The following is a 55,758-nucleotide window of genomic DNA, read 5'->3' on the forward strand; positions in this document are numbered from 1 at the left end:
CTTCCTGTCCGCGGGCGTGGTTGCGAACCCGGGGTCGAATCGGGGTGTCTCCGGACAAAAACCTCAGTTCGACCGCTCCAGTACGGCGAACGAGGCCCCTTGATTGTCGGTGACGACCGCCACCGTTCCGTACGACGTCTCAAAGGGTGGAGCCTGCACCCGTCCCCCCAGCCGTCGCACCGCCTCCACGGCCTCCTGACAGTCCGCCACCCGGAAGTGGACCAGGAAGTGCGGGGGCATCTCGGGCGGGAAGACGTCGGAGACGGGCGCGCGGCCGAAGTCGGGCTCGGCGTCCGGTCCGAACAGGGCGTCGTGGAAGAGGCCGCCGTAGAAGGCGTTGGCGCTCTCGGTGTCCCGCGCGTACAGCTCGGCCCAGACGAAGGTGCCCTCCTCGTGGCGACGGCCGAAGCCGGTGTGCCCGCCCGCCTGCCAGAGCCCGAAGACCGCGCCCTCGGCGTCGGTGACCAGGGCGGTGCGCCCCTCACCCGCGCCGACCTCGACCGGTGCGGTGACGACCTGGCCGCCCGCCTCCCGGATCCGCCGGACCAGCGCCTGGGCGTCCGGGGTGGCGAAGTACACGGTCCAGACGGTCGGCATCCGCCCGTCCGTCTTGGGGACCAGCGCGGCGACGCGCTCGCCGTCCTTGAGGGCGTACGCGTCCTCGAAGCTCCATCCGAAGAGCTCACCGTAGAACCGCTTGCCCGCCTCGACGTCGGGAAGCTGGGCGTCCACCCAGCAGGGGACGCCCTCGACAAACCCGGATGCATCCCCGGATGCCCTGTTTTCGGCCATGTCGCCAAAGTAACGGGCGCTCACGCACGCCGCAGACCAGGCACACCAGCTTCGCGGCACCCGTGCACCCCATTTGCAGTCGGCCGAATCGCGCTCCGATCACCCCTCGGTAAGCTGACGGCATGACAGGACAAGTGCGTACCGTCGACGGCCGCGTGGCCGGCCGGCGTGGGCAGGCGACCCGGCAGAAGCTGCTCGACTGCCTCAGCGAGATGCTCAGCTCCTCTCCCTACCGGGACGTCAAAGTCATCGATGTCGCCCGGAAGGCGGGCACTTCGCCCGCCACCTTCTACCAGTACTTCCCGGACGTCGAGGGCGCCGTCCTGGAGATCGCCGAGCAAATGGCCACCGAGGGCGGACAGTTGACCGCGCTCCTGGAGGGCCGCTCCTGGGTCGGCAAGTCGGGCTGGCAGACCTCGCAGGAACTCGTCGACGGCTTCCTGGAGTTCTGGCGGAAGAACGACGCGATCCTGCGTGTGGTGGATCTCGGGGCCGCGGAGGGCGACAAGCGGTTCTACAAGATCCGGATGAAGATCCTCAACTCGGTGAACAACTCCCTGGCGGACGCGGTCGCGGAGTTGCAGTCCAAGGGCAAGGTCGACAAGGACGTCAACCCGGCCGCGGTGGCGGGTTCGCTCGTCGCGATGCTCGCGGCGGTGGCCTCGCACCAGAAGGGCTTCCAGTCCTGGGGCGTCAAACAGGCCGAACTCAAGCCGAACCTGGCGCTGTTGGTCCACCTGGGCGTGACGGGCAAGAAGCCGATCAAGTAGACGCCCGCACCCCTTTCCAGGCCCCCAAGTCCTGTCTGGCAGGCGGCTGTTCCTCCCGGTCGACCCCGGGGTGAACGGCCGCCTGCCGTGCTATGCGGGCAGGGGCCGGTCCCGCACGACGTGCTTCATGACCAGGGTCGAGGTCAACCGCTGCACTCCGGGCAGGGTGGCCAGGCGGTCGTCGTAGAGGCGCTGGAAGGCGGCGAGGTCGGCCGTCGCGACCCGGAGCAGGTAGTCCGGCTCCCCGAACAGCCGCTGGGCGTCCAGGACGTGCTCGATCTCGCCGATGGCCCGCTCGAACTCGGCGACGGTGTCCCGGTCCTCCTGCCGCATCGAGACGAAGACCAGCGCCTCGAAGGTCAGCCCGACGGCGGTCGGCTCCACCACGGCCCGGTATCCGCTGATCGCCCCCGACCGCTCCAGCTCCCGCAGCCGCCGGTGGCAGGGCGAGACGCTCAGCCGCACCCGCCCGGCCAGCTCGGTCACGGTCAGCCGCCCGTCCTGCTGAAGCTCGGCAAGAATTTTCCGGTCCACGTCGTCCATGAGGCAGATCTTCCCTCACCGTGCGAGAGCGCGCGCAAACTTCGACAACACTTTCGGGCCATTCCCGCCTAATGTCCCCACCATGGACTCCGCAACCCTCATCTCCTTCCTCGCCCTGGACCTGCTGCTGGTCTGTGTGCCGGGCGCCGACTGGGCGTACGCGATCTCGGCGGGACTGCGCGGCGGCTCGGTCGCGCGGGCGGTGGGCGGTCTGGTGAGCGGTTACGCCCTGCACACGGCCCTCGCGGCGGCGGGCCTCGCGGTGCTCGTCGCGAGCAAGCCCGCCCTGCTCACCGCGCTGACGGTCGCCGGCGCCGGGTACCTGGTGTGGCTGGGCTGGAGCGTGCTGCGCCGCCCCGGGACGCCCGGGGAGGCCTCCGGCGCGGGCGGTGACCGGGTCTTCCTGCGCGGGGCGATGATCAGCGGCCTGAACCCGAAGGGCCTGCTGCTCTACCTCTCGGTCCTGCCGCAGTTCCTCGCGACGGACGGAGCCCACCTGCCGGTGCCCGCGCAGACGGCCCTGCTCGGCGTGCTCCACATGGCGTGCTGCGCCGCCGTCTACCTGACGGTCGGCCTCGGCGCCCGCGCGATCCTCGCGGCCCGCCCGACGGCGGCCAGGGCGGTCACCCGGACCTCCGGCGCGGCGATGCTGGGCATCGGGGCGTTCCTGCTGGTCCAGCACACGCTGTGATCACTTCCCGGCGGCCCCCGGCTGCCGTCGTGCGAGCCTGAAGAGCCGGATCTCCCGCTCCACCCGCGCCTGGTAGGTCGCGTACGGCGGCCAGAAGGCCAGCGCCCGCTTCCACACGGCCGCCCGCTCCTCGCCCGTCAGCAGCCGCGCGGTCACGGCGATGTCGGCGCCCTTCCAGTTGATCTCGGCCTCGGGATGGGCGAGGAGGTTGGCGGTCCAGGCGGGATGGCCGGGGCGGCCGAAGTTGGAGCCGATGAGGATCCAGCCGTCCTGCTCCGGCTCCGGCATACAGGCGAGCGGGGTGCGGCGGGACAGTCCGCTGCGGGCGCCGGTGGAGGTCAGGACCACCCCGGGCAGCATCCGGGCGCTGAGCAGCACCCGGCCCCGGGTGATCCGGTGCACGGCGCGGTCGAGCGCGGGGATCACATGCGGGGCGACCTTGGCGAAGCCGCGCGTCGAGGACACCTTCTGGACCATCCGGACGCCGATCACACCGTCACCTCCGCCGCCTCGAAGAGCCGCGCCGCGTCCGCCGCGCGTGCCCGCAGCCGGTGCACGGGCCCGAACAGCAGCTCGTCGCCCGCGGCCCGCTTGAAGTACAGGTGAGCGTCGTGCTCCCAGGTGAAACCGATCCCGCCGTGCAGCTGGATCGCCTCCCCGGCAGCGGTACGCAGGGCTTGCAGCGCCTGGGCGAGGGCAAGCCCACCGACGCGCTCCGGGTGGGCGGTGGGCTCGGTGTGCGCGAGGCCTACGGCGGGCTCCTGCTGGGCCGTGGCCTGGGCGTGCGCGGGACCTACGGCGGGCTCCTGCTGGGCCGTGGCCTCGGTGGGCGCGGGACCTACGGCGGGCTCCGGGTGGGCCGTGGCCTCGGTGTGCGCGGGACCTACGGCGGGCTCCGGGTGGGCCGTGGCCTCGGTGTGCGCGAGGCCTACGGCGGGCTCCTGCTGGGCCGTGGCCCATGCCGCGTAGTAGGCCGCCGAGCGTGCCGCCTGCACTCCCACATACACATCCGCCAGCCGGTGCTTCACCGCCTGGAAGGACCCGATCGGACGCCCGAACTGTTCCCGCTGCTTCACGTACTCCACGGTCAGCTCCAGCACCCGTTCGGCGGCACCGACCGCCTCGCAGGCGAGTACGGCGGCCACCGTGTCCCCGAGGCGGGCCAGGGCCCCGGACACGTCCGCGCCCTCCTCCCCCAGCAACCGCGCCGCCACGTCCCGGAGCTGGAGCCGGGCGAGCGGGCGGGTGGAGTCGAGGGCGGTCTGCCGGACCCTGTGCAGCCCCTCCGCGTCCGCCCGGACCAGGAACAGGTCCGTCCGCGAGCGGGCGAAGCCGCCGCGGTGGGCGGCGACGAGCAGGAGCCGGGCGCTGTGACCGTCGAGGACGTGCCCGACCTCGCCGTACAGCCGCCAGCACTCCGCCGTCCGCCGCGCCTGGACACCCCCGGAGCGCCCCCCTCCGGCCCAGTCCCCTCGGTTGTCACCCGTGAGCCCGAGGGAGACCGTGGGAGCCGCCAGGGCAGCCGTCAGTGAACCGTCGGCCAGGCCCGGCAGCAGCTCGGCGCGCTGGGCGTCGGTGCCGAGGGCGAGGATCAGGGGGGCCGTGAGGACGGCGGTGGCGAGGAAGGGCGAAGGGGCGAGGACGCGGCCCAGCTCCTCCGCCGCCAGGGCCACCTCGGTCGCCGAGCAGCCGACACCGCCGTACCGCGAGGGGAGGGCGAGCCCCGGCAGGCCGAGGTGTTCGGCGAGGGCGGTCCACAGGGCGGGGTCGTGGCCGGCCGGGGCGTCGACGGCGTGGCGCAGTTCCTCCGGGCCGCACCGCTTGTGCAGCAGTTCGCGGAGAGTACGGCGGATCTCGACCTGCTCGGCGGTGAATCCGGCATCCATGGCTGCCCCTTCCCTCCGGATCTGACGGTCCGTCATATTAGGAGGGCCGGAACGAGATGCCCAGAGGGAGAGGCCGTTGATGGTGATGACTGCCGGAAACCGGAAAGTCGCCGTGGTCGGGGTGGCCCTCTCCGACTGCGGCCGGGTGGACGACGCGACCCCCTACACCCTGCACGCCCAGGCGGCCCGCCGGGCGCTGGCGGACGCGGGCCTGGACCGCGCGCTGGTCGACGGATTCGCCTCGGCCGGCACCGGCGTGCTCGCACCGGTCGAGGTGGCCGAGTATCTGGGCCTGCGCCCCACCTGGGTCGACTCCACCTCGGTGGGCGGCTCGACCTGGGAGGTCATGGCGGCCCACGCGGCGGACGCGATAGCCGTCGGACACGCGAACGCGGTCCTCCTCGTCTACGGCTCCACGGCCCGCGCCGACATCAGGGCGGGCCGCAGGACCGGGAACCTGTCCTTCGGCGCCCGCGGCCCCCTCCAGTTCGAGGTGCCGTACGGCCACACGCTCATCGCCAAGTACGCGATGGCGGCCCGGCGCCACATGATCGAATTCGGTACGACGATCGAGCAGTTGGCCGAGGTGGCGGTTCAGGCGCGGCGGAACGCGGCGCTGAACCCGGAGGCGATGTTCCGGGACCCGATCACGGTCGACGACGTCCTGTCGGGGCCGATGATCGCGGACCCGTTCACCAAGCTGCACTGCTGCATCCGGTCCGACGGCGGCGCGGCGGTGCTGCTGGCGGCCGAGGAGTACGTACGGGACTGCCGCAAGGCGCCGGTGTGGGTGCTGGGGAGCGGGGAGTACGTCTCCCATTCCACGATGTCCGAGTGGGCGGACTTCACGGTGTCGCCGGCTGCGGTGAGCGGGCGGCTGGCGTTCGAGCGGGCGGGGGTGCGCCCGGCGGAGATCGACCTCGCCGAGATCTACGACGCGTTCACCTACATGACCCTGGTGACGCTGGAGGACCTGGGGTTCTGCAAGAAGGGGGAGGGCGGGGCCTTCGTGCAGGCCCGGGAGCTGCCGGTCAACACGGACGGGGGCGGGCTGTCGGCCCAACACCCGGGCATGCGGGGCCTGTTCCTGCTGGTCGAGGCCGTGCGGCAGCTTAGGGGCGAGTGCGAGGCGCGGCAGGTGCGGTCCGGCGACGGCGGGTTGCCGCGCCTCGCGGTGGCGTCCGGGACGGGCGGGTGGTTCTGCTCGTCGGGGACGGTCGTACTGGGCCGCTAGCGCCTGTCCGGCGGATCAGCCCGGTCGCCTAGAAGAAGGCGCGCTTGTCGGCGTGCAGGTGCTGGTCGAGCCGGATGGTGATGAACTCGTTGTCGTCCGCCTTGCCCGCCGTACGGCCGGAGGAGAAGGGGAAGTTGTTGTCGTTCAGGACGGCGAGGGTGCGGTCGTCGAGCAGGACGACGTCCTCGATCGTCTGGAACGGGAAGGTGAAGGTCTCGCCGAAGCCGCCGAGCTTCTTCGGGTTGGCGATGTCCATCAGGTCGGCGACGAGGGTCTTGTCCATCACACCGTCGTGGTCGCGGTCGCGCAGGTCGGCGAGGTAGATCCGCTTGAACTTGGCCGTCTCGCCCTGACCGCCGTCCCGCTCGATGACCAGGAAGCGGTTCTTGTCGACCGCGATGGCGTCACCGATGGCGTTCGCCGGGGACTCCAGGCGGTACGTCCAGCGCTTGCCGGTGTACGCCTTGGCCTTCAGGTCGAACTGGTTGAAGCGCAGGTCACCGGCGGTGTCACCGGCGACCGTGCCCTCCAGCAGCGGATAGAGGTACCGCCCGTCCACGGACCGGGCCATGCCCTCGAAGCCCTTGCTGCCGCCGAGGTTCGGGGTACCGCCGTTCAGGTACGGGTTCTCGGGCGCCTTGACGCCCTCCAGGGAGACCGGCGCCTCCAGCAGCTTGCCGGTGCGCGAGAAGTGCAGCAGGAACGGGCCGAACTCGTCCCCGATCCAGTACGTGCCGTCGTAGGCCCGCACGATCGACTCGACGTCGAAGTCGGCGCCGGTCAGCGTGCGGTCGGCACGGGTGAGCGCGAACGGCACCTTGTGGTCCGGGTCGGTCAGGTTGAACCCGCCGAGCACCTTGACCGCGCCGGTGCGGGTGTCCGGCTTGACGCGATGGACCCGGAGCAGGAAGTCGGCGCTGTTGGCCTTGCCGCCGTAGCCGTTGTCCGACAGCACGTCGTAGGTGCCGTCGTGCCGGTTCACGATGCCGGAGAAGCCCTGCACGGGCTGGTCGGCGAAGGGCGCGGAGATGCCGTTGAACGGACCCGCGCCTATCGCGGCGCCGGACGGCTCGCTGCCCGGCACGAACGTCTGAGCCGGGAGCGAGGCCCATCCGGTGAGCGTGGCCTGCCCGAAGTCGTGCGACCGCTCACCGGCGAGAGCGGAGGGCGCCGCGAGGGCGGCCGTCAGGGCGACGGCACTGAGCATGATCGAGGTTCTTCTCATGGCCCGCACGGTAGGGACACCTGGTGACGAGCGGCGGAACTGCGGAGGAACGCCGACCGGGTGACGCGTCCGCCGGACGGGAACACGTGCTCCCTCGGTCCGCGTTGTGCGGACAGGAGGCACGTGAGTCCGTGGAGTAGGAGACCGCAATGGCCCTGAACCGCAAGGAGCGCGAGGACTTCCTCGCCGAGCCGCACATCGCCGCGCTGGCGGTGGACGCGGGCGCGGACCGCGCACCCCTGACCGTGCCGATCTGGTACCAGGTCGAGGACGACGGCAGCGTATGGATCATGACCGGCCGTGACTCGCGCAAGAACCAGCTGATCAGCGCGGCCGGACGGTTCTCGCTCATGATCGACCGGGTGGAGCCGACGATCCGGTACGTGTCCGTGGAGGGCCCGGTGATCGACACCGAGCCCGCGACGATCGAGCGGCTGCGGGAGCTCTCGGCACGGTATCTGCCGCCCGAGAAGGTGGACGGGTACGTGGACTTCGCGTGGAAGAACCACGGCGAGCAGGTGGTCGTACGGATGCGGCCCGAGCGTTGGGTCTCCTCCGACCTGGGATCTGTCTGACAATCACCGCATGGAACTTCATGATCTGCTGAGGTCGCTGCGGGTGTGGGACGCGAAGGCGACCGAGCTGCGCCCCTTCGCTCCGGAGTCGGCGCCGGCCGAGCCGCTGCCGCTGTTCACGACCTGGTTCGCGGACGCGGTGGCGGCCGGGCAGACCGAGCCGCACACGATGTCGCTGGCGACGGCGGACGAGGAGGGCAGGCCGGACGTACGGACCGTGATGCTGCACGGCGCCGACGCCGACGGCTGGTCCTTCGCGACGCACGTCGGCAGCCGGAAGGGACGCCAGCTCACCGCCCGTCCGTACGCGGCGCTGGGCTTCTACTGGCCGGTCCTCGGCCGGCAGGTGCGGGTGCGGGGACCCGTCACGGCGGCGCCCTCGACGGAGAGCCAGGCGGATCTGCACGCCCGCTCGACGGGCGCCCTCGCCGCGGCTCTGACCGGCCGTCAGAGCGAAGTGCTCGACTCCCTGGAGAAGTTGGCCCGGGTCTCGGCGGAATCGTGGGCGCGGGCGCAGCAGGACCCGTCGGCGCCCGTCCCGACCTGGACCCTGTACCGCCTGCTCGCCGAGGAGGTGGAGTTCTTCCAGGGCGACGAGCGACGTCAGCACGTACGGCTGAACTACCGGCGTACGCGCGACGGCTGGACCCGGGAACTCCTCTGGCCGTGAGCGGAGTGAGCCTTCTCCGTCAGACCGTGAACTTGACCGCCTCCAGCCAGCGCGTGTTCTCCAGGGTGCCGCCGAAGGCGAAGTCCGGGCGCTTGTCGGCGCAGTCCTGGCCGCCCCAGTCGTAGCCGCGGACCTTGGCGGCCGGGCAGATCCGGCCGCTGCCGATGTTGACGGCGAAGCCGGTCATGTAGGGGGCACCGCTGCTCGTGCTGCCGATGTAGTTGTTCCTGCCGTCGGCCACGACGGCGGTCCACTGCTTCACCCACTTGCCCTCGCCGTTGGTCGACGCGGGGTCGTGGCGGAAGGCGTTGGCGGCCGAGCCCCCGGCGCCGGTCACGGCGATGTTGACGGCCTTGATCGGCTTGTTCTGTCCGGTCGTCCCGGCCATCGTGCCGTCGCACACGGGCTTCTGCCAGCCTCCGGCGGAGAGGTACACGCGGTAGCAGATGTGCCGTCCGCCCGGGTCGCTCCTGGCCAGCCGGTTCACGGCCGTGGCGGCCGTCTCCTTGGGGGGCCGCGCGGTCACGGTGGCGCGCGGGGGACGGGCGGTCACCGTGACGACGACCTCGCCGCCGTCCTTCCCGCCGGGCGTCGGGCTCGCCTTGTCCTTCCCCTTCGCCTCGTCCTTCTCCTCGTCCTTCTCCTTGTCCTCCTTGGTCGCCGAGGGACTGGGGGACGGCGAGATGCTCGGGGACACCGAGACGGTCGGCGCCGGTTCCCCGGTGGCGGTCCCGGCCGAACGGCTCGGGCTCGTCGTGCCCTTGGCACCGGCGTTCCGGGTCTCGTCCCCGCCGCCCGAGCCGCCGCTGCCCAGCATCACCAGCGGCACGATGACGAGGGTGGCCACTCCGAGCGCCACGGGTCCGATGACCAGCGGCCGTTGGAGCAGCCCGGGTCCCTCGAACTCGTCGTCCGACTGGCGCGGCGCGTTCCTGCGGCCGGTCCGCGGCGCCGGGGCGGGGCGGGCGGTGAGCGGGGGCGGCTCCGGCGCGGGGTGGGGCGGGCCGTGCGGCTCGTCGTCGAGACCGTCGGTCGGTCCGTCGGCCGGTTCCGCGTGAAGCACCGCGTGAGGTTCCGCGTCAGGTTCCGCATCGGCCTCGGCGGCGCGTTCCCCGGCGTCCGGGGTCTCCTGGAACTCCTCCAGCAACCTGCTCGACCCGTCGGGCGACACCTCGACCGTGGCCACATAGCCCACCGACGGGTCGGAGATGTCCGCCGTCACGGCGGTGTCCCGCTCGCGGGCGTACCCGTGGAGCAGGTCGAGGATCGCGGCGTCGAGCGTCACTCCCTCCGCCAGCGGTACGGGTTCGCCGTCGACGGCGGCGGAGTCCTCGCCGGAAATGACCACCTCGTAATGCGGGGCGACCGGTTCCTCTTCCGGTACGGCGGAGTCGGCCCCCGTGTCCGGCCGGTCCGGCTCTTCACCTCGGCTCATGCCCGTTCCCTCCTGACGTCGGTCCTCGTACCGCAACGGGTGGTGTAGGGGAACGGTTCAATCCGGCATAGCTTCGATCAGTAGAGTCCGAACATGACAAGCGTTGAGGACTCCATACGCTTCGCCTTACTGGGGCCGGTGCGGGCGTGGCGCGGAGAGCGGGAACTGGACCTCGGATCGCCGCAGCAGCGGGCGGTGCTGGTGGCGCTGCTGCTGCGCCGGGGGCGTCCCGTCACACTCACCGAACTCCTGGACGCCGTATGGGGCGAGGAGCTGCCGTCCGCCGCCGTGTCCGTGCTGCGGACCTATGTGTCGCGCCTGCGCAAGGTGGTGGAGCCCGGCCCGGACGCGCCCGAGTCGGAGCGCGTGGTGGTCTCGGTCGGGGACGGATATCTGGCCCGGGTTCCCGAAGGCGCCCTGGATCTGGCGGTGTTCGAGCAGCGGGTGACCGCGGCGAAGGAGCAGCGGGCCGCCGGGCAGCTGGCCGGCGCCGCCGAGCTGCTGCGCTCCGCGCTCGACGGGTGGCAGGGCACGGCGCTGTCCGGCGTCCCGGGACCGGCCGCCGAGTCCGAGCGAGCCCGGCTGGACGAGGAGCGGCTGGCCGCGCTGGAGGCCCGGCTGGACGCCGACGTCGAACTCGGGCGGCACGGCGAGGTGATCGCCGAACTGATCTCGCTGACCGGCACCCACCCGCTGCGGGAACAGCTGTGCCGGCTGCTGATGCTGGCCCTGTACCGGTCCGGACGGCAGGCGGAGGCGCTGGAGGCGTACCGCAGGACGCGGAGCACCCTGGTGGAGGAGCTGGGCATCGAGCCCGGCGCCGCGCTCCAGGAGCTGCACGACCGTATCCTCGCCGCCGACGGATCCCTGGCCTCCGCCCCGCCCGCCCGGCCGGACCCGCCCGAGGAACCCGTGTCCCGGGCCCCGGCGCACTTCGCCCGTCCCGCACAACTGCCCGCCGATCTGCCCGCGTTCGTCGGCCGGCGCGCCGAACTGGAGCGGACCCGAGCCCTGTTGCCCGACGACGGCGGACCTCCCGCCACGGTCGTGATCAGCGCGATCGGCGGCATGGGCGGCATCGGCAAGACCACGCTGGCCGTCCACTGGGCGCACGAGATCGCCGACCGCTTTCCCGACGGACAGCTCTACATCAATCTGCGCGGCTTCGATCCGACCGGCAACACCGTGCCGCCGGAGGAGGCCATCCGGATCTTCCTCGACGCGCTCGGCGTGCCGGCGATGCGGATTCCCGCCGGGCTCGACGCGCAGGCGGCGCTGTACCGCAGCATGCTCGCCGAGCGCCGCGTGCTGGTGCTGCTCGACAACGCCCGCGATCCCGAGCAGGTACGTCCACTGCTGCCCGGCTCCCCGGGCTGTCTGGTCATCGTCACCAGCCGCAACCAGCTCACCGGCCTGGTCGTCGGCGAAGGGGCTCATCCGCTGACCCTGGACCAGCTGTCGCCGGCCGAGGCACACGACCTCCTCGCCCGCCGGCTCGGCCACAAGCGGCTCGCCGCGGAGCCGGAGGCGGCCGAGGAGATCATCAAGCAGTGCGCGCGGCTGCCGCTGGCGCTGGCCATCGTCGCCGCCCACGCCGCCGCCCACGCCGGCTTCCCGCTCAGCGCCGTCGCCGAGGAACTGGCCGACAGCCACGGCAGTCTCGACGCCTTCGCCGGGGGCGACGACATCACCACCGACGTACGGGCCGTCTTCTCCTGGTCGTACAAGGCGCTGTCCGCCCCGGCCGCGCGGTTGTTCCGGCTGCTGGGCCTGCACCTCGGACCCGACATCTCCGCGCCCGCCGCGGCCGGTCTCGCGGGGCTCGCCCCGCGGGAGGCGGCCGGTCTGCTCGTGGAGCTGACCCGCGCCCATCTGCTCACCGAGCACTTCCCCGGCCGCTACACCCTGCACGACCTGCTGCGCGTCTACGCCGCCGAACGCGTCGACGCCGAGGAGACCCCCGCGGAACGGGACCGGGCGGTCGAGCGGCTGCTCGCCTGGTACCTGCACACCGCCGCCGCCGCCTACCTGCACCTGACCCCGCGCCGTCGGCGGATCCCCCTCGAAGCGCCGCCCCCCGGGTGCGCGCCCCTGGAGTTCTCGACGTACGACGAGGCCCTGAACTGGTGCGAGACCGAGCGGGCCAACCTGGTCTGCGCGGTGCGCCGGGCCGCCGAGTCCGGCCACCCGGGCATCGCCTGGCGACTGCCTGCCGTCCTGTGGGGGTTCTTCTACCTGCGCAGTCATCGGCAGGACTGGCTCGACACCGCCCGGACGGGTCTGTCGGCAGCCCGCGCCGCGGGCGACCGGGCGGGGGAAGGCCAGGCGCTGGCGGACACGGCCGCCGCGCTGCGCAGCTCCGGCCGGTTCGAGGAGGCCATCGCTCATCTGCACCAGGCCATGGCCGTGTGCCGGGCGAACGGTGATGTCACGGCGAGGTCGACGACCGTGGGCAACCTGGGCGACGTCTACCTCCAGGCGGGACGCCTGGACAAGGCCGTCGAGTACAGCCGCCGGGCGCTCGTCCTCGACCGGGGCCTCGGCAGTGTGTGGGGAGAGGGCATCGCCCTGGTCAACCTGGGCGACGCCTACCAGCGGCTCGGCCGGTACGACGAGGCCCTGGACTGCCTGGGGCAGGCGCTGACCGTGCTGCGCGCGAGCGACAACCACTGGGTCATCGGCGTCGCGCTCGACATCCTCGGCACGGTCCACCACCGGCTGAACCGCCTCGACGACGCCGTCGACCGCTACCACCAGGCGCTGGAGACACACCGGAAGGTCGGCAACCGCTGGGGCGAGGGCCACACGCTGGGCAACCTCGGTGACGCGCAGCTGGCCGCGGACGAGGTGGCGGCCGCGCGCGCCAGCTGGCAGCGGGCCCTGGAGATCTTCGCGGAGTTCGACCATCCGGACGCCGAGAAGGTCCGCGAGAGACTCGACCGGCTGGGCGGCGGCTGACGCCGGGGACACCGGGCGCGGCCAGGTCTTCGAGCTCATCGGGCTCACTCGCCGGGCCGGGCCGCGGCGCGGTACGCGCGGCCGCTCGCGTTCGCGGTCGTGCCGTCGTACAGGCCGGTCGGGGCGGTCCGGGTCGACAGGGTGAACCAGGCGTAGCGCTCCACGAAGTCCAGGCCCTCCAGCATCCGCGTCGAGGAGGTGACGAAGGCGGTCTGCTCCTGCTCGCCGGGGTAGCGGGGAGGGTTCTGGGTGAAGTCGGTCAGGCCGTACTCGGTGAGCCAGACCGGCTTGCCGTAGCGGTCGTGGACGGCTTGCAGGTAACCGCGCAGCTGGTTCACGGCGTCGGGGCCGAAGTCGCCGCCGTACCAGTGCAGGGGGATGAAGTCGACGCGCAGGCCGCGTTCGGCGGCTCCCCGCATGAAGCGGTCCAGCCAGCCTCCGGCCACGTCACCGCCGTAGGAGACCGCCGGCGCCCCGAGTCGCAGGCCCGTGGACTCCAGCCGGGGCCACAGGTCCAGGGCCTGTTCGGGGGTCATGTCGGCCTGTGCGGGCTGGTCGGGCTCGTTGAAGCCGAGCAGTGCCGTGCCCTCCTCGGCGGCCCGGCCCAGTTCGGCGTCGGTGACCGAGCCCGGCCCCCAGATCATCGGGACGTACTCGACGCCCGCCGGCGCGGCGACCGGGCCGGTGGAGGAAGCCCAGTTGAAGTACCAGTGCGCGCCGGAGTCGGCCAGCGCCTCGGCGGCGCCGTCTACGGGGTTGAGGCTGATGCCCTTGCGGGCCGGGGTCAGGGTGTCGGCGGGGTCGGGGGCCGGGGCGGGCGCGGGCGCGGCGGCACCGGTGCCGAAGGCCACGGTCAGGCCGGTGCACTCGGTGCACTGGTACACGGTCCGGTTGCCCGGCTCGGCGTCCTGCTTGGACCAGCCGTACGCCGTCGGGCACTTCTGGGCGATCATGTCGCTGTACGGCGTCTTCGCGTCCCGGTTCGGGTTGACGCACACCAGCGGCTCGCCCGTGGCCGGATCCCCGACCAGGTCGTCGGCCGGGCAGGCGGACAGCAGGTCCTCGGCGCAGCCCGCCTTCGCGCACGCGCCGGACTCGGGGACCGGCACGTTGTCGGGGGTGATGGTGATGAGGACGGAGACCGCGTTGACGTAGCTGACGTTGTACCAGGGCGCGAGCCCGTCGGCCGGGTCGAAGTTGAACTCCGCGAGGCTGGTGGGCTGTTCGCCCGTGGAGCAGTGGTCTGCGTAGGGCCCGCAGTCGCCGACGGCGCAGTGGAACGTCCTGCCCTCCTCGCCCTCGCACCCCTGGCGGGCGAAGAACTTGCCGCGCCAGTGCCCGGCGCCCGCGTGCTCGGGGACGGTGACGGTGGCGGACTGGCCGGGGTCGAGCACCGGCAGGCCGGTGAGCGCGGCGGAACCGTCGGCGTTGACCGTGCTGCCCACCCAGATACGGCTGTCGGTCCGGTTCTGGAAGGTGACGGTGTGCTCGGCCCCGCCGGCGGCGGCCGGTGTGCCGTCGAGGCCACCTCCGTCGGCACGCTGGGCCTGGAGCGCCGCGGCGGTGCCGGTCACGGCGGCTATGACGAGGAGCAGGGCCAGCAGGAACGAGGTGCGTCCGCGCGGGGTGCGCCAGGTGCGCATGGCAGGTGTCTCTCCCTCGGGGGGTCGGGCTGGGGGTGTTCATCAACGGCTGGGGTCATGGGCCGCACGTCATCGCGCCTTGCGCTGCTGACCGGCGCCCTGGGCCGGCCGGCCGGGCGCGGGGCTGCTCTGCCTGGACGGGGAGCCGGCCGTCTCGGAGCCGCGCGATGTGGACGGCTTGGAGGTGGCGACCTGATCGCGCAGGACGGCGTGTCCTTCCTGGTTGAGCAGGGAGGGCGCGCGGGGTGGCCGGGACGGGTCGGCTACGGCCCGGAAGTTCTGGCCGTCGACGAACTCGCCGCCCCGGCGGGGGGTCGAGGAACTGGTGGCGCTCGCCTCGCGCCTGTTCCGTTCGGACTCCTCGGCCACCTGGAAGGAACGGGCGTCGGGTCCGCCCGGCACGGGGTCCTGGGACCGCGCCGGGCGCTCCCAGCGGTTCCGGAGCGCCGCGAACTGCCGGGCGTCGGCGGCCATGATGGTGTCCCGGGCGGCGTTCATGGCCTCCTCGGCCGTGACCGGGTCCCGCCGGGGCGACCCGTCGGGGGCCGGGGGCGTTTCGCCCGGGGATTCGAGTGGCGTTTCGCGCGGTGATTCGAGTGGTGATTCGCCCGGCGCCTCCCGCAGTGACTCGCGCCGTGACTCGCTCGCCGACGCACGCAGCGACTCCCGCAGATGCGCGTCCACGGCGTACTTGGCGACGGTGGGAATGCTGTGGGGGGCGTGCTCGAAGGCCGCCCGCAGGGTGTCGTCGGTTCTGACCAGGTGCAGCACCGCGTCCTCGAAGGCCGTACGCGCCTTGGGCGGCAGCCGGTCGATCCGCTGTTCCAGGCGGGCGATCTCCTGACGCGCCGCCGTCCCGGGGGCGGACGGCAGCCCCGGCCCGGCCGGCACGGGTGTCCCCGGCGACGGCTGCGCCGGTCCGGCGGGGTCCGGTGCGTACGAGGTGTCCGCTCCCGTCGGCGCCCCCTGCCCCCGGCCGGTGACCCGGGCCCAGAGGCGGCGCACCTCGTCCGCGAGCTGTGCCCAGAGGCTCTCCGGTTCCGCGGGGCGTTGCCTCTGCTGTTCCCGCAGCGCCAGATCGGCCCTGACCAGTTGCCGCGCCAGCTCGACTTCGGGTCGTTCCTTGGTCAACCGGTTCCTGGCCGGGGAAGCCGCGTTGTCTTCCGGCACGGTGCCCCTCTTTCGAGTCGGAGGTGCTGACGCGAGCGACAACGGGCCACGGAGGCCGAACGGTTCAGCCCGGGTACGGGTCCATCCCCGGCGCCTCCTTCGCGCGGTGCGCTCCGGCCTTGCACCCGGCAACGGGCCCGCCGGGTCCCGCAACGACGCCATGACGTGGGTGAGGTGGTCGCGGTGCCAGCTCGCGGGACCGGTCGCGCCGGAACCCGGCCCGGTCAGCTCCTGCCACGCCATCCACAGGCCGTACAGCTGGGCCACCGCCTCCGGGTGCTTCCACCACGCGGGGCACCAGGGCGCGGTGGAGCCGACCTCCCTGCCGTACACGGGCAGCAGCAGGTGACGTACCCACAGGGTCAGCCGGTGCAGTCCGTCGTCGTACTCGGAGCCCTCCAGGTACAGGATGAAGGCGGGCCCCTCCTGCTGCTGAGGCGTCGGCTCCGGGGCGAGGGTCATGGCGGTACTCCGGGATCTCGGTCGGGGTCCGGGTCGCCCGTACTACGGCCCTGACGTGTCCCGGGGTTCAGTGCGGCGCTGAACCCCCGGGCCCGCGCCCTCCGTTGTGCGGGCAGCCGGTGGCGCTCGGCCGCCGGGCAGGAGGGAGTGCGCATGCCTGACCGTGATCCGGTCACCGAGCCGGAGAAGGTGCAGTTCATCTGGTTCGGCGAGGAGATGAGCGACAACGCGAAGGCGGGACTGCGGGCGCTGAGCCAGCGGTACCCGAACTCGGCCAAGGAACTGGTGGTGATGCCCCGGCGCCCGCCCGGGGAGGCCGGACGGCAGCACGTCGAGCGGCTCCTGGAGGGGTACCGGAGCGAGGCGGCGCAGCACGGTGTCGACGTACTGCACGTCCGTGACCACACCGGGCGGCTGGCCGCCGCCTTCGAACCGAAGTACACGAAGCAGACGCTCGACGACATCTTCAGCGCGGAGATGGGCAACCAGGGCTACATCGCCGCCAAGGATCTGGCCACGTTCGCGCTGCGGGGCACCGAGACGGGCCTGAGCCTCGACCTGTCCCACCACCACATGACGGACGGCGAGTGGGAGGCCGTACAGCAGGACCCGGCCTTCTCCCAGGACAGCGTCGCGCCGTTCGACTTCTCCACCGCCGAGCTGAAGGTCGTCGACCTCTCGCACGGCGAGGACGCCAACATGCGGCACGTCCTGAACGCGGGCTTCATGCCGATGACGGCGCAGCACGACGACGCGGGCATCGAGCCCCGGATGATGCCGCACCTCGATGTCTTCGCCATGTACACCCGGCAGGGCACACGGGGTCAGGAGGTGGCCCAGGCCGCCGGGGCCCAGTACATCGGCTATCTCGCGCAGCTGTCCCAGGGCGAAGTGGGCAAGGGCAATGTCAGCTTCCGGCCCAAGGACGACAGCACGCGGTTCCGGCCCGACACCATCAACCTGTCGGACGACAACCTGCTGGGCGCCAAGTACAACACCCAGGATCCGAGCCGCGGGGACATCATCGGCCGCATGGCCGTCAGCGCCCTCGCCGACGGCATCCACCTCGTCTACGGCAGGCCGGTGACACCGCCCGGACAGAGCCGGGAGGACATGCCGGTGCCCCAGGTGGACGCCGGGACCTGGAAGGACGTCACCATGCGGGCGTACCAGGTGGGCAACGTGCGGGTGCTGCCGCAGCTGAGCCTGGGCAAGGACAACCAGAACAGCTGGCGGACCCAGGCCACCGCCGACCCGGGCGATGTGACGGGGCTCGCCGCGGACCGGAAGGTCACCCTCGTCCAGGTCAGCAACTTCGGCGTCCGGGAGGCGGCCGCGCTGGGCATGCAGGGGCTGGACAAGCCCTCGCACATCCCCTACGAGGTGCACTACTCCACCTCTGCGGACAACTCGCCGCGCCGCACCCCGAGCCCGCCGACCGAGGTGAACGTGGACCAGCTCCGCCGCCAGGTGGCCAGCATGTCCATGCCCCGGACGCCGTCCCCGGAGGGGTCGAACGTCACCGCCGCGGTGGCGCAGGCACCGGCGAAGCCCCCGGTGAAGCGGGCGGCGACCGGACGCTAGGCGTGAGCGGGGCGAGGGGAGGCCGGCTCTCCCCTCGCCCCGCCCGGGTCATCCCTTGCGGCCCTTTTTCTTCGTCCCGGACGGCCCTCCCCCGGCCGCCCACTTCAGCCAGGCGGGCGGCTCCTGGTGCCGCCGGTTCCCCTGTCCGCTCCGGCGCTCGGAGGAGGAGCCGCCCTCCCGGGCGGGTCCGGCGGCGGGCGGATCGCTGGGCACCCGGTTCACCCGCTCCAGACCGGGACCCTCGTACTCCGAGGAGGCGGTGCTCGGGGTCCGCTCGGCACTCTGCTGCCCCGGGTTGAACGACTGGGTGCCGCTGACCGGAGGGACGGGATAGGCGGGGTACGGCCCGGTCTGCGGCCGGGTGGTGTACCGGACGTCGCTCACGGCGACGTAGGACGGGTAGCCGGACCCGGACGGCGAGGGAGCCAGGCTCAGCCGGGAGAAGTCGTCGGCCGACCGGGACACCTCGTCCCCTTGGCCCCGCACGTCGGTCACGGACGGCACGGGCGAGTTGGAGTCGCTGCCGCTGCGGGCCTGTTGCGCGCGCAGGGCCTCCAGTTTGGAGTCCAGCGTCGCGCTCGCCAGCAGGTCCGCCCCCTGCCGCGCCCCGGCGCTCTCGGGCGTGCCCTGCCCGGCCAGACCCTCGCCGGACCCGGTCCTGGAGAGCTGGTTGGTCGTCACCCTGGAGAGCTGTTCCGGGCTCGCGGTGACGGGTCCGGTGATCTGCGGCGGTGCCGCGTCGGGGTCCGAGAGGACGACGATGGTGTACGGCTTGTCGAAGACCTCGTGGAAGTTGTGGAGCGAGTACTCGTCCGAGGAGCCGCTCGACGAGCTGTCGGCGGTGGCCTCCGCGCGCTGACGGTCGTGCCACCGGCCCTGTCTGGTCCAGAAGTCCGCGGCGGCGGGGCGCGGAAGGTTGTCGAACGACTCCTGCGAGCGGACGTCGAACCCGGCCACCGTGTCGAGCGTCCAGGTCCGTGAGTCCGCCGGGTCACCGACGATGTTCATCACGTTGACCCGCAGATGGGGAACGTCACCGGCCTCGATCCGCTCGCGCAGGTGGGGCCATTCGAGCCGGGTCAGCACACTGTTGTCGACGATGCCGTCGAGCACCAGCGCCTTGACCGGGCCGTCGAGGCCGTCGACGTAGTGGGTGGAGAAGTTCTCCCAGAGCTTGCCCATCGTGGGCGAGTCGGACCACTTCTCGAACCCGAAGTTCTTGCCGTCGAACAGCTTGCCCGGGACCGAGGTCTCCAGGATCAGTCCCTTGTCGGCCGCGGCCCGCTTCGCCGCGGGCCCCGGTTCGGTCTTGGACCACAGGTAGCCGTGCGCCGCGGCCTCCACCGCCTTGTCGCGCCGCATCTCGCGGAACCCGCTGTCGTTGCGGTGCCGGCGCCACCAGTCGGCCGGGACGTGGAACGCGTGCTTGCGGTCGAACTGATCTATCAAGGCGTCCACTTGACGCTGTCCGACCCAGCTGGGGTCGGGTGTGTGGCCCTGCGCGACCCACTGCCCCTCCCGCTGGAGCTGGTCGAGGTAGCCGTTGAGCGCCTCCGTGAATCTCGTGTCCTTGTGCAGGTTGTAGTGGCGCAGGTCCCTCATGAGAGCGGTCCTGTCACGGTCGAACTGTGCCTGGTCGAAGCCCGCCATCGAAGGCCTTCCCTTCCACGATGTCGACAGGCCCAACGGCCCGCGTTCACCGCCCGGTTCAATCCGTCCGCCGCTGAACCACGGGCCGGTGCAAGGGCGTTGTGGGTGCCGAGGCCCGCTGCACACGAGGGAGGAGCGCCGGTGAGGTTCATCCTGTATCAGGAAGGCCCGGAGTACGGGCAGACGCTGCGGGGACTGACTCTGTGGGTCCACCATGTGCTCCTGCCGGTCTATGGCAGGGAGGTCACCTCCACGTCCCCGTGGTGCTCCCGCTGGTGGGACCATCCGGAGGCGGTGGCCCAGTTGCACGGCCTGTGGCTGGCCTGGGAGGAGCTGACCGAGGCCGACTCCCCGGGCAGCGGCCCCACCACCTGGCACCGGGACTGTCTGGGACCGGTCATGCAGAGCCTGCGGGACCCGGCCGGCCCGTTCGCCGGCTGCAAGCCCGGCGCCCACCGCCCGAAGGAGACTCCGTCGGTCGACTCGGCCGACCCCTTCGGCCCGCCGCCGTCGGACGCGGCCGGCTGAACCGGGCGCCGGGCGGGCCCGTTGTGCCTCTCGAACCGGCGCCGGCCCGGACCGGGCCGGCGCCCCCCCCCGCAGGCCCCTCGGAGGAACGCCCATGCCAGAACCGACTCCAGCCGTTCCCCTCCCCCCGCGCGGGCTCCTGGCACGGCGCCGCCCGCCGTCGGACGCGGACGGGACGGCCGTACGACAGGACCAGCCGCCCGGGTGCGAGCACGCGCCGCGCCTGCCCGTGGCGCCGCTGCCCGCCGGCCTCCTGCCGCTGCCCCCGGGATTCGAGCCGACGCCGGAGGCCGGGGCAGCAGCCGCCTGGAGTACGGCCCCGCAACCGCGTGCGGGCTGAACAGACGGACGCACCATGTCGCGGGGCGGGCCACGGGGGTGCCCGCCCCGCCGCCGTGTCTCAGGCGTCCGGCCGTACCACCCCGAGGATCTCCATCGACGCCACCGGTGACACGTACACCCACCGCCCGGGGCGGGGTGCCTGGATGACCTCGCCGTCGCCGACGTAGAGGGCGACATGGCTGGCGTCGGCGTTGTAGATGACCAGGTCGCCGGGGCGCATGTGCTCGACCGGGACCCTCGTGAGCTGCCGCCACTGCTCCTGGGAGGTGCGGGGGATGACGACGCCGGCGTGCAGCCAGGCCTGGGAGGTGAGGCCGGAGCAGTCGAAGGAGTCGGGGCCCTCGGCACCCCAGACGTAGGGCTTGCCGAGCTGCCGGGTGGCGTAGGCGATGGCCTTGCGGCCGGCCGGCGTCGCCTCGGTGCCGGCCCGGTCGAGGACGCCCGTGCGCTCCCACTCGGCCTGCGCCTCCCTGGCCTCCCGCTCCTCCAGTGCGGCCAGTTCCCTGCGCTGCTTCTCCTTCAGGCGGGACTCCACCTTCCGGGCGGAGGCGATGTTCTTCTCGATCGTCCTGCGCTCACCGGCCATGGCGCGGCGGCCGGCGCGCAGGTCGTCGAGTTCCCCGGCGGCCTCGTCCCTGGTGTCGCGCAAGTCCTCCTCGGTCTCGGTGAGCGCGGTGAGGACGCCCTGCGTGGACTGCTCGGCCCGGCGGGCCAGGGAGGCGTTGTCCAGGGCGCGCTCGGGGTCGTCGGACAGCGCGAAGTGGACCTCGGCCGGCAGTCCGCCGGACCGGTACTGGGCGCGGGCGGCGGCCCCGGCCAGCGAGGTGAGCCGGTCCAGCTTCGTCTCGGCTGCCTTGACCTGGGAGGTGAGGGTGCGGACCCGTTTCTCCTGCCGGGTGACCCGTTCGTCGGCGGCGTTGTACTTCTCCGTGGCGACCTCGGCGTCGTGGTAGAGGCGCCGGAGTTCGGCCCGTACCTCGGTGAGGGTGTCGGGCTCGGCCCGGGCCGGCTGCTGGACCGCCGCGGTCAGGGCGCAGGCCAGGGTGACGGCCACCGCCGTCCGCCGGGCGCGCGCGTGCGGACTCCGTGTCGTCTGGCTCATCTGTGCCGAAGCTCCCTTCGGGGACGTGCGGGGCTGGTGCGGTGGGTCGTGGATCGTTCTCACAACGCCGCGCCACCGTGCGGCGGTTCAAGGAGGCTGAACCGGGCTCGGTCCGGGGCCCGTTGTGCCTGCCACGGGTGCCGGAGGGCGGTCGGGAGGGTGCCGGAGGGTGAAGGAGTGCGGATGTACGCGGAGTTGTTGCTGCTGGCCCTGTGCACGGGTTTCGGCCTCGGCTTTCTGCTGCTGGCCCTGCGGGCGTCGGCGGCGGCGGTCCGGCTGTGGCTGCGCGGACTGAAGGTGCCGGGCGTGGTGGCGGCCCGCGCGGTGGCCGACCGGCGGGCCGGTGGCCTGGTGCTGTTCCGCGATCACCTGGGCCGGGACCTCGTGCTCGATCCGGGCCGGTACGCGCCCCTGTGCGGACTGCCACCGGTCGGGAAAGAGGTGATCGTGGTCTACGCGCGGGCCCGGCCGGCCGCGGCCCGGCTGTGGACGCTCCGGCACCTGCTGGCGCCGTCCTTCGGATGGTTCCTGGCCTCGACGCTGACCTTCGGCACCGGCGTGGTGGTGGCGTCGTGAGCCCCGTTCGTCCCGCGCGCGTGGGCGAACTGGATGTGCTGCGCGGGTTCGCCCTGTCCGGCATCCTGCTGGTCAACGCCCAGCTCACGGCGGGCCCGTACGCGGCCTTCGGCGGCGGTCCCGGGGCCTCGGCGCCCGACCGGGCCGCGGCCTGGGCGGTGACCGCGCTGGTCACCACCAAGTTCTATCTGCTGTTCTCCTTCCTGTTCGGCTACAGCTTCGTGCTGCAGGAGCGCTCCGCCCGGCGCGCGGGCGCCGCCTTCGCGCCGCGTCATCTGCGGCGCGCGGCGGGGCTGTTCGGGCTCGGTCTCGCCCACGCCGTCCTGCTGTACCCCGGCGACATCCTCATGACGTACGCGGTCCTGTCGCTGGTGCTGTACGGCCTGCGCGGCCTCGCCCCGCGCGCCGCGCTGCGGCTCGCGGCGGGCCTGGTCCTCGGTCTCGCGGTGGTCCTGTCCGGGTTCGGGCTGCTGACGGTCGCGTTCAGCGAGCCGTACACCGCCGGCCAGTACGCCCCGCACGTCGCGGACACCGTCGCCGCCTACCGCGGGGACGCCGTGTCGGTGCTCGGTGCCCATCTGCGCGACCTGCCCGCGGCGATCGGCGCCGACCTGCTGGCCGCGCCCGATCTGCTGGCCGCCTTCCTGGCGGGGCTCGCGGCGGCCAGGGTCCGGCTCGTGGAGCGGTGGGGCCGGGACCGGGCGTGGCTGCGCGCGGTCGTCGTGCGGTGCCTGCCGGTCGGCCTGACCGGCGGCGTGCTCACCGCCGCCTGCGCCGACTGGCCGCTGGACAGCCGCTGGTTCCACGTCGGCCACGCGGTCGCCGTCCTGACCGCACCGGCGCTGACCGCGTCGTACGCCTGCGGACTGCTCCTGCTGCTCCCCCGCGCCCGCCCGGCGGCGGCCGCACTGCTCGGCGCCGCCGGACGGCTGGCGCTCACCCACTACCTCACCCAGTCACTGGTCCTCGCCTGCGTCTTCACCGGCTACGGACTCGGGCTCTACGACCGGCTCGGCGCCGCGACCGTCCTCGCGGGCTGCGTCCTGCTCTACGGCGTCCAACTCGTCCTGGGCGCCCGGCTGATGAGCCGGGTGCGGTACGGGCCCGCCGAACTGCTGCTGCGTACCGTCACGTCGGGCGGACGCCCTACCCCTTCCCCAGGCTCACGCCCGGCAGGCGCCGCGCGGCCCGTTCCGTGATGGCGGCCGTCTCCGCCTTCGCAGCCGCCGAGATCTCCGCCGCCCCGGGCTCCTTGTACCAGGGGCGCAGCCGGATCAGGGCGGGCCGGACGCCGGTGGCGAGGAGCAGGGCCGTGCCCTTGGGCAGGGCCCGGATCCGGTCGGGCGGCAGGACGGCCTCCTGGCGGTAGGAGTACGAGCGGGACGTGCCGTCCTTGCTGCGCGAGACGCTCGGGGTGCGCACGTCGTGCTGGCCGACGAGGGTGGAGATCTTCTGCACGAAGTCGGCGTCGTCGAGGCCCGCGCCGAGGAGCTTGATCGTGGCCGCGCTCCACAGGGCGTCCATGCCCACCTCGCCCCACACCCGGGCGCCCTGCCGGTAACTCTGCAGCAGCGTCACGACGTTGATGCCGCGGGAACCGAAGTGCGAGTACAGGTCGGGCAGATCGGAGATGCGGCACACGTTGGCGGCCTCGTCCAGGACCGCCGTCAGCGGCGGGTCGAGCCGGCCGCCCATGCGTTCGGCGGCGACCACCCCGGCCCGCATCGTCGCGTCGGCGAGGCCCGCGATGACCCCGGCCGCCGATCCGCCGCCGTCCTTGGAGAGCAGGTAGAGGGTGTCCTGCGAGAGGACGTGCCGGTGGGGGTCGAACTCCGGCAGCTCCGGGTCGGGGGTGACCCAGGCGAGGATCTCGGGGTCGAGCAGGCAGGAGACGGTCTGGCGGGCCGTCTCGTAGATGCCGTCCCGGGTCTCCACCGCGCCGCGGACCGTGCCCTGCAACTGCTCGGCCATCGCGTTGAGCCGGGCCTCGCGGAGCAGGTCGACCGGGGTGCGGTCGGCGGGGTCGGCGAGCCAGCCGAGGAGGTCGGTGACCGGGGCCCGGCCGCGGGCGGCGGCGAGGAAGAGGGCGGTGAGGGTGTTCTGGGCGGCCGAGATCCAGAAGTCCTTCTTCGCGGTGTCGTCGTTGACGGAGGCCACGAAATGCCCGGCGAGCCGGCGGGCGCCCTCGATGGTGTGGCACTCGCCGAGCAGGTTCCACCACATGGCGCGCGGGCTGTGCGCGATGCCCTGCGGGTCGAACGTCCAGACCGTGCCCGCCTGTTCACGGGCGGCGCGGGTGACGGCGTACACGTCCGACTTGTTGGAGGTGAGCAGCACGGCGCCCTGGGCGCGCAGCACGCGCGGGACCGCGATGCCGGTGGACTTGCCGGCCCGGGGCGCCATGAGGTCGAGTTCCACGTCCTCGTAACTGCTGCGCAGCTCCGGGCCCTTGGGGTCGAGGTCGCCGAGGAGGTTGCCGGTCTCGTCGGGGTGCACGTCGGCGCGGCCGTCGAGGCTGGGGCGCAGTTCGCGGGCGCGGGCCTCGATGCCCTTGGGGCACAGGGCGGCCAGTTCGCGGCGGCCCGCGAGACCCTTGGGGCGGGCGGCGCGGTTCAGCAGGTGCCGTACGACGAGGGCGAGGGGCGACACGACGACCATCAGCAGGCCGAACATGCCCGCGTACACGGCGGCGGCCGGTGCCGCGGGCCACAGCGCGGCCGGGCCCTCGGAGGTGAGCCGCACGACGGTGGACAGGGCGAACGGCGGGGCGGCGAGGCCGTTCCCGGACAGTCCGGACCCCAAGGTGCCCCCGGCCCAGGCGACGGTGAACAGGGTGAGCCCGGTACCGGCGATGGCGACGACGGCCCACGGCAGCTGCTCGTGATAGCCGCCGCCGGCGCGGGGGGCGCTCACGCGGACCACCTCCCGCCCAGCTCGCGGGGGCCCTCCTGGGCGGCCCGTGCGACCTGCGCGGCCGCCTGGGCGACGGCCTGTTCGACGACCTCCTCGTTGGGGGTCCAGCGGGTGTTGGTGTTGTGCAGCCGGCGTTCGGCGTCGGTGATGGCGACCTTGATGGGGATGCCGGGGCGGCCGCCCACCTTGATGAGGAAGCGGCCCCGGCCGGGCGGCTCCTCGTGCTCGCCGGAGACCCCCCAGCCCGGGGGCGAGGACCAGGACGACACCAGCTCGATCTCGCGCCGGGACAGCCCCACCACCTTGCCCAGCTCCTCCATCTCCGCCCTCGGCAGCCCGGCGCACACCACCATCCCGGCCCGCTCCACGAAGCCGCGCGCCTTGGCCCGGTCGGCGTCGGTGCCCAGCGCCTCGGCGTCCTTGAGGGTGTGGGTGATCTTGGCGTCGCCGAGCCCGAGGGAGCGGTTGAGGCGGGTGAGCGCGTCGATCCGGTCGACGATGCCGGAGGCGGCGCGCAACGGGCGCCACAGTTCGTCGAGCACGGTGAAGAACCAGCGCCGGGGAGCGAGCCCGGCGTCCGCGAGGGCGTGCGAGGCGGCCACCGTGCCGAGCCCGTCGGACCAGGCGGCGAGCATCGCGGCGGCGGTGAGCTGGGTGTCGGCCTCGCCGATGCCGGAGATGTCGATGCACACGGCGGGCGCGTCGGGGTTGATCCGGGTGGACGTCTCGGAGGCGAAGGTGTCGCCGAGCGGGCCGTCGAGGATGCCGAGCAGGGAGCGGTGCAGCGGGTCGACGGCGTCCCGGTAGCGGGTGTCGTCACCGCGGTCCAGGGTGACCGCGCGGACCCGGTCGGGGCCCTCGGTGAGCACCTGGAGGAGGTCGGGCAGCAGGACCGTGCCGCCCGCCGGGGTGCGGGCGCGCAGATGGTGCAGGCACGCGCTCAGCACCGACTGCTCGTGGTCGTCCATCGGGCGGCCCCGCACGATGGTGATGAGCGCGGCGACCATGTTCAGCACCCGCCCGTGCGTCTCGGCCCGCAGCACCTCGCCCGCCTCACCGCCGATCCTGGCCGCCGCCGCGCCCATCGCCCCGGGGTCCAGGACGTTGATGCCGCCCCGGCCCCGGCCGATGGAGATCACCTGGCCGCCGAGGGCGCGCACGGTGTCGGCGTAGTCGGGCTTGAGGTCGCCGAGCACGAGCGGGACGACACCGGTGGCGGCGAGCCCGATCAGCATCCGGTTGACGAGGGTGGACTTGCCCAGGCCCGGCATGCCGAGCATGAACAGGGAGGGGTTGGAGATGTAGCGGGCCCGGGTGAACCAGTTCAGCGGGTCGCCGCAGACGGTGGCGCCGGTGAACAGGTGCTGCCCGAGCGGCACTCCGGTCATCGGCGAGCCGGAGCCGGCCGCGAACGGCCACATGCCGCACGCCTGCACGGTGGTGGCCCGCCACATGGTGGGCGGATCCACATAGCCGACGCGGCCCCCGCCGGGCCCCATCCAGCCGCGCGGCGGGACGTACGGCTCCCGGGGCCGGGCGGCGGGCTTGTTCCCGCCGCCCTTGCCTCCCTTTCCGCCCTTGCCGCTCTTCGCTTCCTTCCGCCAGCGCGGCTCGTCGGGCTCCGGCGCCCGGGCCGGGTCCGGACCCGGGAGCCCCGAGTCCAGCGCCCGGCGCGCCTGCTGCTCGGCCAGCCGGTCGGCTCGCTCGGCCTTCTTCTCCTCGCCGCGACGGCTCACAGCGCCTCCTGGAGTTCGTGCGGGATGAGGGTCTGCTCCCAGGGGAGGATCCCGGTGGGCAGGGTGCAGCTGAACGCGGCCGCCTGCATCCGGTCGGCGGGCCGCATCAGCACCCGGGAGGCGGCGGTCAGGTTCCGGATCATGACGCTGGCGTCGGCCAGCTCCGCCGCGCTGTCCACGGTCACCGTCAGCATCAGCGAGAACTCCACGAGCCCGGCGCCCGACGCCTCCTCGGCCGCGGTCTGTTCCGCCGCCCGCATCTCGGAGGCGGCGCGGGCCTGCACCATGCCGCGGCCGGACGTCGCCATGAACTGGGCGCTGCGCCGGTCCGCCTCGACGATCCGCGCCGAGGTGGCGGGGTCGATGGGCCGGTACACCAGCGCGACCCGCTTGCGGCGCGTGCCGGGGGCCGCCTCCAGCATGCCCCTGAGCACCGAGGAGCGGACGGTGCCGCGGGGCGCCAGCGTGAGCAGCCAGGTCCGGGACACCCCGGAGTCGTGCTGGTAGCTGTTGACCGTCTCGACGGCCGCGGCCGGTCCCGCGTCGTCCCACTCCAGGCCGGTTCCGCCGTGGCGGGCCCGGGCGTCGAGGACGTCGGCGGCGACGGCGGGGTCGTAGGCGACCCGGACGACCTCGGCGATCCGCTCGGCGGACAGCGGGTAGGCCGAGCCGCCACCGGCCGCGACGAGCCCGCTGAGCAGGCCCGGGATACGGATGGCGAGGTCGGAGATCACATCGTCCGGCTTGCGCTTCTGGCCGGGCGGGACGCCGTAGGTGAGGGTGACGTAGGTGTGCATCTCCGAGGAGGCGGTGGGATAGCGCTCGACGACCTCCTCCATCACCGCGCGGGCGGCGGGCGGTGCGTCGGGGTGGATGCGGGGCAGCACCTCGTGGGCGAGCCGGGTGCCCGGGTCGGGGGCGGTCTCCACGATCAAAGAGGCGCCCCGCAGCCCGGGTTCGTGGGCCAGCCGGGCCAGCCACTCGCCCCACAGCGCCACCCATACGTCGACCTGGTCCGGGTCGACCAGGGCGCCGCCGTCGGGGTCGCAGCCGAGGACGATCGTGTACAGGTTGCGGGCCGGGTGGTGCAGGACGCCGAAGGGGCGGTCGTAGGCGTCCCGGCCCTCGGTGGCGGTGACCTTGTTGAGCAGGCCGGGCGGACGGAACCGGCCGCCCGGCCGGGCGGACAGCGGGCCGGAGACGTAGAGGTGCGAGCCCTTGGCCTTACGACGCCACCAGCCGACGCGCAGGGTCATCAACTGGTAGACGTTGCGGCCGTCCTGGGTGCGGATGGCGAGCGGCACCAGGAAGACGATGACCGGTACGGCGACGACGACCGCGGCGTACAGCGAGACCAGCGAGGCGAGCAGGGTGGCGACCAGCCCGCCGAACACGCCGAAGGTCCCGACGAGCCCCAGCGGCCCGAGCCCCGGCCGCCGTGGCCGACGCCAGTTCCCGTAGGTCGGATGGGTGACGGCTTCCGTGGACATGAGGCTCCGGTGTCCCTTCGAGGAGTGGTGTGGTGGTGCCGCGTCGGGCGGGGGAGGGTGAAGACCGCCGAACTCCCAGGGGGGAGCGGGAGTTCGGCGGTCGCTCTAGGGGGCGGGGTGCGGTGGCGTCACTTGTTGTGGCCCAGGTCGCCGTCGGCGCCGTCGAGGGCGCCCGAGGCGGTGCTGCCGACGATCTTCGCGGCGGTGACCGCCGCGGCGACGGCCACTCCGGCCGGCCCGCCCGCCGCTGCCGCCGCCCGCCCCGCGCCGGCCGCGGCGCCCGAGCCGCCTCCTCCCGCCCCGGCACCCGCGGAACCGCCGCCCCGGCCCCCGCCGCCCGCGCCGTTGAGACCCGCGGGTCCGCCCGGACCGGCGGCGCCGCCCGGCGAGCCGCCCGAACTCCCGGCGCCGGAGGGCCCCTTGGCCCCGGTCCCGCCCGCCTGCCCGCCGGACCCGCCGCTGCCGCCGACCGGGCGGGCACCGGTGGCCAGCGCGCCCGCCGAAGCCAGCGCGCCCGACACGGGGTTGCCGCCGCCGAGCGCGGCGGTGGCCGGCACCACGAGCTTCAGCAGCGCGGGCAGGGACACCGCGGACAGCAGCATCAGGCCGATACCGGCGATGCGTTCGTTGATGTCGCCGCCCTGACCGCCCTGCGAGATCATCGCCGAGCCCGAGTACAGCACCAGGCCGGCCGCGGGTTTGTACAACAGCCAGGCGATCATCCAGCCGATGTGCTTGCGCCACCAGCCGGAGCCCCAGTCGGTCATCGAGGCCGCGGCGGCCAGCGGAAGGGTGCCGAGCAGCAGGATCATCACGCCGAGCCGGATGTACATCAGGATGGTGTGGATGATCCCGGAGATCAGCAGCAGGAAGGCGAGCACCAGCAGCAGGAACGACTGGACGTTGTCCCCGCTCTTGCAGGCCCCGACGTTGCTCAACTGCGCCTGCGCGCCCGCGTTGAACAGGTACGTGGCGTAGTCGTCCGCGACCGCCGCCGCGGCCGTGACGATGGTGGTGGCGGCGCCCGAGACCAGGATGACCCGGAGGATGCCCGTCAGGGCGGTCACACCCGCGGTACCGCGTCGTTCCAGCGCCATGCGGACCGAGGCGAAGATCAGCGACCCGACCGCGAGGTAGACCACCAGCCACTGCGTCTGGCTGCCGACGTTCTTCGCCGTGGCCGTCCCCGTCAGCGTCGGCACCCCGGTGATCAACGCCCCGAACACGGCGACCGCGCCCGCCAGGATGGTGTTCGCGATCAGCTCGATGACGGTGCCGATGGGGTTGCCGAGGAAGTCGAAGAAACCCTTGATCAGGTCGATGACCGGGTTGCCGGTCGGGCAGTTCACGTCAGACCCCCCACAGGGTGTAACCGCTGGTGTTGCCCTGGACGGCCGTCACCGGCGAGTGCAGGGAGCCGTCGCTGTTGGGCAGGACCTTCCAGTCACCGCCGCTCCAGCGCAGCACGATGGTGGTCGCGGCATAGCCCTGACCCGTTCTGAGCAGCAGCCTCACGTGCGCGGCCGTGTCGGAGTACGACGCCACCGAGAACCCGGCGTAGGTGGCGACGGCCGTGTCGCCGCTCTGCTCGCCGCTGTCGACGTCCTCGACGGTGGAGCGCTGGAAGACGAACATGTCCCGGGCGCGCCCGGCGACGACCTGCTGCTGTGTGGCGGACCGCCAGTCGGAGCCGCTCATCTGCGACGGGATGACGTGGGCGGCCAGGACGGCACCGAGCGGTGTGCGGGCGTAGCACCAGCGCAGCGATCCCGTCGTCCGGGTGGGCCCCGCCGAGGCGGAGACGGGCACGCGCGTGACGCCGATCGTGTGCCAACTGACGTCCTTCGGAGCGGCCTTGGGCAGCACGTCACCGGCGCTGTCGTCGGTGGCGCAGCCCTCGGGGCGGCCGCCTCGCAGCGCGGTGTCGGTGGACAGCGGGCCGGGCTCCGCCGCACGGGCACGGCCCGCGCCGGTCTCGCCGCCGGACGTCAGCGCGACGATCCCGCCCAGCACCAGCACGACGGCGAGGAACCCCGCCGACAGCCGCCAGCTGCGCTGCTTCCAGTACGGCTCCTGCTCCTCGGCCCACCGCTGTCTGCGTGTGAACATCTCGACCGCCCGTCGGCTCACGCGAAGACGAAGCTGACCAGCGGGCCGGCGGTGGCCACCAGGACACAGCCGCCGAGGACCATGCCGAGCCGGCTCATGTGCTCCGAGCTCTCGCCCCGCTTGAGGGAGATCGCCATCATCGCGCCGGTGATCAGCACCCCGGCGACTCCGGCGGCGGTGCCCGCCCAGGCGGCTATCCCGAGCACGGTGTTGACCTTGGTCTTGAGCGCGTCCGGAGCACCGCTCGTGGGCTGCGGGACGCCGGCGGCGAGGACGTTGTGGGCTTCGAGGAGCAATGACATGGGGATCTCCGAGGAGGTCGGCGCCCTGCCTGGAGGGCGGGCGGGGAGGGACGGTCGGTGCGGTGTGGTCTGTGCGGTGCGGGCGTGCGCGGGGCGCCGTCGGCGGGCGCACGCGTGACGACGGAGCGGAGGAGGGCGTGGAGAAGGGCTTGGAGGATGGCTTGGAGGAGGGCGGGGAGTCCTAGGGGCCGAGGAGGGACAGATCGCCGAGGAAGGCGACGAGCGGACCGGCCGAGGAGGCGACGAGGCAGCCGAGGGTGACGAAGAAGACGCCACGGAAGTGGGCACCGCCCTCGCCGGGTTCGCCCCGGTTGAGCTGGACGGCCATGTTGATGCCGACGATCAGCAGGCCCGCGACACCGGCGGCGGTGGCGCACCAGGCGAGGATGCCGAGGATGGTGCCGGCGCCGGCGGGCGGGCTGTAGCCGGCGGGCGGCGCGGCGAGCAGGAACCGGTTCACGACACGGCCTCCTCGGCGCGCGCCTCGGCGCCCACGAGTTCGGCGAGCGAGACGAGCTGCCGGGGCAGGGACTTCACCCGCCCGCCCAGGCGCCAGGCGGGTATCCAGGGCACGCGATGGACGTGGGTGACGGAGCGCAGGACGCGGATCCGGCGCAGCAATGTGAGCGGGAGCCGCCCGGGGGCGTCGGCGACGAGAACGACGCCGATCAGTTCGAGACCCTGCGGAGCCCGCCCCTCCTTGAGCGCGCCCAACGCCTGCGAGACGGCACGCAGTCCACGGGCGCTGGTCCGGCCGACGATCACCACCCGGCGCGGTTCCCCCGCCCCCGGCTTGGGCCAGCGGACCCCGAGGTCCACGCCCCCGAGCACCTCGACCAGGGAGGTGGCCCCGGCGCCCCCGTGCGCCTGGACCCATCCGATCTCGTCCCGCCCCTTCCCCCGCCCGGAAGCGCCCCGCCCGGCACCACCTCGCGCGGCACCACCGCGCCGGGGCTCACCCCAGGAGGGCTCGGCGACGGGGGCGGGGGCGGTACGGCGAACCGGAGCGGGGGACGCCGCCGGCGCCGTACCCCCGGAGGAGACCGGGGCCGCCGGAGATTTGGGGCCCCGCACCCATCCTGATGGGCCCGTCGGCGTGGTCGATGGTGTGGCCATGGCTGTTCCGCCCCCCTCTTCGGTCGTCATTCCGCTGCTCCGGCGCATCTGATTTCCACCGGTTTGAACTTATTTGCTCCCGGGCCCGTTTGGATCTGCCGAGCCCGACGGACAGCACAACGGGCCGTTTGGCCGCAGCGGTTCAAGGTGAGGGGAAGAAGGCACGAGCCCATGGGTTCCGCAACGGGACAGAACGAGGAGGGCGGCAGCTCCACAGCCGTCCGGAACACCATCGCCGCCGGCACCGGCTGCGGTTGTCTGCTGTCGCCGGTCGCCCTGGTCGGCACCGTGATCATCGTGATCGTCATCGGCGGGTTCGGGGTGCTGCTGGCCCCGCTCATCGCCCTGATCATGCTCTTCGGCGGCGGGGGCAGCGACTCCGACAACCAGGGCACCGCGGACCAGGTGATCGCCTCCCTCCAGGGCGACGGCTCGGGCGAGCTGGACACCTCCACCGTCCCGGAGGACCTGGTGGAGACCATCGAGGACGCCGGCGAGCTGTGCGGCGCGATCGGCCCGATCGTCATCGCGTCCCAGATCGAGCGGGAGTCCGGCTTCGACGCGGCGCTGGTCGGCCCGGACGGCAAGCAGGGCATCTCGCAACTGCCGCCGGACAAGTTCACGCAGTACGGCAAGGACGACGACGACAACGACAAGGTCTCCGCCCTGGACGCGGAGGACTCGATCATGGCGCAGGGCCGCTACATGTGCGCCCTCGCGGACGAGGCCCAGAAGATGATCGACAACGGCGAGGTCGTCCGGACCGGCACCACCGACACCGCCCTGGACCTCGCCCTGGCCGCCTACCACGTCGGCATGGACGCCGTCCGCGCCGCCAAGGGCGTGCCGAACACGAACGAGGCCCAGGGCTACGTCCTCGCCGTCCGCGCCCAGTTCGCCAAGTACGAGGGCATCGCCGCGCCGCCCTCCGGGGCCACGCCCGGCGTCACCCCCGATCCCACCTGATCCATCCACCATCGCCCCCGCATGAGGAGGACCGCCATGGCCCACTTCGAGGTGCGCATCACCGACGACGAGCGCGCCGAGATCGACGGACAGCCCCTCGCCCCCGAGCCGGGCCAGTCCGTGCACGACGCCGTACTGGACCGCTTGCAGCAGTACGCGCAGGAGCGCGGCGCCGCCGTGCGGGCCACGGTGAACGACGGCTCCGCCTCCGCCCACTTCGTCCTCGAGGTCTCCCCGGACGGCTCCAGCCGCCTCCTCGACGCCACCGAGCCCTCACCCTCCGAGCCGGCGGCGGAGCCCGAGCCCCGGCGTCCCGCGTCGCCGCCCCCGTCGGCGCCCGTGTCCGCCGTGGCCGCCGCCGTCGCCCGTGCCCGCGGTCGAGGTCAGGAACGGGGGCACGGGCAGCAGCGGGGGCCAGGTCAGGAACGGGGTCGAGCCCGGCCCCGGGCCGCGGCCCCCGCCACCGAGTCGCCCCTCGCCGAGTCGCCCGTCGCCGAGTTGCCCGTCGAGCATGCCGAACGGATCGGTCGTATCCACGCGTTGGCGACCGGTGGCCGGCTCGATGAGGCGTACGCCGACGCGAGCGCGCTGCGCGCGAGCCTCACCGGCACGCTCGGCGCCGACCATCCGCACGCGCTGGAGGCCCGGTCGGTGGAGGCCTACCTCGCGCATCTGCGCGGGGACCACCGGGAGGCCACCGTGCTGGCCCTGGGCGTGGCCCGGATCCGGTGCGGGGCCCGGGACGGACGCGCGCCGGACGAGGTGGCGCGGGCGGCGGCGGCCTGGCAGCGCATCGACGACGACCGGGCGGCCCTGGTCCACGGGCGCGAACTGCTGCACATGTGGAGCCGGTTGAACCTCCAGGGCCAACTGCCGCCCGGCCACGCCGCCCTCGTCGGGCAGGTCCGCAGACACGTCGACGCCTTGGCGGCGTACGTCTGAGTCACCGCCGACCATCGCCTACGGCACCCCTGACCTGCTCGTCCATCGATCCGTACAACCGGCGTCAAACGAGCGTGGAACGCCCCTGGCAACACTCCGTCCCCAGCGGACCCCGGCCCTCACTCCCGTCCCGGCCGGGGTCGCTCATCCCACGGAGCAGGAGCACACCATGAACGTGACGGTGATCGGATCGGCCGGCGCCACCACCCCGGAGGAACGGGCGCTGCGCGATCTCTACCTCGAGCACGGCCCGGCGCTCTACTCGTACGTGCTGCGCCTGCTGGGCGGGGACACCCACCGCACGGAGGACGTCATCCAGGAGACGCTGCTGCGGTGCTGGAGCAAGCAGAACCTGGTCGACGACGACGGCATGGCGGTACGCCCCTGGATGTTCCGGGTCGCCCGCAACCTCGTCATCGACACGCACCGGACGCGTGCGGCGCGGCCGCAGGAGGTCGGCGGCGCCGACTGGGTGAGCGAACTGGGCATCGAGGTCGACGACATCGACCGGATGCTGTCCTCCCTGGTCGTGCGGGACGCCCTCCAGGCGCTGACCCCCGCACACCGCGAGGTGCTGCTCGCCACGTTCTTCGCGGACCGCACCACCCAGCAGGCCGCCTCGGTCCTCGGCGTCCCGCAGGGCACCGTGAAGTCCCGTGTGTACTACGCCCTGCGCGGCCTCAGGACGGCACTGGAGGAGCGGGGGGTGCGATAGGCACGCGGACCGCCGCCCCCTACGGGTCCAGCTCGCGCAGCTCCCGCCGGACCTCGTCCGCGTCCGCGTGCCCGCTCTCCTCCAGCAGAACGAGCGCCTCCTGCCACGCCCCGCGCGCCGCTTCGTGATCGCCGGCCGCGCGATGGGCGTCGCCGAGATGGCGCAGGGTGTCGGCCTCCAGGAAACCGCTGCCGATCTCCCGGTACAGCTCCACGGCCCGCTCGAACCGCTCGACGGCCGCGTCGTACGCGCCGAGGTGGTGGTGGGCGTATCCGACGCTGTCCTGCGCCGAGGCCTCCCCGCTCAGGTCGCCGACCTCCTGGTGCAGCAGGACGGCCTGCTCGCAGTGCTCCAGGGCCCGTTGCAGGTCGCCGAGCAGGATGTACGTCCAGCCGGTCTCGTTGAGGACGCTGGCCTGGCCGCTGCGGTGGCCGAGGGAGCGGTACAGCTCTCCGGCGCGTGCGTAGTGGCCGAGGGAGACGTCGTGGCGCTCGAGCTGGTTGGCCTGGTAGGCGAGGGCACGCCGGGTGCGGGCCTCGCCGAAGGCGTCGCCGGCCGCCCGGAACAGGTCCAGGGCACGGCCGAGGAGCCGTAGCGCCTCGTCCGGGTGCCCGAAGCGGGTGTGGCCGAAGCCCAGGCCGCGCAGGGCGTGCGCCTCGGCGACGGAATCGCCCAGGGTCCGGGCGGCGCGTAGCGCGGCCTTGTTGATCTCCATCATGTCGTGCCAGTGGCCGAGCCGGTCGAAGTACAGGTCCAGGGCGTAGGCGGTGCGCCAGGCGTGGTCGTGGTGGCCCCGGTCGGTGGCGTACTCGACGACCGAGCGCAGCACATGGCGCTCGGTGTTCAGCCAGGCGGTCGCCTGCCGGCTGTCGTTGAACCGCAGCGGCCCGCTGTCCGTTGTGCTCGCTGCCAGGGGGACGGTCTCCCGGAACGGGCCGAGCACGGCGGAGGCGTGGTGGGCGGTGTGCAGACAGTGGTCGAGCATCCGCAGCACGGCGGCGTCGCGCTCGGGCGCGCCGTCCTGGTGCGCGACGAGTTCACCGGCGTAGGCGCGCAGCAGGTCGTGGAAGACGAACCGGCCGGGGAGGTGTTCGATGAGCAGGCTCGCCCCGGTCAGCTCGGTCAGCAGGGCGCGCACCCGGCGGCGGGGCGTTCCGGCCAGCGCGGCGGCCATGGCGGTGCTGATGTCCGGGCCGGGGTGCAGGGCGAGCCGCCGGAAGAGCGCGGCGGCCTGGGGCGACAGCGCCCGGTACGACCAGGAGAAGACGGCACGGACGTCGGAGCCGGTGTCGTCTCCCACGGCGAACGCGTCGAGGCTGCCCTGGCCCGCACGCAGTTCCGCCGCGATGTCGGCGAGCCGGAAGCCGGGGTTGAGGGCGGCCCGGGCCGCGACGATGGCCAGGGCCAGCGGCAGCCCGGCACAGCGGGCGACGATGGCGTCGGCGGCCTCCGGTTCGGCGTCGACCCGGGCGCTGCCCAGCCGCCGGGCCAGCAGTTCCCCGGCTTCCGCCGCGCCGAGCAGGCCGAGCGCGAGCGGCCTGGCCCCGTGCCGCGCCACCAGGCCGGTGAGCCGGCTGCGGCTGGTGACGATGACGAGGCAGCCGGACGTGCCGGGCAGCAGCGGCCGTACCTGCTCGGTGTCGCGGGCGTTGTCCAGCACGATCAGCACCCGCCGGTCGGCCAGGACGCTGCGGTACAGGGCGGTCTGCGCGTCGAGACCCTCGGGAACGGCGTGCGGCGCCACTCCGAGCGCGACGAGGAACGTCGAGAGCGCCTCGCCGGGGTCCGTGCGGGCGGCGCCGGGGTCGTAGCCGCGCAGATTGACGTAGAGCTGCCCGTCCGGGAAGCGCCGAGCGGCCCGGTGCGCCCAGTGCACGGCGAGGGTGGTCTTCCCGGCACCGGCCATGCCGTCGATGACGCCGATGGCGGGGCGCGGAGTGAGGGCCGGGGCGCCGGGTCCGGTCGGCTGAGCCGTGAGGTCGTCGGCGGCGGACAGCAGCTCGGTGACTCGGTCGATCTCGGCGCGGCGGCCGGTGAACGTGGCCAGGTCCGCCGGGAGCTGGGAGGGCCGCACCTTGGGGGTTCCGGGGGCGCCGGGCTCCGATTCCGGCCGAAAGGGAGTGCCGAGGGTGTCGGGGGCGGCGCCGGTCAGGATCGCGGTGTGCAGGGCCCGCAGGGACGGGCCCGGTTCCAGGCCCAGTTCGTCGACCAGGGTCCGGCGCGTGCGCGCGTACGCCTCCAGCGCCTCGGCCCGCCGCCCGCACCGGTACAGGGCCGCGAGCAGCAACTCGCTGACGGCCTCCCGCAGCGGGTGCGCCTCGCGCAGCGCGAGGAGTTCCGGCACCAGTGCCTCATGACGGCCGAGTTGCGACTCCACCCGCAGTCTGAACTCCAGCGCGCTCAGCCGCCGTTCGGCCAGATCCGCGCGGGCCGCCTCGGCGAACGGGCCGGGCACTCCGGCCAGCGCGGGACTCCCCCAGTCGGCCAGCGCGGTACGCAGCAGCCGGAGGGCGGATTCCGTCTCCCCGGCGGCCCGGTGCCGTTCGGCCCGGGCCACCGCGGCCGTGCAGTCGGCCAGATCGCTGGAGACGGTGTCGGTCCGCAGGGCGTAGCCGTCCCCGGCCGAGACCAGGATCCGGAACGGCTGCCCCTTCGTCCGCTCGGGCTCCAGCAGCTTGCGCAGCCGGGAGGCGTACGTCCGCAGCACCGGGACCGCGCCCGGTGGCGGCCGGGTCCCCCACAGCCCGTCGACGAGGTCGGCCACCCCGACCGCGTGCCCTCGGCGCAGCAACAGCAGCATCGCCAGGACGGCACGCTGCTGGGGTGAGCCCAGCGCGAGTTCACTGGTGCCGCGCCAGGCGCGCAGCGGACCGAGCAAGGAGAACCGGAGGGGCTCTCGTCCAGTTTCCTCCACGGCCGAGGACAGTAGCGGCCGAAATTCCGAACGTCAGATCGAACAGTCAATTCCCGCCAGGCACTTCGCCCCGCGGTGACCCACGGCGTCTACGAACCCAGCCCTCCGGAGAAGTCGTACACCTCGAAGTCCGCCACCGCCCGGTAGCCGAGCCGCTGATACAGCACGTTGCTGGTGGTGTTGGCGAGGTCGGTGAAGAGCAGGACCTCCTCCGCGCCCGCGCGGACCGCGCCCCGGCTCACCTCGACCGTCACCGCCCCGGCGTATCCGCGTCCCCGCAGGTGGGGCGGGGTATAGACGGGGGCGATACGGACCTGGCCCGCGACCATCGGGGTCACCCCGCACATGGAGACCGGGGTGCCCTGCGGGTTCTCCCAGAAGGTGATGCCGCCGTAGGCGATGCGATGGTCGGCCCAGGCCTCGACATCCCCGGCGGCATGATCGCCGACCGCCTCGGTGAACTCGCCGTACCAGCGGATCAGTTGGTCCCGGTCCTGCTCGCCGGCCACCCGGGGCGCCCCCTCGGGCAGCGGCCGGGGCGTCATCAACGAGCCCAGCCGGTACAGCCGTTGACGCTGGCGCAGGGCCGAGTTCGCGCCGGTGTGACGCTGCCAGGAGCGGACGAACCCGGTGGTCGTCTCGCGGGTGCCGATGATGCCCGGCACCGGGTGACCGATGGCCACGAGGTGGGCGGCGAGGGCGTCGGTCTCGTCGGCGTTGAGCGGGGTGACGTTCAGCCGGTAGGGCGGGGTGCGGAAGTAGGCCCCCCGCACCTGGCCGTCGCATTCCATCACCCCGAACACGGGCGGCTCGTCACCCCCGTACGCGCGCAGCCCGCGCATCCGCAGGGACTCCGTCACCGTCAGGGCGACGGTGTGCAGATCGGGGCGCGACCGCAGGAATCCACCGGCGTGCGAGAGGAAGCGGTCGAGGTCTTCGGTGACGTACCAGTCGTCCGAGCGCATGTCTCATGATCCCGCCTCGGTAAGGGACTTGGCCATGCCTTTCCGGGGTGAAACCCACGGTCGTCACATCGACGCTAGAGTCATCCGTTCATGACGTCCGGCTCGGGATCCTCCGCCAGCCGCGCGTGCAGATGCATGTCCCGGTACGCGTCGTGCCGGCCGGCCTCCCACATCGCGCCCCTCAGGGTTCCCTCGTAGGTGAAACCGCAGCGCTCCGCGATGTGGCAGGACGAATCGTGGCCCACCGCGTGGTCGAGTTCCATGCGGTGCAGGCCGAGATCGGTGAACGCCCAGCGGGCCGCCAGGGCGAGCGCGCGGGTGGCGATCCCGCGGCCCCGGGCCTCGGGGAGGACCCAGTAGCCGACGCGCGCTGTGTTCATCACGCGGTTGATGACGTTGACGCCGATGTGCCCGAGCGGCCGTCCGCTCGCCGCGTCCGCGATGCAGTACGGCGCCGAGGAGCCCTCCGCCGCGCTGTGCGCCGCCGCCCGGAGCTGCTCCCGCGCGCTGTCGAGGTCCGTGGTGAAGCGCAGGGGTGTGTTCCAGCGCGCGAACTCCGGGTCCGTGCGCCCGCGCAGCCACGCCTCGACGTCCGCCTCGGACTCCGGGTCCCAGGGACGCAGCCGGAGGTCCCCGGCGCGGAGGTCGGGGAGTGCCGGTGCCTTGTAGCGCTGGTCGTCGAGCGTCATGAGGCCATTGAAACTGGTGAGCGAGTGCGGCGCTCAGTGAATGGCGAGGTGGCCTCGCCGCAGCGGCCGGAACACCGGCACCCCGTCCCGGAACCCCGCCTCCAGTTCCATTCCGGCCCGCAGCGGCGCCTCTCCGGCCGACCCCGTCCACTCCACGATCTCCGTCATCATCCGCGGGCCCTCGGCCAGGTCGACCACGGCGGCGACGTACGGGGTGCGCTCCCCGAAGGGCGGCAGGTCGTTGCGGTGCACGACCGACCAGGTGTAGAGCGCGGCCCGGCCGCTCGCGGTCTCCCAGGCGACGTCCTCGCTCCAGCAGTACGGGCAGAACTCCCGCGGATAGTGATGGGCCCGTCCGCAGGCCCGGCAGCGGCGGACGAGCAGCCGCCCCTCGGCCGCCGCGTCCCAGTAGGGGCGGGTGAAGGCATCGGGCTCGGGTTGGTCGAAGCGGGCCGTCACAGGAACAGCCCGAGCGCGTCGTCCAGCGACCAGGTCTGCCAGGACATCCCGAACAGCGCGACGACCGAGATCAGCGCCATCATCGAGTTCTGCCCCTGCTCCGCCCAGTCGTGGATCATCAGCGCGAAGTACACGCCGTTGAGCAACAGGCCGGCGACCAGGGCGACCGGGGTGAGGAAACCGAGGATCAGACCGAGCCCGAGGGCGAGTTCGGCGTAGGCGACGACGTACGCCATCGTCCGCGGCCGGGGTGCCACGACGACGTCGAAGCCCGACCGTACGGCGGTCCAGCGGTGCTTGGCCGCCACGTCCGCCGCCCAGGCGATCCCGCCGCCCTGGAACCAGCTCTTCTTGTCCTTGTGCCGCCAGCTCTCCAGCCACCACAGGCCGAGGCCTATGCGGAGCACGGCCAGCCATTCCGCGCCACTGAGCCAGATCGTGTCCATGGATCTGACGGTACGTCAGATCCGGCGGGCGCGGGAGACCCCCTGCCGCCGCTCTCGCACTGCCGCCGCCACTGTGGACCCCCTGTGAATCTGTGGGTCTTCCATGAAAGGGAGCGGATTGTTGGCAATTTTGTCGCCACTCTGACTACCTTCGCAGACGCAAGCCCAATGACCCGAGGGAGTCGAACGTGAAGCACAGGGCAGTCAAGCGCAGGACCGTCGTGATGGGCATCGGCGCGGCGGCCGGGGTGGCCGCGGCGGGCGGCATCGCGCTGAGCGCGCAGGCGTCCTCCGGCACCGACGGCTCCTCCGCGTCCGGTTCGCTGGTCTTCGACCCCGCCGGCTACACCGAGCTGACCACGACCGTCACGGACACCGAGGGCACCTCGCACGAGGTGACGTACCACTTCTGGAAGGCGATCACCTACGTCGCCAAGCCGGTCGACGAGACGTACCAGTCGCTGAACGTCAGCGTCCCGGTGAAGGTCGACGGCAAGGCGGTCGACGCCTCCGGCGCCCCGATCCTGTTCGCGAACTCCGTCGGCGGCTACATGCCGTCCTCCGTCGCGAACGCGACCGGTGTCGGGGGCGGCGGCATGACCGGCGGCGGCGCGGGGGCGCCCAGCGGTTCCCCGTCGGCCTCGAGCAGCGCCCTCCCCAACGCCAACGGCAACACCAACGCCACCGGCGGCGCCCTCGCCACCAACCAGAAGCTGGCCCTCGCCGCCGGGTACGTGGTCGTGGAGCCCGGCGCCCGGGGCCGCACCCTGAAGAACACGGACGGCGAGTACTACGGCACCGCCCCCGCCGCGATCGTCGACCTCAAGGCGGCCGTGCGGTACCTGAAGGCCAACAAGGGCCGGATCCCCGGCGACGTCGACCGGATCGTCTCGGCCGGCACCAGCGCGGGCGGCGCCCTGTCCTCGCTGCTCGGCGCCTCCGGCGACAGCCCGCTCTACGCCAAGCACCTCGAGGAGATCGGCGCGGCCGACGCCTCCGACGCCATCTTCGCGGTCGGCGCCTGGTGCCCGATCACGGACCTGGAGCACGCCGACGGCGCCTACGAGTGGAACTGGGGGACCAACGCCCTCAGCACCGGCAAGCAGGTCGACCAGACGGTGTCCAAGGCCCTCCAGTCCCAGTTCGCCGAGTACCAGGCGGGCCTGAAGCTGCGCGGCCTGAACCGCTTCGGCACGCTGAACGCCCGCAATTACGACGAGTACCTGGTCAAGCAGTACCTGGAGCCCTCCGCCACCACGTACCTCGCGGCCCTGTCGGACGCCGACCGCGAGACGTACCTGGCGAAGAACACCTTCATCACCTGGTCCGGCGGCAAGGCGTCCTTCACCTGGGCGGACTTCCTGACGCACGTGGGCGCGCGGAAGAAGAACACGCCGGCCTTCGACGCCTTCGACCTCTCCTCGGGCGAGAACAACCTCTTCGGCGCGGGGACCACGGCCGCCCGTCACTTCACGGCGTACGGCGCGAAGAACGACTCCACCGGGCTCGCCAGCAAGCGGGTCGCGAGCGACATCCCCGCCAAGCTGGACCTGATGAACCCGATGTACCACCTGGTGGAGAAGGTCAACTCGCGGCGCTCCAAGCACTGGTGGATCCGGCTCGGCACCAAGGACTCCGACACCTCGCTGACGGTCTCGGCGAACCTGGCCGCCGCCGCGAACGCCCTCGGCGACGAGGTGAACCACCTCTACTACTGGGACGAGGGCCACGGCGCCAACACCGACCCGGGCGACTTCATCACCTGGATCGCCAAGGTGACGGGCCACAAGAGCGCCCGCTAGCCCCCTGAGCCGCGGTACCGGTTTCCCGTCATGTCTCCGGTCGCCGCGCAACCCACGGCGCCGAGCCCCTCCGCCAACGACCGGGCTCGGCGTCGTGGTGTTATGTCCGGACCGTTCTACTATGTCCGGCATGCAAGCCGTGCCGTACAAGCTGGTCCACCTGGACAGCCCCTTCATCAACTTCCGCGACTTCAAGTTCGCGGAGTCCTCCGCCCACGGCTACCGCTGGATCGACATCAAGCGCTTCCGTCTCCCGTCCCCGGCGCCGCAGGACAGGGCGCTGCTGGCCGCCCTGATCGCCCACCCCCAGTTCCGCGACACCTACGACGGCTCCGGCGTCCAGGACCGGCCCCGGCACGGCCAGTGGCGGCTGGACCGCGTCACCCCGGAGGCCTACCGCCCGGTGGACGCGGCGACGGCGGGCGCGGTGATCCGCTCCTGGGCCGACCAGCACGGCCCGATCCCGAAGGCGCTCTCCCAGGCCGTCCAGGAACAGGTCCACACCCCGATCAACACGGCCACCAGCACGTACCTCCTGGGCCCCCTCCCGGACGACGCCCGCCACGACCACGGCCCGATCCACATCGACTTCCACGAGCTGGTGCTCATCGACCGCCCCGCGAACTCCCTGACGCTGCTGGTGGCCGCGGACGACTGACTCCCTCAGGAGCGCGGGGCCGCATCCCTGCGCACCCCCTCCCCCCGACACCCATAACCAGGGGTCGTACGCCACGAGCCCCACCCACTCCTCCTACAGCCGTGATCAATCCGCAACCAATTCCGGTCTTGACCGAGACCCATCAACGGGGTGCGTGATTACGCTCGCGCTCATGGCCGACTCCTCAGCGCACTCACCAGCCGACGCGGACCGCCCCGTGTACGTCATAGGCGGCGGCCCCGGCGGACTCGCCGTCGCGTACGCCCTGCGCGCCCAGGGCATACGCGCCGTCGTCCTGGAGAAGTCCGACCGCGTCGGCGCCTCCTGGCGCGGCCACTACGACCGGCTGCACCTGCACACCACCCGCCGTCTGTCGGGCCTGCCCGGACTGCCGATGCCGCGCCGGTTCGGCCGCTGGGTGTCCCGGGACGACGTCGTGCGGTACCTGGAGAAGTACGCCGAGCACCACGAGCTGGAGATCGTCACCGGCGTCGAGGTCTCCCGTGTCGACCGCGCCCCCGACGGCCACGGCTGGCTGCTGCACGCCACCGGCGGCCGGGAGCTGACCGGCGCCGCCGTGGTCGTCGCCACCGGCTACAACCACACCCCCCGGCTCCCCGACTGGCCCGGCCGCGACACCTACTCCCGCGAGCTGGTGCACGCCTCCGCCTACCGCTCCCCCGAGCCCTACCGGGGCCGGGACGTCCTCGTCGTCGGTGTCGGCAACACGGGCGCCGAGATCGCCGTCGACCTGGTCGAGGGCGGCGCCTCCCGGGTACGGCTCGCGGTGCGCACCGCCCCGCACATCGTGCGCCGCTCCACGGCCGGCTGGGCCGCCCAGTACTCGGGCGTGCTCGTCCGGCGGCTGCCGGTCGGCCTGGTCGACCGCCTCTCCCGCCCGATGGCCAAGCTGAGCGTGCCGGACCTCTCGGCGCACGGCCTGCCCCGCCCCGACACCGGCCTGTACAGCCGGGTCCACGAGGGGGCCATCCCCGTGCAGGACGTCGGCCTCATCGACGCCGTCCGCAAGGGCAGGGTCGAGGTCGTGGCCGCCGTCGACGGCTTCGACGACGGCAAGGTGCGCCTCGCCGACGGCGCCCTCGTCGAACCGGACGCCGTCATCGCCGCCACCGGGTACGTCCGCGCCCTGGAGGGCCTCGTCGGCCACCTCGACGTCCTCGGCCCGGGCGGCAGACCGGTCGTCCACGGCGCCCGCACCCCGGCCCACGCCCCCGGCCTGTACTTCACCGGCTTCACCAACCCCATCAGCGGCATGCTCAGGGAACTGGCCATCGACGCCGGGAAGATCGCCAAGGCGGTGGCGAAGAGGGACGGCGAGCGGGTGTCCCGGCTGCCGGTGAGCTGAGAGCCTGGACCTCGCCCGTTCAACTTTGCGTGCACAGCCATTCCTGACGGAGTGTCAGTTCAGTAATCTGACACTGCGTCAGTTAATCGCTGTCACACAGGAGCGGGCGGACCGATGCTTGGATCAACCCACGGCACCCTCACCACCGACTCCCGCCGGGCCCGGGTCATCGCCTGCGGCGAGCAGCCCGGGCCCGCCGTCCACGGCCGCCCGGCCGAGGTCGACGATCTCGACGTCGGCGGCCGTCCGCTGTACGCGGGCGTCCCCGATCTGGACCGCTTCTTCCGGCCCGAGTCGGTCGCCGTCATCGGCGCCTCGGACACCGAGGGCCGCCCGAACACCGGTGTCACCCGGCAACTGCTCTCCTGGTCCGAGCGGGTCGGCGCCCGGCTCCATCCCGTGCACCCGAGCCGCTCGTCGGTCTTCGGCATCCCCTGCTCCCCTTCCGTCGCGGACCTGCCCGAGCAGGTCGATCTCGCCGTGCTGCTGGTCGCCGACCCCCTTCCGGTCATCGAGGAACTGGCCGAGGCCAAGGTCAAGTTCGCGGTGGTCTTCGCCTCCGGGTTCGCCGAGACCGGTGCGCGGGGCGCCGCCGCGCAGGACCGGCTGGCCGCCGCGGTCGAGCGGTCCGGGATGCGGCTGCTCGGCCCCAACACCAACCTCAACGCCTTCGAGGAGTTCCGCACCGACCTCGACGGACCGGCCATCGCCCTGATCACCCAGTCCGGGCACCAGGGCCGGCCCGTCTTCGCCCTCCAGGAACTCGGCGTCCGCCTCTCCCACTGGGCGCCCACCGGCAACGAGGCCGATCTGGAGACCGCCGACTTCATCTCCTACTTCGCCGAGCGCCCCGAGGTGGGCGCCATCGCCTGCTACGTGGAAGGGCTGAAGGACGGCCGCTCCTTCCTGCTCGCCGCCGACCGGGCCGCCCGGCGCAGGGTGCCGGTCGTCGCCGTCAAGGTGGGCCGCACCGAGACGGGCGCCCGCACGGCCGCGTCGCACACCGGCAAGCTGACCGGCGCGGACGCGGTGGTGGACGCGGCGATGCGGCAGTACGGAGTGATCCGCGTCGACGGCCTGGACGAACTCCAGGACACCGCGACCTTGTTGGCCCGTGCCCGGCCCCCGCGCGCCGACGGCGTCGTCGTCTATTCGATCTCGGGCGGCACGGGCGCGCACTTCGCGGACCTGGCGACGGAGGCCGGGCTCGGGCTTCCGGTGCTGTCCGAGGCCAAGCAGGCGGAACTGCACCAGTGGATACCCGAGTACCTGAGCGTGGCCAACCCTGTGGACAACGGCGGCCATCCGGTGGGCGACTGGCGCGGCCGGAAGATCATCGACGCGATCCTCGACGACCCGGCGGTGGGCGTCCTCATTTGCCCGGTCACCGGGCCCTTCCCGCCGCTCAGCGACCGGCTCGTCCAGGACCTGGTCGACGCGGCCGAGCGCACCGACAAACTGGTGTGCGTGGTGTGGGGTTCGCCGGTCGGCACCGAAGCCGCCTATCGCGAAGTCCTCCTCGGCTCCTCGCGGGTGGCCACCTTCCGCACGGTCGCCAACTGCATCACCGCCGTCCGCGCCTACCTCGAGCACCACCGCTTCGTCACCGGCTACCGATCCCTCTTCGACCGGGCGCCGCGCACCCCTTCGCCGTCCTTCCGCAAGGCCCAGGCCCTGATGCGGCCGGGGCAGCAACTGAGCGAGCACGCGGCGAAGCAGCTGCTGCGGGCGTACGGCATTCGCGTACCGCGCGAGCAGTTGGTGACCAGCGCGGCGGCGGCCGTCCGGGCCGCGGGGCTGGTCGGCTACCCGGTGGTGATGAAGGCGTCCGGCGCGCAGATCGCCCACAAGACCGAGCTGGGGCTGGTCAAGGTCGGTCTCACCTCGGCCAGCCAGGTCCGCGACGCCTACCGGGAGCTGACGGACATCGCGCGCTACGAGGACGTCTCCCTGGACGGCATCCTCGTGTGCCAGATGGTCGAGCGGGGCGTCGAGATGGTCGTGGGCCTGACGCACGACGACCTCTTCGGGCCGACCGTGACCGTCGGGCTCGGCGGGGTGCTGGTCGAGGTGCTGCGCGACTCCGCCGTGCGCGTGCCGCCCTTCGGGGAGGAGCAGGCGCGGGACATGCTCCACGAACTGCGCGGGCGGGCCCTGCTGGACGGGGTCCGGGGGCGGCCCCCCGCGGACACGGACGCGCTCGTCGAAGTCGTCCTGCGGGTACAGCGCATGGCGCTGGAACTCGGGAACGACCTCGCGGAGCTGGACATCAACCCGCTGATGGTGCTGCCGCAGGGGCAGGGCGCGGTGGCGCTGGACGCGTTGGCGGTGTGTGGTGAACATGTCTGATTCCCCCCGTGTGCCCGGAAGTTCCGTTGAGTCATGGGTACAGCACGCCACTGACAATCAGGTCTGCCGCATCACGCTCAACCGCCCCGAGGCCCTCAACGCCATCACCCCTGACCAGCGGGAACGCGTCATCGAGCTGCTGGCGGAGGCGTCGGCGGACCCGGCGGTGAGGGCGGTCGTCCTGACCGGGACGGGACGCGGTTTCTGCTCGGGAGCGGATCTGCGGGGCACGGCCGCGGCCGGCCCGCCGGCCCCCGGCGACGTCGCTCGCGTCCTCCGCCTCGGCGCCCAGCGCCTGATCGGGGCCGTCCTCGACTGCGAGAAGCCCGTGATCGCCGCCGTGAACGGGACGGCGGCGGGGCTCGGGGCACATCTGGCGTTCGCCTGCGATCTCGTCCTCGCCGCCGAATCGGCCCGGTTCATCGAGGTCTTCGTCCGCCGGGGTCTCGTCCCCGACGGCGGCGGCGCCTATCTCCTGCCCCGGCTGATCGGCCCGCGGCGGGCCAAGGAGCTGATGTTCTTCGGGGACGCGCTGTCGGCGACAGACGCGGAACGGCTCGGGCTGGTCAACCGGGTCGTCCCGGACGGGGAGCTGGAGAAGACGGCCCGCGAGTGGGCGGACCGGCTCGCCGCCGGGCCGACCCGCGCCCTCGCCCTGACCAAGCAGCTCGTCAACGCGTCCCTCGACTCCGACCGGGCGACGGCCTTCGCGGCGGAGGCCGCGGCGCAGGAGATCAACATGACGACCGAGGACGCGCGTGAGGGGGTGGCGAGCTTCGTGGAGCGGAGGGCCGCTGTCTACAAGGGGCGCTGAGGCCTCAGGATCCGCAGATCCCCGGCATCCGGGTCCCCGAACAGCACGTACAGCTCCGGGTCGCTTTCGGTACCGCCGATCGTCCAGTACGTCGGCTGCCCGCATCCCTCGTCGAGGGTGAGCTCGACGCCGTCGCGGTCGGTGACCCAGCCCTCGGGGTTCTCGCGCTCCAGGGTCCAGTTCCCGGTGCCGTCACAGACGGCGAACTGCCGGCTGGTCGTCCAGTCGTCCATGTCGGTCTCGACGGGCAGTCCGCTGAACTCGGCCCGGCCACCCGGCTCCAGCCGCAGCACGGCTCCCTCGTCGCTCCGCCAGTCGCCCGCCACCTGCCCGGCGGACAGCACGGGAGGCTCGTACTCCTTCAGCAGTCCCGTGACCGACGCCAGGACTCCCCCGATGCCCACCAGCACGAACAGCGCGAAGGAGGCCGACCCCGTCCGGAACCAGATCTTCCAGAACCCCCAGTGGGGGCGGCGGCGGACGTAGGTCACACCGAGGACGGGGAGGATCCCGAACGCCCCGAACAGCAGGGCCGTCACACCGAACGACCAGCCCCACAGCGCGACTGACGGGGCAGCCCACGCCACGCCGAGGAGAACACTGCACGCCACGTGCCAGACCCAGTGCGGCCCCCGCGCGCGGTCGGCGACGAGGCGGGCGAGCCGGTCGGCGGGCAGGATGTGCGCGAGGGCGTGCAGGAGGCCGATCACAGGGAGCATCAGCGGCGCGAAGACAAGAACGCAGGCGATACCGAGCGAGTTGATCCCGCGCCCATAGGTGTCGCCGCCCGCCTCTGCGAACCACCACACCAGCCAGATCGCCGGAATCTGTCCAGCGGCCACAGCCGCCGCCGCGTACAGGTCGGACGACTGCCCCTTACCCCACCCCATCACCGCAGGCTACGCCCCACTTTCCCGGCCCTTCGCCCACCCCTTCCAATCTGACACACCGTCAGCTTCAATGGGTGGCGTGATGGGACACGCAGGGATGGCCGCAGCCGCCGTCCGCTACCTCAGGTCGGTCGACGCCCCGCGCGTGGAGCCGTTGCCACGGCCGGAGTTGCGGTGTGTCGGCGAGGGCGAGCGGGCACCGGTGAGTCAGGCGGAGTTCCGGCGGGTGCTCGGGAACTTCGCGACCGGGGTGACCGTTGTCACCTCACCTGCCACCGACGGCGAGGCCTCCCCCGCCGGTTTCGCCTGCCAGTCCTTCTCCTCCCTCTCCCTCGACCCGCCCCTGATCGCCTTCATGGTCGGCCGTACGTCGACGACGTGGCCGCGCATCGCCCGCGCGGGCGTCTTCTGCGTCAACGTCCTGGGCGCGCACCAGGGCGAGCTGTGCCGCGGCTTCGCGGTCAGCGGCGGCGACAAGTTCGCCGGGGTCGCCCACGACCCGGCCCCGGCCTCCGGCTCCCCGCGCCTGGCAGGCGCCCTGGCGTGGATCGACTGCACGATCCACGCCGTCCACACGGGCGGCGACCACCTCATCGTGGTGGGCAGGGTGGACGCCCTCGGAGCGGCCGAGGACGGGGAGCCGCTGCTGTTCCACCGGGGCCGCTTCCTCTAGAAGCCCGGCGAAGGTCAGGCGACAGCCAACGCCCCCGCCGGGCGCCGCCGGATCACCAACGCCATCAGCGCGGCCGCCGCGCACAGCGCCCCGGACGCGTACCAGACGACGTCGTACGACCCGAACACGTCCCGCGCGACCCCGCCCAGGAAGGCGACCAGCGCCGCGCCCACCTGATGGGACGCGAGGACCCAGCCGAAGACGATGGCGCTGTCCTCGCCGTAGTGCTCCCGGCACAGCGCGACGGTCGGCGGCACGGTGGCCACCCAGTCGAGGCCGTAGAACACGATGAAGAAGAGCATCGGCGGATGGACGCTCGGGGCCAGCAGGATCGGCAGGAACAGCAGGGAGATCCCGCGCAGGGCGTAGTACACCGCCAGCAGCCGGCGCGCGTCGTAGCGGTCCGTGAACCAGCCGGAGGCGATCGTGCCGACGACGTCGAACACACCGATGACCGCGAGCAGGGAGGCGGCGGCCTGGACCGGCATGTGGTGGTCGTGGGCAGCGGGCACGAAGTGGGTCTGGATCAGCCCGTTGGTGGAGGCCCCGCAGATCGCGAAGGTGCCGGCGAGCAGCCAGAAGGGCCCGGTGCGGGCCGCCTTGAACAGCACCGTCACGGCCCGGCGGGCGGCACCCGTGACCGGCGGGGGCTTCGGCACGAACTCCTTCGCTCCGTACGGCTTCAGGCCCACGTCGGCCGGGTGGTCGCGCAGCAGCAGCCAGACGAAGGGGACGACCGCGAGGGCCGCCAGCGCCACCGTCACGGCCGCCGGACGCCATTCGTGCTCATCGACGATCCAGGACAGCACGGGCAGGAAGATCAGCTGGCCGGAGGCCGAGGCGGCGGTGAGGATGCCGGTGACCAGCCCGCGCCGCTCGGTGAACCAGCGGTTGGTGACCGTCGCGGCGAAGGCCAGCGCCATGGAGCCGCTGCCGAGGCCCACCAGCAGGCCCCAGCAGAGCATGAGCTGCCAGGCCGCCGTCATCCAGTAGGTGAGCCCGGAGCCGAGGGCGATCACGGTGAGCGCCACCGCGACGACCCGGCGGATGCCGAACCGGTCCATCAGCGCCGCCGCGAAGGGTGCGGTCAGGCCGTAGAGCGCGAGGTTGACGGAGACCGCGGCGCTGATCGTGCCCCGGGACCAGCCGAAGTCCTGGTGCAGCGGGTCGATGAGCAGTCCGGGCAGGGAGCGGAAGGCGGCGGCGCCGATGATCGTCACGAAGGTGACGGCGGCGACGAACCACGCGCGGTGGATCCGGCGCCGGCCGCGGGTCGGTTCGCCCTTCGCGGTGGGGGCCTCGGTTGTCTGGGTCACGACATAGAGCATCGCGGCCGGAATCCACCGCATCGAGTGGCCCGGAGGCCACCATTCGTTAGGATCGGGCCATGAGCACTTCCGCGGAGACGACCCGGACCACCGCGCCGGAGACGACCCGGACCGCCGGCCCGCAGGCGACCCCGTCCCGTCCGCACCGCGTCGTCGTGCTCGCCCTCGACGGCCTGCTCCCCTTCGAGCTGGGCATCCCGCACCGCATCTTCGGCCGGCCGAAGGACCCGGCGGGCCGTCCGCTCTACGAGGTCCTGACCTGCTCGATCCGGCCGCCGGGACCGGTCGTCACGGACGCCGACTTCGCCGTGCTGGTCGAGCACGGCCCCGAACTGCTGGCCACCGCCGACACGGTGATCGTCCCGGCCTCCTACGAACTCGGCCCGGTCTTCACCCAGGGCGTGCTCACCCCCGAACTGGCCGCCGCGCTCGCCCACATCCGCCCCGGCACCCGGCTCGCCTCCATCTGCACCGGCGTCTTCGTCCTGGCCGCCGCCGGATTCCTGGACGGCCGCCGCGCCACCACGCACTGGGCGGAGACCGACCAGCTCCAGCGCCTCTTCCCGCACATCGACGTCGACCCGGACGTGCTGTTCATCGACGACGGCGACGTGCTGACCTCGGCCGGTGTCGCCGCCGGGATCGACCTGTGCCTGCACATGGTCCGCCGCGACCACGGCACCGCCGTCGCCAACGAGATCGCCCGCCGTACGGTCGTGCCCCCGCACCGCGACGGCGGGCAGGCGCAGTACATCCACCGCCCGGTGCCCGACCCCCAGCAGGCGACGACGACCTCGGCGCGCGCCTGGGCGCTGGGCCGGCTGCACGAGCCGATCCAGCTGCGGGACATGGCGGCGCAGGAGTCCATGTCGGTGCGCACCTTCACCCGCCGCTTCCGCGAGGAGGTCGGCATCAGCCCCGGCCAGTGGCTCACCCAGCAGCGCGTGGAACGGGCCCGGCACCTGCTGGAGTCCACCGGCCTGTCCGTGGACCAGGTGGCGCAGGAGGCGGGGTTCGGCACGGCCCAGTCGATGCGCCAGCACCTCCAGGTGGCGCTCGGGGTCACCCCCACGGCATACCGCCGGACCTTCCGTCAGTCCGAGAACGTGAGCACCGCCCGCGCCACTCGCCCCGCCTCCGCGTCGGCCGCCGCCTTCTCGAAGTCCTCGACCGGATAGGTCCGCGTGACCAGCTCGTCGAGCAGCAGCCGCCCCTCGCGGTACAGGTCGGCGTAGAGCGCGATGTCCCGCTGCGGGCGGGAGGAGCCGTAGCGGCAGCCCAGGATCGACTTGTCCAGGTACAGGGTGGAGACCCGGAAGGACGCCTCGGCCGTGGCCGGTGGCACCCCGAGCAGGATCGCCTGCCCGTGCCGGTCGAGCAGATCGACGGCCGCCCGGATCAGCTCGACGCGCCCCACGCACTCGAAGGCGTGGTCCGCCCCCGTGGGCAGGATGTCCCGCACCCCCTCCACGGAGGTCAGGAAGTCGGTCGCACCGAACCTGCGCGCCACCTCCTCCTTGGCCGGGTTGGAGTCGACGGCGACGATCCGCAGGGCACCCGCGATCCGCGCGCCCTGAAGCACGTTGAGTCCGATTCCCCCCGTACCGATCACCACCACGCTCTCGCCACGATCCACCCGCGCCCGGTTGAGCACGGCCCCGACACCGGTCAGCACCCCGCACCCGATCAACGCGGCCGAGGTGAGCGGAAGTTCCCGCGGGATCCGCACCGCCTGGACCGCCTTCACCACCGTCCGCTCGGCGAAGGCGGAGTTGGCGGCGAACTGGTACACGGGCTCACCGCCGCGCCGGAAGGGCTGCCCCGGCCGCCCGATCGCCTGCCGGCACATGGTCGGCCGCCCCCGGTCGCACTCCGCGCACGTGCCGCAGTTGGCGAGCGTGGACAGCGCCACATGGTCCCCGGGCACGACATGCGTGACCCCGGCCCCGACCGACTCCACCACCCCCGCGCCCTCATGCCCCAGCACCACCGGCGGCGGGAACGGAATCGTGCCGTCCACCACGGACAGATCGCTGTGGCACAGCCCCGCCGCCGAGATCGCCACCCGCACCTCGCCAGGACCCGGTTCACGCACCTCCAGATCGTCCACGACCTCGGTCCGCTTCCCGTCGAACACCACTGCGCGCATCAGACGACCCCCTTGGGCTCCCTGGGCAGACCGAGCACCCGCTCGGCGATGATCGTGCGCTGGACCTGATCCGAGCCGCCGTAGATGGTGTCGGCCCGCGAGAAGAGGAACAGATGCTGGGACGGGTCGAGTTCGTACGGTGTGGCGGGCGCCCAGTCGACCGGCCCGACGGCGGCCCCGGCGCCCCGCACCTCCACGGCCAGTTCCCCGAGCCGCTGGTGCCACCCGCCCCACAGCAGCTTCGCCACGCTGGCCGCCCCCGCGTCGCCGGAACCGCCCAGTGTGCGCAGGGCGTTCCAGCGCATGGCGCGCAGTTCGGCCCACTGCCGGACGAGCCGGTCCCGTAGCACGGGATCCGCGACCGCGCCGGTCTCCACGGCGGTCCGCACCACCCGCTGCAGTTCCCGGGCGAAGCCGATCTGCTGGGCGAGCGTCGACACCCCCCGCTCGAACCCGAGCAGGCTCATCGCCACCTGCCAGCCGTTGCCCTCGCCGCCGACGACGTGCTCCACGCGCGCGTGGGCGCCGTCGAAGAAGACCTCGTTGAAGTCGCCGGTGCCGGTCAGCTGCCGGATGGGCCGGACGTCGACGCGGTCCGGCTGGTCCATCGGCACGAGCAGGAAACTGAGCCCTTGATGCCGGCTCGACCCGGGCTCGGTACGGGCGAGGACGAAACACCAGTCCGCCTCGTGCGCGAGCGAGGTCCAGATCTTCTGCCCGGTGACGCGGTAGCCGCCGTCCGTGTCCCGTACCGCCACGGTCCGCACGGACGCCAGATCCGACCCGGCACCGGGCTCGCTGTACCCCTGGCACCACAGCTCGTCCCCGGCGGCCACGGCGGGCAGGAAGCGGTCCTTCTGCTCCTCGGTGCCATGGGCGAGCAGGGTGGGCGCCAGCAGCTTCTCCCCGATGTGCCCCGAGCGCGGGGGCGCGGCGGACCGGGCGTACTCCTCGGCCCAGGCGACCTGCTGGGTGAGCGTGGCCGACCGATTGCCGTATCCCGTACGGCCCCAGGAGAGCCCGATCCAGCCGGCGGCCCCGAGGGTCCTTTCCCAGGTACGGCGGTCCCCGGCGCCGGGGGCGTGCTCGGCCAGCCACGCCCGTGCCTCGGCACGGAAGGCGTCGTCCTCGGCCGCGAATCCGAATTCCACGGGGATCTCCGATTCATGAGGCGTTCGGCGGGCGGAGCAACGGCATGGGGTCGGTTCCCACCGTGCCCGGCAGGAATTCCGCTATCCGTTCCGGCGTCCAGGAACCCTCCGCGTAGGCGGCCCGCAATTCCCTGGGCTGCGCCCAGACGGCCAGTTTGGGTCCGGCGAGTGTGTACACCTGCCCGGTGATTCCCTGTTCCTTGGCCTGATCCGAGAGCAGATAGACGACCAGCGCCGCCACGTCCTCCGGCTCCCCGATCTCCGTCAACTCCGTGGGAACCTTCTCGGACATGCGCGTACGGGCGACGGGCGCCACGGCATTCGCCGTGACCCCGTATTTGTTCAGCCCCAGCGCGGCACTACGCACGAGCGAGATGATCCCGCCTTTCGCCGCGCTGTAATTGGCCTGCGAATACGATCCTTGATGATTCCCGCTGGTGAATCCGATCAGGGTCCCGGACCGCTGCCCCCGCATCACCGCCGAGGCCGCGCGGAACACCGTGAAGGTCCCCTTGAGGTGGGTGGAGATCACCGGATCCCACTCCTCCTCGGTCATGTTGAACAGCATCCGCTCGCGCAGGATCCCGGCGACGCACACGACACCGTCGAGGCGCCCGTACGACGACAGCGCCACGTCCACGACCCGCTGACCGCCCGCCATGGTGGAGATGTCGTCGGCGACCGCCACGGCCTCTCCCCCGGCGGCCTCAATCTCCTTGACGACCCCCTCGGCGACCTCGCTGGTGGGTGAGGCGCCGTTCACCGCGACCCCGTAGTCGTTGACGACGACCCGCGCGCCCTCGGCCGCCGCCGCCAGCGCCACCGCCCGGCCGATCCCCCGTCCCGCGCCGGTCACGGCGACGACCTTGCCTGCCAAGAAGTTCCCCACGCCCGGCCCCTTCCCGCGGTTTCTGACGGACCGTTAGATTTTATGACCCGCCGGACAGTCGGAGACAAGCCCCGGGGAGGGACCGATGTCACTGCCGGACGTGTTCCACGACATCGCCAAGCGCGTGAACAACTGGGGCCGCTGGGGGGCCGACGACGAACTGGGCACCCTCAACCTGATCACCGACGAGGTCGTCCGCGAGGCCGCGGCCCGCGTCCGCAGCGGACGGCGGATTCCGCTCGCGCTGCCCCTGCAACAGGACGGCGTGCAGACCGGGATGATCCCGGGGCGGGTCAATCCGCTGCACGTCATGGTGCAGATCAACCAGGAGCTGTTCGGCCCGGGGACGGTCGCGTGCAACGACGACGCCGTGACCATGGGACTCCAGGCGGGCACCCACTGGGACGCCCTGCCGCACGTCTCGCACTCCGGCCGGCTCTACAACGGCCGCCCCGCCGGCACCGTCACCGCGCACGGCGGCGCCGAGTTCGCCGGGATGGCGAAGGCCCGGCACATCATCTCGCGCGGGGTGCTGCTGGACGTGGCACGCGCGCGTGGCGTGGAACGCCTGGAGGGCGGGCACGCCGTCACGCCGGAGGACCTGGAGGCCGCCGAGGAACTCGCGGGCACGCGCGTGCGGGCCGGCGACATCGTGCTCGTACGCACCGGACAGATGCGGGTGTGTCTCGCCGGGGACAAGCACGCCTACGGCTATCCGTCGCCGGGACTCTCGATCCGCACCCCGGAGTGGTTCCACGCGCGGGACGTGGCCGCCGTCGCCAACGACACCCTCACCTTCGAGATCTTCCCGCCGGAGATCGACAATCTGTGGCTTCCCGTCCACGCCCTCGACCTGGTGGAGATGGGGATGCCGCAGGGGCAGAACTGGAATCTCGAAGAGTTGTCCACAGCCTGTGGACAAGAAGGCCGCTACAGCTTCCTGCTGTCGGCGACTCCCGAGCCGTTCGTCGGCGCGACAGGCGCTCCGGTGGCGCCGGTGGCAGTCCTCTGAGCCGGTGAAGTGCGGCTGGCGGCGCGCGATCTGCCCGCCCCGAGCACGGCAGCGCGCACCGCCATCCCACTCCGGCGCACCCGCCCCGGCTGCTCCTCGGGCCCTGAGGGAGCCGGCGCCGAATCACGACCCACACTCGTCGAGGGCTCCCGTCACCGAAGCCCTCGTCGTCCCCTCGCGGCGAATCGCTGACCACAAGCGTGATCAAACGGGCACGAGTCGTCAACACCTGTTCACTGATTTATTACTTATGCCCCATATGCGGCAGGCGCACACTGAAGCATGTCCCGGCGCATCGCGCAGCGTCCGGCGCACCGCGCGACTTGCGGCGCAAGGGACCGGGGCCGCCACCCCTAGGCGTACACCGAGGGCCGCACCGGCACCGCGGGCGCGTGGCGCATGCGGCGATGTGCGGGGCGGGCACGCGCGCTTCACACGGCCTCGTAGGCCAACCCCTCGAAGGCGCCGCCGCCGTAGGCCGCCGCGGGTTGGCGTTCGTCGGCGCAGCGGTCCAGTTCGCACCAGATGCGCTTGCCGTGGCCGTCGGGCATCCAGCCCCAGCGGTCGGCGAGGCCGTCGACGAGGGCGAGGCCGCGGCCGCCGGTCTCCCCGCTGCCCGCGCAACGCGGCACCGGGGCCCGGCCGCTGGCGTCGACCACTTCCAGACGGACGGTGACCGGCTCGGCGTCGGCCGGGACGCCGGGCAGGAACAGCCGCAGCACGGCGGGGCAGCCGGTGTGCACGACGGCGTTGGTGACCAGTTCGGACACGAGCAGGATCAGGGTCTCCGACAGCGACTCGTCGGCCCCTATCCCGGATCCGGCGAGCCGCGAGCGGGCCCACCTCCGGGCTCGCCCCACTTCAGCGGGGTCGGGCCGGATCTCCAGCTGCACTTGAAGCACCTGCACCGCTCACACCATCCGAACCGGCGGACTCATAGCCCCGCGCCTCGCGAGGGCCACGATCGTAGCCATTTTTTGCATGACCAGAACAATGGCCGGAGCCAGGATCACGGAACGTGAATCCCTTACGAGAAAGCATGGTTGACGTACAGTCACCCCAACAAGCGCTTCGGGCAT

51 protein-coding genes and 1 pseudogene are annotated in these 55,758 nt (G+C 72.8%); 22 read left to right on the top strand and 30 right to left on the bottom strand.

What is annotated here, in order from left to right; all coding sequences use genetic code 11:
• Positions 1–63 precede the first annotated feature (63 nt).
• Positions 64–792, bottom strand: a complete 729-nt coding sequence (kbpA, locus tag AC068Z_RS13990) for an AfsK-binding protein KbpA (RefSeq protein WP_478554851.1) — start codon at positions 790–792, stop codon at positions 64–66.
• Positions 793–926: 134 nt separating this feature from the next.
• On the opposite strand from kbpA, the gene AC068Z_RS13995 reads away from it, so the two are divergent.
• The gene (locus AC068Z_RS13995; RefSeq protein ID WP_478555370.1) at positions 927–1,562 is read left to right on the top strand and encodes a TetR family transcriptional regulator; all 636 of its coding nucleotides are present in this window, start codon (positions 927–929) and stop codon (positions 1,560–1,562) included.
• Positions 1,563–1,652: 90 nt separating this feature from the next.
• Here the strand turns inward: AC068Z_RS13995 and AC068Z_RS14000 are convergent, their stop codons facing one another.
• Positions 1,653–2,105: an Lrp/AsnC family transcriptional regulator gene (locus AC068Z_RS14000; protein WP_328872091.1), complete on the bottom strand. Its 453-nt coding sequence runs from the start codon at positions 2,103–2,105 to the stop codon at positions 1,653–1,655.
• A gap of 82 nt (positions 2,106–2,187) precedes the next feature.
• On the opposite strand from AC068Z_RS14000, the gene AC068Z_RS14005 reads away from it, so the two are divergent.
• Positions 2,188–2,796: a LysE family translocator gene (locus AC068Z_RS14005; protein ID WP_478554852.1), complete on the top strand. Its 609-nt coding sequence runs from the start codon at positions 2,188–2,190 to the stop codon at positions 2,794–2,796.
• Here the strand turns inward: AC068Z_RS14005 and AC068Z_RS14010 are convergent, their stop codons facing one another.
• Together AC068Z_RS14010 and AC068Z_RS14015 are read right to left on the bottom strand one after the other, a co-directional pair.
• Positions 2,797–3,288 (bottom strand): nitroreductase family deazaflavin-dependent oxidoreductase, encoded by a 492-nt coding sequence (locus AC068Z_RS14010; protein ID WP_478554853.1) that lies wholly within the window; start codon positions 3,286–3,288, stop codon positions 2,797–2,799.
• Positions 3,285–4,682: an acyl-CoA dehydrogenase family protein gene (locus AC068Z_RS14015; RefSeq protein ID WP_478554854.1), complete on the bottom strand. Its 1,398-nt coding sequence runs from the start codon at positions 4,680–4,682 to the stop codon at positions 3,285–3,287. Before AC068Z_RS14015 ends, AC068Z_RS14010 begins: the two co-directional genes overlap by 4 nt.
• Positions 4,683–4,767: 85 nt before the next feature.
• Here AC068Z_RS14015 and AC068Z_RS14020 point away from each other — a divergent pair, with 85 nt between their 5' ends.
• Positions 4,768–5,916 (top strand): thiolase C-terminal domain-containing protein, encoded by a 1,149-nt coding sequence (locus AC068Z_RS14020; protein WP_478555372.1) that lies wholly within the window; start codon positions 4,768–4,770, stop codon positions 5,914–5,916.
• Between the two features lie 28 nt (positions 5,917–5,944).
• Here AC068Z_RS14020 and AC068Z_RS14025 read toward each other — a convergent pair whose 3' ends face one another.
• Entirely contained in the window at positions 5,945–7,141 is a 1,197-nt protein-coding gene (locus AC068Z_RS14025; protein ID WP_478554855.1) for an esterase-like activity of phytase family protein, read from the bottom strand.
• 149 nt (positions 7,142–7,290) lie between these two features.
• Between AC068Z_RS14025 and AC068Z_RS14030 the strand changes: the two genes are divergently transcribed.
• On the top strand, positions 7,291–7,716 hold the full coding sequence (locus tag AC068Z_RS14030) for a pyridoxamine 5'-phosphate oxidase family protein (RefSeq protein WP_478554856.1): 426 nt from the start codon (positions 7,291–7,293) through the stop codon (positions 7,714–7,716).
• Between the two features lie 10 nt (positions 7,717–7,726).
• Positions 7,727–8,386 carry a pyridoxine/pyridoxamine 5'-phosphate oxidase gene (locus tag AC068Z_RS14035; protein WP_478554857.1) on the top strand — a complete coding sequence of 220 codons (660 nt, stop codon included), beginning with the start codon at positions 7,727–7,729 and terminating at the stop codon, positions 8,384–8,386.
• Positions 8,387–8,405: 19 nt separating this feature from the next.
• Here the strand turns inward: AC068Z_RS14035 and AC068Z_RS14040 are convergent, their stop codons facing one another.
• The gene (locus tag AC068Z_RS14040) at positions 8,406–9,821 is read right to left on the bottom strand and encodes a hydrogenase expression protein HypA (RefSeq protein ID WP_478554858.1); all 1,416 of its coding nucleotides are present in this window, start codon (positions 9,819–9,821) and stop codon (positions 8,406–8,408) included.
• A gap of 93 nt (positions 9,822–9,914) precedes the next feature.
• On the opposite strand from AC068Z_RS14040, the gene AC068Z_RS14045 reads away from it, so the two are divergent.
• Positions 9,915–12,779: an AfsR/SARP family transcriptional regulator gene (locus tag AC068Z_RS14045; protein ID WP_478554859.1), complete on the top strand. Its 2,865-nt coding sequence runs from the start codon at positions 9,915–9,917 to the stop codon at positions 12,777–12,779.
• A gap of 44 nt (positions 12,780–12,823) precedes the next feature.
• Here the strand turns inward: AC068Z_RS14045 and AC068Z_RS14050 are convergent, their stop codons facing one another.
• The 3 genes and pseudogenes from AC068Z_RS14050 to AC068Z_RS14060 form a co-directional block, all read right to left on the bottom strand.
• Positions 12,824–14,422, bottom strand: a complete 1,599-nt coding sequence (locus tag AC068Z_RS14050; RefSeq protein WP_478554860.1) for a glycosyl hydrolase — start codon at positions 14,420–14,422, stop codon at positions 12,824–12,826.
• A 69-nt stretch (positions 14,423–14,491) separates the two neighbouring features.
• On the bottom strand, positions 14,492–15,592 hold the full coding sequence (locus tag AC068Z_RS14055; protein ID WP_478554861.1) for a serine/threonine-protein kinase: 1,101 nt from the start codon (positions 15,590–15,592) through the stop codon (positions 14,492–14,494).
• A gap of 64 nt (positions 15,593–15,656) precedes the next feature.
• Positions 15,657–16,054, bottom strand: a pseudogene (locus AC068Z_RS14060) (DUF4913 domain-containing protein).
• A gap of 153 nt (positions 16,055–16,207) precedes the next feature.
• Here AC068Z_RS14060 and AC068Z_RS14065 point away from each other — a divergent pair.
• Entirely contained in the window at positions 16,208–17,638 is a 1,431-nt protein-coding gene (locus AC068Z_RS14065) for a hypothetical protein (RefSeq protein ID WP_478554862.1), read from the top strand.
• Between the two features lie 48 nt (positions 17,639–17,686).
• Here AC068Z_RS14065 and AC068Z_RS14070 read toward each other — a convergent pair whose 3' ends face one another.
• Positions 17,687–19,240 carry a hypothetical protein gene (locus AC068Z_RS14070; protein WP_478554863.1) on the bottom strand — a complete coding sequence of 518 codons (1,554 nt, stop codon included), beginning with the start codon at positions 19,238–19,240 and terminating at the stop codon, positions 17,687–17,689.
• A 189-nt stretch (positions 19,241–19,429) separates the two neighbouring features.
• Between AC068Z_RS14070 and AC068Z_RS14075 the strand changes: the two genes are divergently transcribed.
• Together AC068Z_RS14075 and AC068Z_RS14080 are read left to right on the top strand one after the other, a co-directional pair.
• Positions 19,430–19,816, top strand: a complete 387-nt coding sequence (locus AC068Z_RS14075) for a DUF4913 domain-containing protein (protein WP_478554864.1) — start codon at positions 19,430–19,432, stop codon at positions 19,814–19,816.
• Positions 19,817–19,910: 94 nt separating this feature from the next.
• Entirely contained in the window at positions 19,911–20,156 is a 246-nt protein-coding gene (locus AC068Z_RS14080; protein WP_478554865.1) for a hypothetical protein, read from the top strand.
• Positions 20,157–20,216: 60 nt separating this feature from the next.
• Here the strand turns inward: AC068Z_RS14080 and AC068Z_RS14085 are convergent, their stop codons facing one another.
• The gene (locus AC068Z_RS14085; protein ID WP_478554866.1) at positions 20,217–21,260 is read right to left on the bottom strand and encodes a C40 family peptidase; all 1,044 of its coding nucleotides are present in this window, start codon (positions 21,258–21,260) and stop codon (positions 20,217–20,219) included.
• 183 nt (positions 21,261–21,443) lie between these two features.
• Here AC068Z_RS14085 and AC068Z_RS14090 point away from each other — a divergent pair, with 183 nt between their 5' ends.
• Together AC068Z_RS14090 and AC068Z_RS14095 are read left to right on the top strand one after the other, a co-directional pair.
• Entirely contained in the window at positions 21,444–21,836 is a 393-nt protein-coding gene (locus AC068Z_RS14090; protein ID WP_478554867.1) for a hypothetical protein, read from the top strand.
• A complete protein-coding gene (locus AC068Z_RS14095; RefSeq protein ID WP_478554868.1) occupies positions 21,833–23,035 on the top strand; it encodes a DUF418 domain-containing protein in 1,203 nt (400 codons plus the stop codon). The genes AC068Z_RS14090 and AC068Z_RS14095 overlap by 4 nt, the downstream gene beginning before the upstream one ends.
• Here AC068Z_RS14095 and AC068Z_RS14100 read toward each other — a convergent pair.
• The 8 genes from AC068Z_RS14100 to AC068Z_RS14135 form a co-directional block, all read right to left on the bottom strand.
• Positions 22,983–24,749: a type IV secretory system conjugative DNA transfer family protein gene (locus AC068Z_RS14100; protein ID WP_478554869.1), complete on the bottom strand. Its 1,767-nt coding sequence runs from the start codon at positions 24,747–24,749 to the stop codon at positions 22,983–22,985. The two genes, AC068Z_RS14095 and AC068Z_RS14100, sit on opposite strands and share 53 nt — an antisense overlap.
• Positions 24,746–26,485 (bottom strand): ATP/GTP-binding protein, encoded by a 1,740-nt coding sequence (locus tag AC068Z_RS14105; protein ID WP_478554870.1) that lies wholly within the window; start codon positions 26,483–26,485, stop codon positions 24,746–24,748. Before AC068Z_RS14105 ends, AC068Z_RS14100 begins: the two co-directional genes overlap by 4 nt.
• Positions 26,482–27,975, bottom strand: coding sequence for an SCO6880 family protein (locus AC068Z_RS14110; RefSeq protein WP_478554871.1), 1,494 nt, complete (start codon positions 27,973–27,975; stop codon positions 26,482–26,484). The genes AC068Z_RS14105 and AC068Z_RS14110 overlap by 4 nt, the downstream gene beginning before the upstream one ends.
• A gap of 128 nt (positions 27,976–28,103) precedes the next feature.
• Positions 28,104–29,324: a hypothetical protein gene (locus AC068Z_RS14115; protein WP_478554872.1), complete on the bottom strand. Its 1,221-nt coding sequence runs from the start codon at positions 29,322–29,324 to the stop codon at positions 28,104–28,106.
• Between the two features lies 1 nt (position 29,325).
• Entirely contained in the window at positions 29,326–30,084 is a 759-nt protein-coding gene (locus AC068Z_RS14120; RefSeq protein WP_478554873.1) for a DUF8175 domain-containg protein, read from the bottom strand.
• Between the two features lie 17 nt (positions 30,085–30,101).
• A complete protein-coding gene (locus AC068Z_RS14125) occupies positions 30,102–30,386 on the bottom strand; it encodes a hypothetical protein (protein ID WP_451719321.1) in 285 nt (94 codons plus the stop codon).
• Positions 30,387–30,567: 181 nt separating this feature from the next.
• Positions 30,568–30,846, bottom strand: a complete 279-nt coding sequence (locus tag AC068Z_RS14130; protein WP_478554874.1) for a hypothetical protein — start codon at positions 30,844–30,846, stop codon at positions 30,568–30,570.
• Entirely contained in the window at positions 30,843–31,502 is a 660-nt protein-coding gene (locus tag AC068Z_RS14135; RefSeq protein ID WP_478554875.1) for a hypothetical protein, read from the bottom strand. The genes AC068Z_RS14130 and AC068Z_RS14135 overlap by 4 nt, the downstream gene beginning before the upstream one ends.
• A gap of 171 nt (positions 31,503–31,673) precedes the next feature.
• Here AC068Z_RS14135 and AC068Z_RS14140 point away from each other — a divergent pair, with 171 nt between their 5' ends.
• The 3 genes from AC068Z_RS14140 (at position 31,674) to AC068Z_RS14150 (ending at position 34,125) form a co-directional block, all read left to right on the top strand.
• A complete protein-coding gene (locus tag AC068Z_RS14140) occupies positions 31,674–32,468 on the top strand; it encodes a transglycosylase SLT domain-containing protein (protein ID WP_478554876.1) in 795 nt (264 codons plus the stop codon).
• A gap of 36 nt (positions 32,469–32,504) precedes the next feature.
• A complete protein-coding gene (locus tag AC068Z_RS14145; RefSeq protein ID WP_478554877.1) occupies positions 32,505–33,410 on the top strand; it encodes a hypothetical protein in 906 nt (301 codons plus the stop codon).
• Positions 33,411–33,579: 169 nt separating this feature from the next.
• A complete protein-coding gene (locus tag AC068Z_RS14150; protein ID WP_478554878.1) occupies positions 33,580–34,125 on the top strand; it encodes a sigma-70 family RNA polymerase sigma factor in 546 nt (181 codons plus the stop codon).
• A 19-nt stretch (positions 34,126–34,144) separates the two neighbouring features.
• On the opposite strand, the gene AC068Z_RS14155 is transcribed toward AC068Z_RS14150, so the two are convergent.
• The 5 genes from AC068Z_RS14155 to AC068Z_RS14175 all read right to left on the bottom strand — a co-directional run bounded on the left by AC068Z_RS14155 (position 34,145) and on the right by AC068Z_RS14175 (position 39,598).
• Positions 34,145–37,039 carry an AfsR/SARP family transcriptional regulator gene (locus AC068Z_RS14155; RefSeq protein WP_478554879.1) on the bottom strand — a complete coding sequence of 965 codons (2,895 nt, stop codon included), beginning with the start codon at positions 37,037–37,039 and terminating at the stop codon, positions 34,145–34,147.
• 89 nt (positions 37,040–37,128) lie between these two features.
• Entirely contained in the window at positions 37,129–38,004 is an 876-nt protein-coding gene (locus AC068Z_RS14160; protein WP_478554880.1) for a GNAT family N-acetyltransferase, read from the bottom strand.
• A gap of 80 nt (positions 38,005–38,084) precedes the next feature.
• A complete protein-coding gene (locus AC068Z_RS14165; protein ID WP_478554881.1) occupies positions 38,085–38,693 on the bottom strand; it encodes a GNAT family N-acetyltransferase in 609 nt (202 codons plus the stop codon).
• Between the two features lie 33 nt (positions 38,694–38,726).
• Entirely contained in the window at positions 38,727–39,152 is a 426-nt protein-coding gene (locus AC068Z_RS14170; protein ID WP_478554882.1) for a Zn-ribbon domain-containing OB-fold protein, read from the bottom strand.
• Entirely contained in the window at positions 39,149–39,598 is a 450-nt protein-coding gene (locus AC068Z_RS14175) for a DoxX family protein (RefSeq protein WP_478554883.1), read from the bottom strand. Before AC068Z_RS14175 ends, AC068Z_RS14170 begins: the two co-directional genes overlap by 4 nt.
• A gap of 224 nt (positions 39,599–39,822) precedes the next feature.
• On the opposite strand from AC068Z_RS14175, the gene AC068Z_RS14180 reads away from it, so the two are divergent.
• From AC068Z_RS14180 to AC068Z_RS14200, 5 genes are all read left to right on the top strand, one after another.
• Positions 39,823–41,400: a subtype B tannase gene (locus AC068Z_RS14180; protein ID WP_478555374.1), complete on the top strand. Its 1,578-nt coding sequence runs from the start codon at positions 39,823–39,825 to the stop codon at positions 41,398–41,400.
• Positions 41,401–41,521: 121 nt separating this feature from the next.
• Positions 41,522–42,058 carry a hypothetical protein gene (locus tag AC068Z_RS14185; protein ID WP_478554884.1) on the top strand — a complete coding sequence of 179 codons (537 nt, stop codon included), beginning with the start codon at positions 41,522–41,524 and terminating at the stop codon, positions 42,056–42,058.
• Positions 42,059–42,230: 172 nt separating this feature from the next.
• Entirely contained in the window at positions 42,231–43,424 is a 1,194-nt protein-coding gene (locus AC068Z_RS14190; RefSeq protein ID WP_478554885.1) for a flavin-containing monooxygenase, read from the top strand.
• Between the two features lie 114 nt (positions 43,425–43,538).
• Entirely contained in the window at positions 43,539–45,773 is a 2,235-nt protein-coding gene (locus tag AC068Z_RS14195) for an acetate--CoA ligase family protein (RefSeq protein WP_478554886.1), read from the top strand.
• Complete coding sequence (locus AC068Z_RS14200) at positions 45,766–46,587, top strand: enoyl-CoA hydratase/isomerase family protein (protein ID WP_478554887.1); 822 nt, start codon at positions 45,766–45,768, stop codon at positions 46,585–46,587. Before AC068Z_RS14195 ends, AC068Z_RS14200 begins: the two co-directional genes overlap by 8 nt.
• Here the strand turns inward: AC068Z_RS14200 and AC068Z_RS14205 are convergent.
• A complete protein-coding gene (locus AC068Z_RS14205) occupies positions 46,572–47,477 on the bottom strand; it encodes a hypothetical protein (RefSeq protein ID WP_478554888.1) in 906 nt (301 codons plus the stop codon). The genes AC068Z_RS14200 and AC068Z_RS14205 overlap by 16 nt on opposite strands.
• An 82-nt stretch (positions 47,478–47,559) precedes the next feature.
• Here AC068Z_RS14205 and AC068Z_RS14210 point away from each other — a divergent pair, with 82 nt between their 5' ends.
• Positions 47,560–48,150 (top strand): flavin reductase family protein, encoded by a 591-nt coding sequence (locus AC068Z_RS14210; RefSeq protein ID WP_478555376.1) that lies wholly within the window; start codon positions 47,560–47,562, stop codon positions 48,148–48,150.
• A gap of 14 nt (positions 48,151–48,164) precedes the next feature.
• On the opposite strand, the gene AC068Z_RS14215 is transcribed toward AC068Z_RS14210, so the two are convergent.
• A complete protein-coding gene (locus tag AC068Z_RS14215) occupies positions 48,165–49,478 on the bottom strand; it encodes an MFS transporter (RefSeq protein ID WP_478554889.1) in 1,314 nt (437 codons plus the stop codon).
• A 59-nt stretch (positions 49,479–49,537) separates the two neighbouring features.
• On the opposite strand from AC068Z_RS14215, the gene AC068Z_RS14220 reads away from it, so the two are divergent.
• On the top strand, positions 49,538–50,656 hold the full coding sequence (locus tag AC068Z_RS14220; RefSeq protein ID WP_478554890.1) for a GlxA family transcriptional regulator: 1,119 nt from the start codon (positions 49,538–49,540) through the stop codon (positions 50,654–50,656).
• Here the strand turns inward: AC068Z_RS14220 and AC068Z_RS14225 are convergent.
• Genes AC068Z_RS14225 through AC068Z_RS14235 form a run of 3 tightly spaced genes read right to left on the bottom strand, consistent with a single transcriptional unit; the run spans position 50,572 to position 53,667 of the window.
• Complete coding sequence (locus AC068Z_RS14225; protein ID WP_478554891.1) at positions 50,572–51,627, bottom strand: Zn-dependent alcohol dehydrogenase; 1,056 nt, start codon at positions 51,625–51,627, stop codon at positions 50,572–50,574. The two genes, AC068Z_RS14220 and AC068Z_RS14225, sit on opposite strands and share 85 nt — an antisense overlap.
• The gene (locus AC068Z_RS14230; RefSeq protein ID WP_478554892.1) at positions 51,627–52,778 is read right to left on the bottom strand and encodes an acyl-CoA dehydrogenase family protein; all 1,152 of its coding nucleotides are present in this window, start codon (positions 52,776–52,778) and stop codon (positions 51,627–51,629) included. Before AC068Z_RS14230 ends, AC068Z_RS14225 begins: the two co-directional genes overlap by 1 nt.
• A gap of 13 nt (positions 52,779–52,791) precedes the next feature.
• A complete protein-coding gene (locus tag AC068Z_RS14235; protein ID WP_478554893.1) occupies positions 52,792–53,667 on the bottom strand; it encodes an SDR family NAD(P)-dependent oxidoreductase in 876 nt (291 codons plus the stop codon).
• An 85-nt stretch (positions 53,668–53,752) separates the two neighbouring features.
• Here AC068Z_RS14235 and AC068Z_RS14240 point away from each other — a divergent pair, with 85 nt between their 5' ends.
• Positions 53,753–54,679 (top strand): cyclase family protein, encoded by a 927-nt coding sequence (locus AC068Z_RS14240; protein ID WP_478554894.1) that lies wholly within the window; start codon positions 53,753–53,755, stop codon positions 54,677–54,679.
• Positions 54,680–55,110: 431 nt separating this feature from the next.
• On the opposite strand, the gene AC068Z_RS14245 is transcribed toward AC068Z_RS14240, so the two are convergent.
• A complete protein-coding gene (locus AC068Z_RS14245; RefSeq protein ID WP_478554895.1) occupies positions 55,111–55,587 on the bottom strand; it encodes an ATP-binding protein in 477 nt (158 codons plus the stop codon).
• Between the last annotated feature and the right edge of the window lie 171 nt (positions 55,588–55,758).

This window comes from Streptomyces sp. NPDC043726 (assembly GCF_056436565.1).

Excerpts from the sequence above, each read along its gene's own strand:
- AC068Z_RS14015 (WP_478554854.1), bottom strand. The coding sequence starts at position 4,682 with ATGGATGCCGGATTCACCGCCGAGCAGGTCGAGATCCGCCGTACTCTC.
- AC068Z_RS14040 (WP_478554858.1), bottom strand. The coding sequence starts at position 9,821 with ATGAGCCGAGGTGAAGAGCCGGACCGGCCGGACACGGGGGCCGACTCC.
- AC068Z_RS14175 (WP_478554883.1), bottom strand. The coding sequence starts at position 39,598 with ATGGACACGATCTGGCTCAGTGGCGCGGAATGGCTGGCCGTGCTCCGC.
- AC068Z_RS14125 (WP_451719321.1), bottom strand. The coding sequence starts at position 30,386 with ATGTCATTGCTCCTCGAAGCCCACAACGTCCTCGCCGCCGGCGTCCCG.
- AC068Z_RS14005 (WP_478554852.1), top strand. The coding sequence starts at position 2,188 with ATGGACTCCGCAACCCTCATCTCCTTCCTCGCCCTGGACCTGCTGCTG.
- AC068Z_RS14240 (WP_478554894.1), top strand. The coding sequence starts at position 53,753 with ATGTCACTGCCGGACGTGTTCCACGACATCGCCAAGCGCGTGAACAAC.
- AC068Z_RS14165 (WP_478554881.1), bottom strand. The coding sequence starts at position 38,693 with ATGACGCTCGACGACCAGCGCTACAAGGCACCGGCACTCCCCGACCTC.
- AC068Z_RS14035 (WP_478554857.1), top strand. The coding sequence starts at position 7,727 with ATGGAACTTCATGATCTGCTGAGGTCGCTGCGGGTGTGGGACGCGAAG.
- AC068Z_RS14140 (WP_478554876.1), top strand. The coding sequence starts at position 31,674 with ATGGGTTCCGCAACGGGACAGAACGAGGAGGGCGGCAGCTCCACAGCC.
- kbpA (WP_478554851.1), bottom strand. The coding sequence starts at position 792 with ATGGCCGAAAACAGGGCATCCGGGGATGCATCCGGGTTTGTCGAGGGC.
- AC068Z_RS14210 (WP_478555376.1), top strand. The coding sequence starts at position 47,560 with ATGGGACACGCAGGGATGGCCGCAGCCGCCGTCCGCTACCTCAGGTCG.
- AC068Z_RS14180 (WP_478555374.1), top strand. The coding sequence starts at position 39,823 with ATGGGCATCGGCGCGGCGGCCGGGGTGGCCGCGGCGGGCGGCATCGCG.
- AC068Z_RS14050 (WP_478554860.1), bottom strand. The coding sequence starts at position 14,422 with ATGCGCACCTGGCGCACCCCGCGCGGACGCACCTCGTTCCTGCTGGCC.
- AC068Z_RS14120 (WP_478554873.1), bottom strand. The coding sequence starts at position 30,084 with ATGTTCACACGCAGACAGCGGTGGGCCGAGGAGCAGGAGCCGTACTGG.
- AC068Z_RS14225 (WP_478554891.1), bottom strand. The coding sequence starts at position 51,627 with ATGCGCGCAGTGGTGTTCGACGGGAAGCGGACCGAGGTCGTGGACGAT.
- AC068Z_RS14160 (WP_478554880.1), bottom strand. The coding sequence starts at position 38,004 with ATGCGCTCGGACGACTGGTACGTCACCGAAGACCTCGACCGCTTCCTC.
- AC068Z_RS14030 (WP_478554856.1), top strand. The coding sequence starts at position 7,291 with ATGGCCCTGAACCGCAAGGAGCGCGAGGACTTCCTCGCCGAGCCGCAC.
- AC068Z_RS14195 (WP_478554886.1), top strand. The coding sequence starts at position 43,539 with ATGCTTGGATCAACCCACGGCACCCTCACCACCGACTCCCGCCGGGCC.
- AC068Z_RS14150 (WP_478554878.1), top strand. The coding sequence starts at position 33,580 with ATGAACGTGACGGTGATCGGATCGGCCGGCGCCACCACCCCGGAGGAA.
- AC068Z_RS14045 (WP_478554859.1), top strand. The coding sequence starts at position 9,915 with ATGACAAGCGTTGAGGACTCCATACGCTTCGCCTTACTGGGGCCGGTG.
- AC068Z_RS14185 (WP_478554884.1), top strand. The coding sequence starts at position 41,522 with ATGTCCGGCATGCAAGCCGTGCCGTACAAGCTGGTCCACCTGGACAGC.
- AC068Z_RS14190 (WP_478554885.1), top strand. The coding sequence starts at position 42,231 with ATGGCCGACTCCTCAGCGCACTCACCAGCCGACGCGGACCGCCCCGTG.
- AC068Z_RS14025 (WP_478554855.1), bottom strand. The coding sequence starts at position 7,141 with ATGAGAAGAACCTCGATCATGCTCAGTGCCGTCGCCCTGACGGCCGCC.
- AC068Z_RS14200 (WP_478554887.1), top strand. The coding sequence starts at position 45,766 with ATGTCTGATTCCCCCCGTGTGCCCGGAAGTTCCGTTGAGTCATGGGTA.
- AC068Z_RS14080 (WP_478554865.1), top strand. The coding sequence starts at position 19,911 with ATGCCAGAACCGACTCCAGCCGTTCCCCTCCCCCCGCGCGGGCTCCTG.
- AC068Z_RS14065 (WP_478554862.1), top strand. The coding sequence starts at position 16,208 with ATGCCTGACCGTGATCCGGTCACCGAGCCGGAGAAGGTGCAGTTCATC.
- AC068Z_RS14145 (WP_478554877.1), top strand. The coding sequence starts at position 32,505 with ATGGCCCACTTCGAGGTGCGCATCACCGACGACGAGCGCGCCGAGATC.
- AC068Z_RS14135 (WP_478554875.1), bottom strand. The coding sequence starts at position 31,502 with ATGGCCACACCATCGACCACGCCGACGGGCCCATCAGGATGGGTGCGG.
- AC068Z_RS14110 (WP_478554871.1), bottom strand. The coding sequence starts at position 27,975 with ATGTCCACGGAAGCCGTCACCCATCCGACCTACGGGAACTGGCGTCGG.
- AC068Z_RS14085 (WP_478554866.1), bottom strand. The coding sequence starts at position 21,260 with ATGAGCCAGACGACACGGAGTCCGCACGCGCGCGCCCGGCGGACGGCG.
- AC068Z_RS14220 (WP_478554890.1), top strand. The coding sequence starts at position 49,538 with ATGAGCACTTCCGCGGAGACGACCCGGACCACCGCGCCGGAGACGACC.
- AC068Z_RS14215 (WP_478554889.1), bottom strand. The coding sequence starts at position 49,478 with ATGCTCTATGTCGTGACCCAGACAACCGAGGCCCCCACCGCGAAGGGC.
- AC068Z_RS14020 (WP_478555372.1), top strand. The coding sequence starts at position 4,768 with ATGACTGCCGGAAACCGGAAAGTCGCCGTGGTCGGGGTGGCCCTCTCC.
- AC068Z_RS14000 (WP_328872091.1), bottom strand. The coding sequence starts at position 2,105 with ATGGACGACGTGGACCGGAAAATTCTTGCCGAGCTTCAGCAGGACGGG.
- AC068Z_RS14090 (WP_478554867.1), top strand. The coding sequence starts at position 21,444 with ATGTACGCGGAGTTGTTGCTGCTGGCCCTGTGCACGGGTTTCGGCCTC.
- AC068Z_RS14205 (WP_478554888.1), bottom strand. The coding sequence starts at position 47,477 with ATGGGGTGGGGTAAGGGGCAGTCGTCCGACCTGTACGCGGCGGCGGCT.
- AC068Z_RS14070 (WP_478554863.1), bottom strand. The coding sequence starts at position 19,240 with ATGAGGGACCTGCGCCACTACAACCTGCACAAGGACACGAGATTCACG.